This window comes from Streptosporangium lutulentum, assembly GCF_030811455.1.
Classification (GTDB): domain Bacteria; phylum Actinomycetota; class Actinomycetes; order Streptosporangiales; family Streptosporangiaceae; genus Streptosporangium; species Streptosporangium lutulentum.
On record NZ_JAUSQU010000001.1, the window covers coordinates 7,670,322 to 7,725,165 of the forward strand.

61 protein-coding genes, 1 tRNA gene and 1 pseudogene (2 of these 63 only partly in view) are annotated in these 54,844 nt (G+C 68.6%); 35 read left to right on the forward strand and 28 right to left on the reverse strand.

What is annotated here, in order from left to right; all coding sequences use genetic code 11:
- The 8 genes from J2853_RS34520 to J2853_RS34555 all read left to right on the forward strand — a co-directional run.
- Positions 1–236 carry the 3' portion of a glycosyltransferase gene (locus J2853_RS34520; protein WP_307564888.1) on the forward strand. The gene continues 706 nt to the left of window position 1, outside the view, so only the last 236 of its 942 coding nucleotides appear in the window; the start codon falls outside the window, past its left edge; the stop codon is at positions 234–236.
- A 63-nt stretch (positions 237–299) separates the two neighbouring features.
- Positions 300–1,127 carry a helix-turn-helix transcriptional regulator gene (locus tag J2853_RS34525; RefSeq protein ID WP_307564889.1) on the forward strand — a complete coding sequence of 276 codons (828 nt, stop codon included), beginning with the start codon at positions 300–302 and terminating at the stop codon, positions 1,125–1,127.
- 44 nt (positions 1,128–1,171) lie between these two features.
- Positions 1,172–2,134, forward strand: a complete 963-nt coding sequence (locus tag J2853_RS34530; protein WP_307564890.1) for a quinone oxidoreductase family protein — start codon at positions 1,172–1,174, stop codon at positions 2,132–2,134.
- Between the two features lie 222 nt (positions 2,135–2,356).
- Entirely contained in the window at positions 2,357–2,827 is a 471-nt protein-coding gene (locus J2853_RS34535; RefSeq protein ID WP_307564892.1) for a DUF4282 domain-containing protein, read from the forward strand.
- 455 nt (positions 2,828–3,282) lie between these two features.
- Positions 3,283–3,717, forward strand: coding sequence for an SPW repeat protein (locus tag J2853_RS34540; RefSeq protein ID WP_307564893.1), 435 nt, complete (start codon positions 3,283–3,285; stop codon positions 3,715–3,717).
- 241 nt (positions 3,718–3,958) lie between these two features.
- Entirely contained in the window at positions 3,959–4,468 is a 510-nt protein-coding gene (locus J2853_RS34545; RefSeq protein ID WP_307564894.1) for a MarR family winged helix-turn-helix transcriptional regulator, read from the forward strand.
- Positions 4,469–4,547: 79 nt separating this feature from the next.
- A complete protein-coding gene (locus tag J2853_RS34550) occupies positions 4,548–5,420 on the forward strand; it encodes an LLM class flavin-dependent oxidoreductase (RefSeq protein WP_307564895.1) in 873 nt (290 codons plus the stop codon).
- Positions 5,421–5,541: 121 nt separating this feature from the next.
- Positions 5,542–6,030 carry a MarR family winged helix-turn-helix transcriptional regulator gene (locus J2853_RS34555; RefSeq protein ID WP_307564896.1) on the forward strand — a complete coding sequence of 163 codons (489 nt, stop codon included), beginning with the start codon at positions 5,542–5,544 and terminating at the stop codon, positions 6,028–6,030.
- A gap of 58 nt (positions 6,031–6,088) precedes the next feature.
- Here J2853_RS34555 and J2853_RS34560 read toward each other — a convergent pair whose 3' ends face one another.
- Positions 6,089–6,640, reverse strand: a complete 552-nt coding sequence (locus tag J2853_RS34560) for an AAA family ATPase (protein WP_307564897.1) — start codon at positions 6,638–6,640, stop codon at positions 6,089–6,091.
- 201 nt (positions 6,641–6,841) lie between these two features.
- On the opposite strand from J2853_RS34560, the gene J2853_RS34565 reads away from it, so the two are divergent.
- A complete protein-coding gene (locus J2853_RS34565) occupies positions 6,842–8,332 on the forward strand; it encodes an MFS transporter (protein WP_307564898.1) in 1,491 nt (496 codons plus the stop codon).
- Between the two features lie 121 nt (positions 8,333–8,453).
- Here the strand turns inward: J2853_RS34565 and J2853_RS34570 are convergent, their stop codons facing one another.
- Complete coding sequence (locus tag J2853_RS34570) at positions 8,454–9,011, reverse strand: CGNR zinc finger domain-containing protein (protein ID WP_307564899.1); 558 nt, start codon at positions 9,009–9,011, stop codon at positions 8,454–8,456.
- 56 nt (positions 9,012–9,067) lie between these two features.
- On the opposite strand from J2853_RS34570, the gene J2853_RS34575 reads away from it, so the two are divergent.
- Complete coding sequence (locus tag J2853_RS34575; protein WP_307564900.1) at positions 9,068–10,285, forward strand: MFS transporter; 1,218 nt, start codon at positions 9,068–9,070, stop codon at positions 10,283–10,285.
- 87 nt (positions 10,286–10,372) lie between these two features.
- On the opposite strand, the gene J2853_RS34580 is transcribed toward J2853_RS34575, so the two are convergent.
- Entirely contained in the window at positions 10,373–11,302 is a 930-nt protein-coding gene (locus J2853_RS34580) for an RDD family protein (protein WP_307564901.1), read from the reverse strand.
- Between J2853_RS34580 and J2853_RS34585 the strand changes: the two genes are divergently transcribed.
- From J2853_RS34585 to J2853_RS34640, 12 genes are all read left to right on the forward strand, one after another.
- Positions 11,259–11,948, forward strand: coding sequence for a hypothetical protein (locus J2853_RS34585; RefSeq protein ID WP_307564902.1), 690 nt, complete (start codon positions 11,259–11,261; stop codon positions 11,946–11,948). The two genes, J2853_RS34580 and J2853_RS34585, sit on opposite strands and share 44 nt — an antisense overlap.
- A 141-nt stretch (positions 11,949–12,089) precedes the next feature.
- Positions 12,090–12,479 (forward strand): DUF1761 domain-containing protein, encoded by a 390-nt coding sequence (locus J2853_RS34590; protein WP_307564903.1) that lies wholly within the window; start codon positions 12,090–12,092, stop codon positions 12,477–12,479.
- A gap of 127 nt (positions 12,480–12,606) precedes the next feature.
- On the forward strand, positions 12,607–13,572 hold the full coding sequence (locus tag J2853_RS34595; protein ID WP_307564904.1) for an NHL repeat-containing protein: 966 nt from the start codon (positions 12,607–12,609) through the stop codon (positions 13,570–13,572).
- Between the two features lie 613 nt (positions 13,573–14,185).
- A complete protein-coding gene (locus J2853_RS34600; protein WP_307564905.1) occupies positions 14,186–15,046 on the forward strand; it encodes a M23 family metallopeptidase in 861 nt (286 codons plus the stop codon).
- 203 nt (positions 15,047–15,249) lie between these two features.
- The gene (locus J2853_RS34605) at positions 15,250–15,570 is read left to right on the forward strand and encodes a PadR family transcriptional regulator (RefSeq protein WP_307564906.1); all 321 of its coding nucleotides are present in this window, start codon (positions 15,250–15,252) and stop codon (positions 15,568–15,570) included.
- Entirely contained in the window at positions 15,567–16,622 is a 1,056-nt protein-coding gene (locus tag J2853_RS34610) for a hypothetical protein (RefSeq protein ID WP_307564907.1), read from the forward strand. Before J2853_RS34605 ends, J2853_RS34610 begins: the two co-directional genes overlap by 4 nt.
- Complete coding sequence (locus tag J2853_RS34615) at positions 16,619–17,533, forward strand: ATP-binding cassette domain-containing protein (protein ID WP_307564908.1); 915 nt, start codon at positions 16,619–16,621, stop codon at positions 17,531–17,533. The genes J2853_RS34610 and J2853_RS34615 overlap by 4 nt, the downstream gene beginning before the upstream one ends.
- A gap of 5 nt (positions 17,534–17,538) precedes the next feature.
- The gene (locus tag J2853_RS34620; RefSeq protein WP_307564909.1) at positions 17,539–18,363 is read left to right on the forward strand and encodes an ABC transporter permease; all 825 of its coding nucleotides are present in this window, start codon (positions 17,539–17,541) and stop codon (positions 18,361–18,363) included.
- Positions 18,364–18,477: 114 nt separating this feature from the next.
- On the forward strand, positions 18,478–19,098 hold the full coding sequence (locus J2853_RS34625) for a cysteine peptidase family C39 domain-containing protein (protein ID WP_307564910.1): 621 nt from the start codon (positions 18,478–18,480) through the stop codon (positions 19,096–19,098).
- A gap of 456 nt (positions 19,099–19,554) precedes the next feature.
- Positions 19,555–20,046, forward strand: a complete 492-nt coding sequence (locus J2853_RS34630; protein WP_307564911.1) for a MarR family winged helix-turn-helix transcriptional regulator — start codon at positions 19,555–19,557, stop codon at positions 20,044–20,046.
- Between the two features lie 412 nt (positions 20,047–20,458).
- Positions 20,459–22,321, forward strand: coding sequence for an ABC transporter ATP-binding protein (locus tag J2853_RS34635; protein WP_307564912.1), 1,863 nt, complete (start codon positions 20,459–20,461; stop codon positions 22,319–22,321).
- On the forward strand, positions 22,318–24,231 hold the full coding sequence (locus J2853_RS34640) for an ABC transporter ATP-binding protein (RefSeq protein WP_307564913.1): 1,914 nt from the start codon (positions 22,318–22,320) through the stop codon (positions 24,229–24,231). Before J2853_RS34635 ends, J2853_RS34640 begins: the two co-directional genes overlap by 4 nt.
- A 100-nt stretch (positions 24,232–24,331) precedes the next feature.
- On the opposite strand, the gene J2853_RS34645 is transcribed toward J2853_RS34640, so the two are convergent.
- Both J2853_RS34645 and J2853_RS34650 read right to left on the reverse strand, forming a co-directional pair.
- On the reverse strand, positions 24,332–24,838 hold the full coding sequence (locus J2853_RS34645; RefSeq protein WP_307564914.1) for a carboxymuconolactone decarboxylase family protein: 507 nt from the start codon (positions 24,836–24,838) through the stop codon (positions 24,332–24,334).
- Between the two features lie 279 nt (positions 24,839–25,117).
- Positions 25,118–25,471: a DoxX family protein gene (locus J2853_RS34650; RefSeq protein WP_307564915.1), complete on the reverse strand. Its 354-nt coding sequence runs from the start codon at positions 25,469–25,471 to the stop codon at positions 25,118–25,120.
- A 524-nt stretch (positions 25,472–25,995) separates the two neighbouring features.
- Between J2853_RS34650 and J2853_RS34655 the strand changes: the two genes are divergently transcribed.
- From J2853_RS34655 to J2853_RS34670, 4 genes are read left to right on the forward strand one after another with little or no spacing between them, the layout of a single operon-like run.
- A complete protein-coding gene (locus J2853_RS34655) occupies positions 25,996–26,880 on the forward strand; it encodes an ABC transporter ATP-binding protein (protein WP_307564916.1) in 885 nt (294 codons plus the stop codon).
- Positions 26,881–26,891: 11 nt separating this feature from the next.
- Positions 26,892–27,632, forward strand: coding sequence for an ABC transporter permease (locus tag J2853_RS34660; RefSeq protein WP_307564917.1), 741 nt, complete (start codon positions 26,892–26,894; stop codon positions 27,630–27,632).
- Positions 27,632–28,753 (forward strand): sensor histidine kinase, encoded by a 1,122-nt coding sequence (locus tag J2853_RS34665; protein WP_307564918.1) that lies wholly within the window; start codon positions 27,632–27,634, stop codon positions 28,751–28,753. The genes J2853_RS34660 and J2853_RS34665 overlap by 1 nt, the downstream gene beginning before the upstream one ends.
- Complete coding sequence (locus J2853_RS34670; RefSeq protein ID WP_307564919.1) at positions 28,750–29,355, forward strand: response regulator transcription factor; 606 nt, start codon at positions 28,750–28,752, stop codon at positions 29,353–29,355. Before J2853_RS34665 ends, J2853_RS34670 begins: the two co-directional genes overlap by 4 nt.
- 299 nt (positions 29,356–29,654) lie before the next feature.
- On the opposite strand, the gene J2853_RS34675 is transcribed toward J2853_RS34670, so the two are convergent.
- A complete protein-coding gene (locus J2853_RS34675; protein ID WP_307564920.1) occupies positions 29,655–30,173 on the reverse strand; it encodes a GNAT family N-acetyltransferase in 519 nt (172 codons plus the stop codon).
- 254 nt (positions 30,174–30,427) lie between these two features.
- On the opposite strand from J2853_RS34675, the gene J2853_RS34680 reads away from it, so the two are divergent.
- The 4 genes from J2853_RS34680 (at position 30,428) to J2853_RS34695 (ending at position 33,585) form a co-directional block, all read left to right on the forward strand.
- Entirely contained in the window at positions 30,428–30,961 is a 534-nt protein-coding gene (locus tag J2853_RS34680) for a VOC family protein (protein ID WP_307564921.1), read from the forward strand.
- Between the two features lie 316 nt (positions 30,962–31,277).
- Positions 31,278–32,252: an AraC-like ligand-binding domain-containing protein gene (locus J2853_RS34685; RefSeq protein WP_307564922.1), complete on the forward strand. Its 975-nt coding sequence runs from the start codon at positions 31,278–31,280 to the stop codon at positions 32,250–32,252.
- Positions 32,253–32,372: 120 nt separating this feature from the next.
- Positions 32,373–32,765 (forward strand): VOC family protein, encoded by a 393-nt coding sequence (locus J2853_RS34690; RefSeq protein WP_307564923.1) that lies wholly within the window; start codon positions 32,373–32,375, stop codon positions 32,763–32,765.
- A 4-nt stretch (positions 32,766–32,769) separates the two neighbouring features.
- Positions 32,770–33,585 (forward strand): alpha/beta fold hydrolase, encoded by an 816-nt coding sequence (locus J2853_RS34695; protein WP_307564924.1) that lies wholly within the window; start codon positions 32,770–32,772, stop codon positions 33,583–33,585.
- 316 nt (positions 33,586–33,901) lie between these two features.
- Here the strand turns inward: J2853_RS34695 and J2853_RS34700 are convergent, their stop codons facing one another.
- Positions 33,902–34,429 carry a DUF3841 domain-containing protein gene (locus J2853_RS34700; protein ID WP_307564925.1) on the reverse strand — a complete coding sequence of 176 codons (528 nt, stop codon included), beginning with the start codon at positions 34,427–34,429 and terminating at the stop codon, positions 33,902–33,904.
- 269 nt (positions 34,430–34,698) lie between these two features.
- Between J2853_RS34700 and J2853_RS34705 the strand changes: the two genes are divergently transcribed.
- The gene (locus tag J2853_RS34705; RefSeq protein ID WP_307564926.1) at positions 34,699–34,974 is read left to right on the forward strand and encodes a hypothetical protein; all 276 of its coding nucleotides are present in this window, start codon (positions 34,699–34,701) and stop codon (positions 34,972–34,974) included.
- Positions 34,975–35,038: 64 nt separating this feature from the next.
- On the opposite strand, the gene J2853_RS34710 is transcribed toward J2853_RS34705, so the two are convergent.
- From J2853_RS34710 to J2853_RS34725, 6 genes and pseudogenes are all read right to left on the reverse strand, one after another.
- Positions 35,039–35,482 carry an ester cyclase gene (locus J2853_RS34710; protein WP_307564927.1) on the reverse strand — a complete coding sequence of 148 codons (444 nt, stop codon included), beginning with the start codon at positions 35,480–35,482 and terminating at the stop codon, positions 35,039–35,041.
- A gap of 44 nt (positions 35,483–35,526) precedes the next feature.
- A complete protein-coding gene (locus J2853_RS48030; protein WP_370879551.1) occupies positions 35,527–35,925 on the reverse strand; it encodes a winged helix-turn-helix domain-containing protein in 399 nt (132 codons plus the stop codon).
- A gap of 53 nt (positions 35,926–35,978) precedes the next feature.
- A pseudogene (locus tag J2853_RS48035) lies at positions 35,979–36,194 on the reverse strand (helix-turn-helix domain-containing protein); the annotation flags it as partial.
- 202 nt (positions 36,195–36,396) lie between these two features.
- Positions 36,397–36,642: a hypothetical protein gene (locus J2853_RS34715; protein WP_307564928.1), complete on the reverse strand. Its 246-nt coding sequence runs from the start codon at positions 36,640–36,642 to the stop codon at positions 36,397–36,399.
- Positions 36,643–36,975: a DUF6247 family protein gene (locus J2853_RS34720; protein ID WP_307564930.1), complete on the reverse strand. Its 333-nt coding sequence runs from the start codon at positions 36,973–36,975 to the stop codon at positions 36,643–36,645. It lies immediately after the preceding gene.
- 397 nt (positions 36,976–37,372) lie between these two features.
- Entirely contained in the window at positions 37,373–38,440 is a 1,068-nt protein-coding gene (locus tag J2853_RS34725; RefSeq protein WP_307564932.1) for an alpha/beta fold hydrolase, read from the reverse strand.
- A gap of 111 nt (positions 38,441–38,551) precedes the next feature.
- On the opposite strand from J2853_RS34725, the gene J2853_RS34730 reads away from it, so the two are divergent.
- Positions 38,552–39,322 carry a TetR/AcrR family transcriptional regulator gene (locus tag J2853_RS34730; protein ID WP_307564933.1) on the forward strand — a complete coding sequence of 257 codons (771 nt, stop codon included), beginning with the start codon at positions 38,552–38,554 and terminating at the stop codon, positions 39,320–39,322.
- A gap of 568 nt (positions 39,323–39,890) precedes the next feature.
- Here J2853_RS34730 and J2853_RS34735 read toward each other — a convergent pair.
- The 9 genes from J2853_RS34735 to J2853_RS34775 form a co-directional block, all read right to left on the reverse strand.
- The gene (locus J2853_RS34735) at positions 39,891–40,325 is read right to left on the reverse strand and encodes a HepT-like ribonuclease domain-containing protein (RefSeq protein ID WP_307564934.1); all 435 of its coding nucleotides are present in this window, start codon (positions 40,323–40,325) and stop codon (positions 39,891–39,893) included.
- Positions 40,315–40,611, reverse strand: a complete 297-nt coding sequence (locus J2853_RS34740) for a nucleotidyltransferase family protein (RefSeq protein ID WP_307564935.1) — start codon at positions 40,609–40,611, stop codon at positions 40,315–40,317. The genes J2853_RS34735 and J2853_RS34740 overlap by 11 nt, the downstream gene beginning before the upstream one ends.
- Positions 40,612–40,804: 193 nt before the next feature.
- The gene (locus J2853_RS34745; protein WP_307564936.1) at positions 40,805–41,368 is read right to left on the reverse strand and encodes a GNAT family N-acetyltransferase; all 564 of its coding nucleotides are present in this window, start codon (positions 41,366–41,368) and stop codon (positions 40,805–40,807) included.
- Between the two features lie 266 nt (positions 41,369–41,634).
- Positions 41,635–42,888 carry an IS110 family RNA-guided transposase gene (locus J2853_RS34750; RefSeq protein WP_307564937.1) on the reverse strand — a complete coding sequence of 418 codons (1,254 nt, stop codon included), beginning with the start codon at positions 42,886–42,888 and terminating at the stop codon, positions 41,635–41,637.
- Positions 42,889–43,380: 492 nt separating this feature from the next.
- Positions 43,381–43,453, reverse strand: a tRNA-Ala gene (locus tag J2853_RS34755).
- A 251-nt stretch (positions 43,454–43,704) separates the two neighbouring features.
- Positions 43,705–43,836, reverse strand: coding sequence for a hypothetical protein (locus J2853_RS34760; RefSeq protein WP_307564938.1), 132 nt, complete (start codon positions 43,834–43,836; stop codon positions 43,705–43,707).
- Between the two features lie 65 nt (positions 43,837–43,901).
- On the reverse strand, positions 43,902–44,642 hold the full coding sequence (locus tag J2853_RS34765; RefSeq protein ID WP_307564939.1) for an HAD-IA family hydrolase: 741 nt from the start codon (positions 44,640–44,642) through the stop codon (positions 43,902–43,904).
- 29 nt (positions 44,643–44,671) lie between these two features.
- Positions 44,672–44,791, reverse strand: coding sequence for a DLW-39 family protein (locus tag J2853_RS34770; RefSeq protein ID WP_307564940.1), 120 nt, complete (start codon positions 44,789–44,791; stop codon positions 44,672–44,674).
- Between the two features lie 507 nt (positions 44,792–45,298).
- Positions 45,299–45,583: a GNAT family N-acetyltransferase gene (locus J2853_RS34775; RefSeq protein WP_307564941.1), complete on the reverse strand. Its 285-nt coding sequence runs from the start codon at positions 45,581–45,583 to the stop codon at positions 45,299–45,301.
- A gap of 422 nt (positions 45,584–46,005) precedes the next feature.
- Here J2853_RS34775 and J2853_RS34780 point away from each other — a divergent pair, with 422 nt between their 5' ends.
- The 3 genes from J2853_RS34780 (at position 46,006) to J2853_RS34790 (ending at position 47,992) form a co-directional block, all read left to right on the forward strand.
- Positions 46,006–46,404, forward strand: a complete 399-nt coding sequence (locus tag J2853_RS34780; protein ID WP_307564942.1) for an STAS domain-containing protein — start codon at positions 46,006–46,008, stop codon at positions 46,402–46,404.
- Positions 46,405–46,749: 345 nt separating this feature from the next.
- The gene (locus J2853_RS34785; RefSeq protein WP_307564943.1) at positions 46,750–47,145 is read left to right on the forward strand and encodes an STAS domain-containing protein; all 396 of its coding nucleotides are present in this window, start codon (positions 46,750–46,752) and stop codon (positions 47,143–47,145) included.
- A 295-nt stretch (positions 47,146–47,440) separates the two neighbouring features.
- Positions 47,441–47,992, forward strand: a complete 552-nt coding sequence (locus J2853_RS34790) for an ATP-binding protein (RefSeq protein ID WP_307564944.1) — start codon at positions 47,441–47,443, stop codon at positions 47,990–47,992.
- A gap of 164 nt (positions 47,993–48,156) precedes the next feature.
- Here J2853_RS34790 and J2853_RS34795 read toward each other — a convergent pair whose 3' ends face one another.
- The 6 genes from J2853_RS34795 to J2853_RS34820 form a co-directional block, all read right to left on the reverse strand.
- The gene (locus J2853_RS34795) at positions 48,157–49,083 is read right to left on the reverse strand and encodes a PDR/VanB family oxidoreductase (protein ID WP_307564945.1); all 927 of its coding nucleotides are present in this window, start codon (positions 49,081–49,083) and stop codon (positions 48,157–48,159) included.
- Positions 49,080–49,244, reverse strand: a complete 165-nt coding sequence (locus J2853_RS34800; protein ID WP_307564946.1) for a hypothetical protein — start codon at positions 49,242–49,244, stop codon at positions 49,080–49,082. The genes J2853_RS34795 and J2853_RS34800 overlap by 4 nt, the downstream gene beginning before the upstream one ends.
- Entirely contained in the window at positions 49,241–50,263 is a 1,023-nt protein-coding gene (locus J2853_RS34805; RefSeq protein ID WP_307564947.1) for an aromatic ring-hydroxylating dioxygenase subunit alpha, read from the reverse strand. Before J2853_RS34805 ends, J2853_RS34800 begins: the two co-directional genes overlap by 4 nt.
- Before the next feature lie 86 nt (positions 50,264–50,349).
- A complete protein-coding gene (locus tag J2853_RS34810) occupies positions 50,350–51,138 on the reverse strand; it encodes an IclR family transcriptional regulator (protein WP_307564948.1) in 789 nt (262 codons plus the stop codon).
- 315 nt (positions 51,139–51,453) lie between these two features.
- On the reverse strand, positions 51,454–54,702 hold the full coding sequence (locus J2853_RS34815) for an AfsR/SARP family transcriptional regulator (RefSeq protein ID WP_307564949.1): 3,249 nt from the start codon (positions 54,700–54,702) through the stop codon (positions 51,454–51,456).
- Between the two features lie 96 nt (positions 54,703–54,798).
- A protein-coding gene (locus J2853_RS34820; RefSeq protein ID WP_307564950.1) for a nucleotidyltransferase domain-containing protein crosses the window boundary here: on the reverse strand, positions 54,799–54,844 show its 3' portion. It continues 458 nt past the right edge of the window; only the last 46 of its 504 coding nucleotides appear in the window; its start codon lies off the right edge, out of view — the gene reads right to left on this strand; it ends in the stop codon at positions 54,799–54,801.

Sequence of the window (54,844 nt, forward strand, 5' to 3'; positions counted from 1 at the left end):
ATCTGGACTGTTATCAGAACTGGCTCCAGGACGCCTATGTGCACGGCGAGACGGTGACGGATTACGTCGAGGCGATCCGGAGCATGGAGAACGCGGAATGGCGAGCCAAATGGGGAGAGCAGGCCTCGGAGGTGGCGGCACGATACGGGACCCGGATGCTCACGCACGGTCTTCGTGAGGCGTACTCGCTCGCCGTTCGGCGTTCCTCCTCCTCGCAAGAGCCTCAGCGCCTGTGAACGCACCGGCCGCGAACCGGAGCCGGGAGAACTTTGAGGCCAATAGTCGCTTATGGTGTTTTTGTGCCAGCCAGTCAATGCCACCGTGACCAGCTCAAGGTGTTCCTGCGCGCCAAGAGGGAGGCCCTGCGGCCCGCCGACGTCGGGATGCCCGACGGAGGACGCCGCCGTACTCCCGGGCTGCGCCGGGAGGAGGTGGCCGTGATCGCCGGGGTCGGGGTGTCCTGGTACACCTGGTTGGAGCAGGGGCGCGACATCAAGGTCTCCGACGCCGTGCTGGACGCGATCGCCCGCGCGCTGAAGCTCGACGAGGCGGAACGCACCCACCTGTATGTGCTCGCCGGACTGAATCCGCCGGATCCCGCAGGCCGGCCGGGCGCGCCGGTGAGCGAGCAGCTCCGCGCGGTGCTGGACGCGTGGATGCCCAACCCGGCGCACGTGCTGGACCGGCACTACAACTTGGTGGCGATGAACGACGCGGCCAGGCGGGTGTTCGGATTCGACGACGACGTCCGGAACTGCATGGTGGCGTTTTTCACCCACCCGACCTACCGCGGCCGGTTCACCGAACGGCACGAGTTCGCCCGGGACATGGTGGCCGACTTCCGCGCCAGTTCGGTCCGCTATCAAGACGATCCGCTCTTCGGGCGGATCGCCGAGGAGCTGTGTACGGCCAGTCCGGAGTTCGCCGAGCTGTGGGCGCGGTCGGATGTGCGTTCCCGCTCCCAGGGGATCAAGGCGATCACCCACCCCGAGGCCGGGGATCTCACCTTCGACTACTCCCTGCTCCGGCTGCCGGATCGCGCGGATCTCAACGTGGTGCTGCACACGCCGCATCCCGACACCGACACCGAGGAGAAGGTGCGCAGCCTGGTGGCACACCCGGGATGAGCCGGCACTGCCTCGGTGAAAGCCGTCCCAGCACGATGGACGGCATGAAGGCAATCACGATTCCCGAATTCGGCAGCGCCGACGTCCTCCGTCTGGACGAGGTCGAGATCCCCGTGCCTGGGCCGGGGCAGGTCTCCATCGACGTGGGCTACGCGGGCGCCAACTTCGCCGAGATCCTCTACCGGCGGGGCGTGGTGGACGTGCCCCTGCCGTTCGTGCCGGGCATCGAGGTGTCCGGCCGCGTCCGCGCTCTCGGCCCCGGCGTCGAGGGACTGCGGGTGGGCCAGCCGGTCGCCGCGCTGACGATCGTCGACAGCGGCGGCTACGCCGAGGTGGTGACCACCTCCGCCGACCTGGTGGCCCCGCTGGACGGCCACGACCTGGGGCTGGGCGTCGCGGCGGCGCTGCCGTCCAACAGCACCACCGCGTTTCTCGTGCTCGACCGGGTGGCCCGCATCGAACCGGGGGAAAGCGTGCTCGTGCACGCCGCCGCCGGAGGCGTGGGCAGCCAGCTCGGCCAGGCCGCCCGGTCGCTGGGCGCGGGCCGCGTGGTGGGCACCGTGGGCAGCCCCGCCAAGATCGAGACAGCCAAGGCGTTCGGCTACGACGAGGTCGTCCTGCGCGAGCAGGTGGCCGACGCCGGTCGATTCGACGTCGTGGTGGACATGGTCGGCGGTCCGGCGCGACGGAGCAGCCTGGACCTGCTCGCGCCGATGGGCCGGATGGTGGTGATGGGCAACGCCTCCGGCGCCGAGGACGTCGGGATCTCGGCCGACGAGCTGTGGTTCACCAACAAGACGGTCTGCGGGTTCACCCTGGCCGCGTTCTCCGCCGCCTTCCCCGTGGAGGCGGGTCGGGCGCTGCGCCGGGCGGTGGCCGCGGCCGCGAGCGGGGAACTGGGGCTGCGGGTCGAGTCGCTGCGGCTGGAGCAGGCCGCGGAGGCGCACCGCCGCATCGAGTCGGGCCGCACCACCGGCAAGCTCGTGCTCGAAGTCGAACGGATGTGAGGGCCCGAATCCCCCTGGCTTTCCGCATTAAATGCGATATCAGATTGCACAGTGAAACGTAAGTTAAGAAATAATAACCAAGGGGGACTTTTCCCTGCGCACGCGTGGGGGCCTCAAGCGATCTTGAAGGAAGTGGGACCTCTCCGGATAACGCCCCTCTTGTCCCTGCCGATTTTCTGGCAAGGTATCAGGGATCACGACCCCCCGATCGAGGACGGAAAGATGACCAACCCCTACCACAACCAAGATCCGCAGTACGGTGCCAACCCCTACCAGCAGGCCCCGCAGTACGGCGCCAACCCCTACCAGCAGCAGGATCCACAGCAGGGCTACGGGCACTACGGGCAGCAGCCCTCCCAGCCCACCTACCAGCAGCAGGCGTACCCGCAGCCCGGGCCCGCGGAGAAGGGATTCTTCGCCCGTCTTTTCGATCTCAGCTTCGACCAGTATGTGACGACGAGCATCATCAAGGTCATCTTTATCATCAGCGTGGTGCTTCAGGGGCTCTGGGCGATCTACTTTATGGCCGCCGGCTTCTTCGTGAGCACGGGGGCCGGCATCCTCACGCTCATCCTCGCTCCGATCGCCTGGTTCTTCGCCCTCCTCCTGACGCGCGTATGGATGGAACTGCTGATCGTCATCTTCAAGATCAAGGAAGACCTGGGAGCGATCCGCACCCGCGGTGGGTTCTGAGACGCCCCGTTTCCCCGACTCTCCGGCGGCGCGGCGAACCGCGTCGTCACCGGCACGGGGATGGACGCGAGGGCCGCGGCGAAGGCGACGAAGACGCCCGCCCCGATGGGGGATCCCCTCTGATCATCGAATCACGTCAGGCGATCATCTCGCGGGGCGCCGCGGGGCCCTCGCGGTGTGCCGTACCGCCCGAAGGACCCCGCGGTGGCCGGTGAGGCCGGGCGGGTGGGGCGGCCACCCGTCGTGGAGCCGCCCTTTGCGCTTCGGCGCCGGCTCGCTCGTGCCGCCCAGCCGGATCGTGATCCCGTCCGGGCGGTGAAGGTGACGCGCGGACCTTCGTGTAACGGCCAACTATTGACTTTAGGAAATTATTGCCCTGTGCAATGAATCGGCGCGAGGAGGGGCGGGAAGGGGAATATCGATCCGATCTCCACACGAGAAAGGTGGTGACTGACATGGCCGAGCGTTCACTGCTCGACATGGACCAACATCCTGACATCACCGCACTGCGCGCCCGATACGATCTCGCGGCCGAGATGCCGTTCGCCCAGGTCGTCAGCGGCCTGACCTTCCTGGGTGGCCTGTACCTGGCCATCTCACCATGGGTCGTCGGCTTCGACGGACGTACGACGCTGACCGTCAACAATCTGATCACGGGAATCGCCGTGGCGCTGCTGGCCGTCGGGTTCGCGTCTGCCTACAGCCGTACGCATGGCGTCACCTGGGTCATACCGTTCATCGGACTCTGGACGATCATCGCCCCCTGGGTGCTCCCCGGGCACGGGGCGACCACCTCGGTGGCCGTCAACAACCCCGTCGTAGGATTCGTGATCATCTTGTGCGGCCTGGCAGGCATCGGAATCGGCATGATGTCGTTGCGCCGGCGCTGACCGGTCCACCGGCGTAGGCCGTCACACCGCGGCCTACGCCGGACCGCGGTCACGCGCGGGTCCCGCCGGGACCGCGGCGGTTCGCGTCGCCGGCGCCACGGGGCCCGGTGCCCCGGCACGCGCCGTACGGCCGGCCGTCCCGGTGACGATGTCAGCGGATGCGACGGACAGTCGCCGACACGCACGTGTTCGCGGAGCGATCGCACAGGTTCGCGGAGCCGACCCTGTAGAAACGGTTCCCATGGCAGATCATGTGGATCAGGAACTCGTCGGAGGCGATCTCGACGCGGTCACCTCCGCCGTGCTGACCGCCTCGCGGGTGCTGGTGGCCGTCTCCGCGCGATCGCTCGCCTCCACCGAAGGCAGGATCACCCTGCCCCAGTTCGGGATGCTGCTGGTGGTCGGACAGGGGGAGACCAAGCTGGTCACCCTGGCGGAACGGCTCGGCGTGAACCCCTCGACGGCCATGCGCATGGCCGACCGTCTCTCCGCGGTGGGCCTGGTGTGCAGGGAGGCGAATCCGAGTGATCGCCGGGAGACGCTGCTCCGGCTCACCGGCGAAGGGCGTCGCATCGTCGACGAGGTGATCGCTCGTCGTCGAGCGGAGATCACCGCGATCCTCGCCCGGATGCCGGCGGATCAGCGGCAGGCACTCGTCACGGCCATGAGGGCGTTCAACGAGGCCGGCGGCGAAGATCCGGAGCACGGCGCCTTTCCCCTGGGCCGGCCGGACGATCCCTCTCATTCCTGACGGGAAGGCGGTGACATTCACGGCTTTCCGTGCCCAAAAGTTATTGTTTGTCCGAGAACGGGCCGGTAGAAATGGTCGCATGACGACTCTCGGCGCCGTGTTCCGGCCCCAACTACCTCCCGAGCGGCTGCGCGACGTGGCCCGTGCGGCGGACGACGCGGGCCTGGAAGAACTGTGGCTCTGGGAGGACTGCTTCCTGGAGAGCGGCATCGCCAGCGCGTCCGCGGCCCTGGCCTGGACGGAGCGGCTGCACGTGGGAGTCGGCCTGCTGCCGGTGCCCCTGCGGAACGTCGCGCTGACCGCGATGGAGGCCGCCACTCTGCACCGGCTGTTTCCCGACCGGGTCCTCCTGGGCGTCGGCCACGGCGTCCAGAAATGGATGGCACAGGTCGGCGCGCAGGCGGAATCCCCGATGACGCTGCTGCGCGAGCACCTCATCGCACTGCGGGCACTGCTGCGGGGCGAGCGGGTCACCACGGACGGCCGTTACGTGAAACTCGACGACGTCGCCCTCGACTGGCCTCCGGCGGCGGCGCCCGCGGTGTTCGCCGGGGCGGTCGGACCGCGCTCGTTGCGGCTGAGCGGCGAAGCCGCGGACGGAACCATCCTCGTCGCCGGCACGCCGCCCGACGAGGTGCGGCGGGCCCGCCGGCTCATCGACGAAGGACGGGCGGCGAGCGGACGCACCGACCACCACCGGGTGACCGCCTACCTCCACGCGGCGATCGGAGCGGACGGGGCCGTGCGCCTGGCGGCCGAACTCGAACGCTGGGGCGACGCCTCGACAGCGGACGTCGGAGCCGCCGGAGACGCGGACACGATCGCGGAGGCCGTCCAGCGACTGGCGGACGCCGGAGCCGACACCGTGGTCCTCCAGCCCACGGCCGACGAACCGGATCCTGAGGGCTTCGTGCGGTTCGTGGCCGACAAGGTCCGCCCGCTCGTCCCCTGAAGGTCGCCCGCCTCACCCTGACGGCCGTCCACAGTCTGGGGACGGAGAGCGTGCGAGGCCGTCCGGCGATGTCGCTGCTTGCAGATAATCCACAATGGGACCAGTCGATATGCTGGGGGACATGACCGCCATGGCACCCGCCCGTACCGAGCCGGACCTGTCGTTCCTGCTGGACCACACCAGTCACGTCCTGAGGACCCGGATGGCGGCGGCGCTCGCCGAGATCGGGCTGACGGCGCGGATGCACTGCGTGCTGGTTCACGCCCTGGAGGAGGAGCGCACGCAGATCCAGCTCGCCGAGATCGGCGACATGGACAAGACCACGATGGTGGTCACGGTCGACGCCCTGGAGAAGGCGGGGCTGGCCGAGCGCCGCCCGTCCAGCACGGACCGGCGGGCCCGGATCATCGCGGTCACCGAGAAGGGCGCGGAGATGGCGAGACGGAGCCAGGAGATCGCCGACAGCGTGCACAGGGCGGCCCTGGCCGCCCTGCCCGAGGACGAGAGCGAGGTCCTGGTCCGGGCCATGAACCGCCTGGCGACGGGACATCTGGCCACCCCCGCCGAGGCGCCGCAGGCGATCCGGCGGGCACGGCAGCGCACGAAATAACACCCATCACGAAATAGCACCCACCCGCCGGAGCGCTCTCCGCGGACGGACGCCGAGCTCAGTCGACGGCGCCTTCGTCCCATGCCCGGTCGAGGATCTCCTCCACGGTCTGGGCCGAGGTCTGGCCGGAGGTGTCGAGCCACAACCCGATGCGCGGCGTGCCTTCGCGCAGGCCCTGATCGAGCTGTTCGACGGTCCATTCCCGATAGCCGTCCTTCGGGCGCTCGAGATCGCGCCTGGCGACCGTCCGGGCGTCCGGGGCGAGAACGACAACGATCAGGGGCCTGCTGCGCACGAGCGAGACGAACCGGCCGAGCTCAGGACCGATGACGATGTCCTGCACCACCGCGGTGAACCCGGCCTCGCGGTAGGCGTCGGCCGTCGACGCCGCCAGCAGGTAACGAAGGTGGAGCTGCCGGAGGGCCTCCTGACGCGGATCGGGCGTCATCTCCGCCCTGCCGTTCACGATCATGCGGCGGAACAGGTCCCCGCGGACGTGCACCGAGCGCGGCAACCGCTCGGCGAGTTCCTGGGCGACCGTGGACTTCCCCGCCCCGGAGATCCCTGTGATCAGAACCACGGCCGGGGGGCGCTCCGCGTACTCCTGCATATCGAGATCATCCCCCAGCGGCGCGCTCTCCGCGAGCGGCGCGCCCACCTACGTCGTGCGGGCGAGGGTGTCACCCGACGCCGGGCACGCCGGTACGGCGGTGCGCCAAGTAGATCTGAAAGGGATAGTCTGCAACGGAACTATCTGCTACGGTCACTCCTGTTCCCCTTGAACGCGTTCCCTTCCGAACAGGAGACGGCCATGTCGCACCCTGCGGCTCTCCCTCAACCGCCCCGCACCGGCATGTCCCGGTCGCGCGGGCCGGCGCTCACCGTGCTGTCCGCCGCGATGCTGATGACGATCCTGGACGGCAGCATCGTGACCGTCGCGATGCCGGCCATCCAGCGGGACCTGGGCTTCACGCCCGCCGGGCTCAGCTGGACCGTCAACGCCTACCTCATCGCCTTCGGCGGGCTGCTTCTGCTGGCCGGCCGGCTGGGCGACCTCCTCGGCCGCAAGACCATGTTCCTGGCGGGCAACGCGGTCTTCACCGCCGCGTCGTTGCTGGCCGGGGTGGCCACCGGCCCCGGCATGCTGATCACCGCCCGCTTCCTGCAGGGGGTGGGCAGCGCCATGGCCTCCGCGGTCGTGCTGGGCATCCTGGTGACGTTGTTCACCGAGCCCGGGGAACGCGCGAAGGCCATCGGCGTCTTCAGCTTCACCGGCGCCGCAGGAGCCTCGATCGGCCAGGTCCTGGGCGGCGTCCTCACCGACGCGCTCAGCTGGCACTGGATCTTCTTCATCAACCTGCCCATCGGGCTGGCCACGATCGCCTTGGCGATCAGGGTCCTGCCGGGCGAGCGCGGGGCCGGACTCGCCGCCGGGGCCGACACCGTCGGCGCCGTGCTGGTCACCGGCGGCCTGATGCTGGGCATCTACACCGTGGTCAAGATCGAGCAGTACGGCTGGCTGGCGGCGCACACCCTCGGCCTCGGCGCGCTGTCACTCGCCCTGCTGGGCGCGTTCGTCGCCCGCCAGGCGACCGCCGCGACGCCGCTGATGCCCCTGCGGATCCTCCGCTCCCGCAACGTCTCGGGCGCCAACCTGGTTCAGATGCTGACGCTGTCGGCCATGTTCGCCTTCCAGATCATCGTCGCGCTCTACATGCAGAAGGTCCTCGGCTACGGCGCGCTCGACACCGGCCTGGCGATGCTTCCCGCCGCGGTGGCCATCGGCGGTGTGTCGCTGTTCGTCTCCGCCCGGCTCAACACCCGCTTCGGCGAACGCGCCGTCCTGCTGGCGGGCCTGGTGCTCCTGCTCGGGGCGATGGGCTGGCTCACCCGCGTCCCGGTGAACGCGAACTACGTCACCGACCTGCTCCCGGTGATGCTGCTCATCGCGGGCGGCGGACTGGTTCTCCCGGCGCTGACCTCACTCGGCATGTCCGGCGCGAGAGCCGACGACGCCGGCCTGGCCTCCGGGCTGTTCAACACCACCCAGCAGATCGGCATGGCCATCGGCGTCGCGGTGCTGTCCACGCTGGCCGCCTCACGCACCGCGCGCCTGCTGTCCGCAGGAAACGACGAGGCGACCGCGCTGACCGGCGGCTACCACCTGGCCTTCGGCGTCGCCGCCGCCCTGCTCGTGGCCGCCTTCGCCGTCGCGCTCATCGTGCTACGGCAGCCCGCCCCTGACGACGCCGTCCGGGACGCGACTCCCTCCGAGCCGGCGGGCCGGCCCGCGCTCTCCTGACCACCACCACGACCGGCCCGGCGAACGCGCACGGCGCAGACGACGCGGACGGCGCGGACGGGGATCGACTCGGATGACCGGGTTCACCGTCACAGACAAAAACAAGCCGGTCTCGTGCTTCTCACGACCGCGAGGAGCGCCGGTGAGCCGCGACGCGCTCGCGCGTCGCGCAGCGCCGCGAGCAGTAACGGCGCGCCGGACCGCTGCCCTGGGTGACAAAAACGTTCTGGCAACCGGGTGACGCGCAGAGCCCGCCGGGCGGGCGCTGCCGGTCCCAGACGAGAACGGTCAGCACCATGCAGGACGAGGCGAGGAACCACTCACCCAAGGGGGCGTCGTCGTCGCTGTCGAGGTGAGGGTGCCACGGCGTGCCACCGCCGTGCGAGGTGAGGCGGAGCGCGACGGTGTTGCCGAGCAGGAGCCGGTTCAGGGCGGCGGCGGCGAGGTCGACGTGGTCGGCGGCGAAGACCTCTCTCAGCAGGAGGGCCGCGGCGCGCATCTCCGCGACGTCGTCCGCGGAGAGCTCGACGAGGTCGTCCTCACCGTACTGGCGCAGCACCTCGGCGATCGTGCCGGCTTCGGGCCGCTCGACGCTCAGGGCGTTGACGAGGGCCGCGGTCCGCCGGGCGACGGTCAGCACGGAGTGCCGGGTGGACCAGTCGTCATGGGCTGGAAGCATACGGGGAATGTAACGCATATTGCTGAGTTTTGAGTTACTCAAGTAACGTCAAGCCGGTGATCAAGCGTTACGCGATGTGGCAGTACCTCACCGGAGCGGCTGCGGCCCGAACGGGAGATGAGATGTCCGGGCCGGCGTTGCTGCTGGCGGGGCTCGCGATCACCGGGTCCGCGTCCTCGGCCTCGTCGCTGCTGGCGGGCATCACGATCTCCGCGGCGATCGGCGGCCCCGTGTTCGGGGTCCTGCTCGACAGGACCGCCAGGCCGGGCCGCCTGCTGGCCGGGGCGCTCGCCCTGTACGGAGCGGGTCTGGCCGTGGTCGTCCTGAGTCTTGGACACCTCCCGATGGCCGCCACGGTCTCGATCGCCGTGTTCACGGGACTGCTCGGACCCGCCCTGTCCGGCGGTTGGACGTCACAGCTGCCGCGGGTCGTGTCCCCGGAGAGACTGCCTCGTGCGAACGCCCTGGACGCGATGACGTTCAATCTCGCGGGTCTGCTGGGTCCGGCACTCGCCGGGGGCGTCGCGGGACTGTTCGGAGCACCGGTCGGCGTGGTGGTGTCCATCGTGCTGATCGGACTCGCTCTGCCCTCGGCGTGGAGGTTGCCCACCCGCCGCGATCGGGCGCGGGTCCCGGCAGCCGCGTCGGTCATCGCCGACCTGGGCGCCGGATTCCGGTTCATCGCCCGCACCCGGTCTCTCGCCCGCGCGACTCTGACCTCGGTGATCTCGTGCGTGGGCCAGGGCATGCTGATCACCTGCGGTCCGCTGCTGGGAGAGCGGACGCTGGGCGGCGCCGGTCACGGCGCGATTCTTCTCTCCGGTGTCGCCGTCTCGGCGTTCGTGGCCAACGCGGTGCTTTCGCGGTATCCGCACTCGATCGCTCCGGACACGGTCATCTGGTGCGGCACCGTACTCCAGGCCGTCGCTTTTCTCCTCGCCGCCACCGGGCTGCCGGCCCTGCTCGTGGCCGCCGTCCTCGTCGCCGGTGCCGGTGAGGGACCCCAGCTCACCGCCTTGTTCGCCGTACGGCACCGGGAAGCGCCGGAACGCCTGCGTAGTCAGATCTTCACCACGGGCGCCAGCTTGAAGATCACCGGCTTCGCCCTCGGCGCGGCCGTCGCCGGGCCGATCGCCACCTGGTCGCTTCCCGGCGCGCTGCTGACCGCCGCCGGCTTCGAGGCACTCGCCGGACTGAGTTTCGCCGCCCTCTCCCTCGCCCGCCCCCGAGCACGTGCCGGAAAGGGTCCGGCGGTCACGACCCTCCACGATTGAGCGGCCGCCACGAGAGCGACGGCGCGGGCAGGAGAAGACCGGTCTCCCCTGCCGCGGGCCGCGTCGCCACCCGGCACGGTGGGCACATCACCCCGGCATCACGTAGACGAGCAGGAAGACGGTGGTGAGGACGAGGACGACGCCCAGGCCGAACAGGAACCCGATTCCTCTCCTGCCGGGGTCACTGAGGTCGATCACCACGGTGTCGGCGATCACGTCGTGCAGGCATCGGCGTTTCCAGCCGAAGAATATGCACAGCGTGTCGACCAGGTTGATCAGCACCCCCGCATACGGCACCAGCATCACGGCCGGGTAGACAAGGGCACGGACTCCCGCCTGGCGGAGGTCAGGCGATTCTCCGGTTGTGCGGGAGACCACCTTCAACCGGTACAGCCGCTTGCCGGGCGTCTGGCCCCAAAAAGCGTGCTGCAGCCAGAAGTAGACGGCGAAGAGGCCGGATATCGCAACGTCGACCGGCCAGTAGGGATTTCCCGCGTACGGGTTGAGATAGCTGACGGAAATCGACTCATCGGCCATCTCCAGGTCGTCGTAGAACAGCGAGTAGACCGGTGAGAGCACTATGGAAAAGATAAGACCGTCGATGAGGGAGGCCGAGAAACGATAACGTCTCGCGGCCAGAACAGGGGTTGTCAGGACCTGGGGGGCGGTTGTCATGCGAGTCAGTGTGCCGGATGGCCTTGACGCGTGAACCGGCGCGGCGGGAGATGCGAACCGCACCGGCTTCGACGGAAACCTCGGGGCTGATTCCACCCCCTTGCCTCGGGCGGTAGGCGTGTGTATCGTCCGGGTCGGCGCCGTCCTGCGCCTCACCTCCTTACCGGTGCTCACGCCATCGGCGTCGCGGAGGAAAAGGGGACCTCGAGTTCTCGGGACGCCGTCGTGCACGTGACCTTTCCGGCGGGGTCGGCGGGAGCGTGGGTCCTGCGGCCGTGCCGCGATGGGGAAGCATGTCATGACGAGCCGGAAGACGTTCAAATCCCGCGTACGCGCCCGCATGGGCAAGACGGGCGAGAGTTACACCACCGCTCGGCGCAGGCTCCTGGAGAGCTCCGACCGGCCACCGGCCGTCCCACCGGCCGTCCCGCCGGCCGCCGAGCCGATCAGGAGGAGCAAGGTCTCCGAGGCGACCATTCGCGAGCGCACCGGCCGAGGCTGGGACGAATGGTTCGCGCTGCTCGACGCCTGGGGCGCGACCGAGCGGACGCACACCCAGATCGCGCGCCGGCTCACGGGCGAGTACCGGATCGACAACTGGTCGGCGCAGAACATCACGGTCGCGTACGAGCAGGAGCGCGGGATGCGCGCCCCGGGGCAGGACAGCGGCGGTCACTACTACGCGAGCGGCAGCAAGACCATCGCCGTGCCCGTCGACCGGGTCTACGGGGCGTTCGCCGACACCGGGCTGCGGGAGCAGTGGCTACCCGGCGAGCTGAGGGTCCGTACGGCCACCGAGGGCAGGTCCTTCCGGGCCGACTGGCAGGACGGCTCGACGCGGATCGTCGTCGGCTTCACCGTCAAGGGCGACGCGAAGGCGCAGGTGGCCCTGCTGCACGAAAAGCTTCCCGACGCCGAGACCGCCGCGCAGATGAAGGCGTTCTGGCGTGAACGCCTCGCGGCGCTGAAGACGCTGCTCGAAGCCTGACAGCGGCCTTTTCTTTCGAACCCGTTCCCCTCGGGACGGCACCCGCGCACCGGCGTGCCCTCGTCCGGCGACGCCGTACGAGCCCATCCCCGCCGTACGAGCCCATCCCCGATTCGCTCAGAACAACCTCAGGAGAGCCTCGTGGAATTCAACTATGCCGCCCTCGCCGCGGCCACCGTCGCATCGTTCGTGATCAGCATGGTGTGGTACGCCGTGTTCGGCGGTCAGCGGTCCGAACCGCCGGGCGACGCGACGACCGGCTCGCGACCGCAGCCTTGGAAGATCCTCCTGGAACTGGTCCGGAGCCTCGTCGTCGCGACCGTGCTCGCGGGCCTCGCCGCAGGCCAGGGCGTCACCACGTGGACAGAGGCTCTGCTGCTCGGCGCGGTCGCCTGGATCGGGTTCCCCCTCGTGCTCCTGGTGGGCTCGGTCATCTGGGAAGGCGTCCCCTGGCGATCCGCCGCCGTCCACGCCGGTGACTGGCTGGTGAAACTCCTGGTCATCACCGTCATCGTCGGCGTCTGGCGGTAAGTGGACCACCGCATTGAAAGAAACGTCGGCAAGCCGGTGACAACGGCCGATCTCCAAACGTTAGATCCATTGCCCGTACGGGCATTTCGGTAGATCACCGTATTTGTGACAGATGGGGTGTTCATCAATGAAGGTGGCAGTTCTCGTAGCGGGGCTCTCAGCCGTACTCGTGGGAGCCCCGGCCGTCGCGGCGGCCGAGACCGGATACAGGGCCGACGTGTCCGCGACCTCTACTTCTACCTCTGTGAGCAAGCCGGCCTATCCCACCCAGTTCTCCCTCCCGGACGGGTTCCAGCCGGAGGGGATCGCCATCGGACCGGGCCCGTCCGCGTACTTCGGCTCGCGCGGAACCGGCGCGATCTATCGGGTCAGCCTGCGCACGGGCCAAGGAAAGATCATCAATTCGGGACCGGGAACCCCGTCGCTCGGCCTCAAGGTCGACTCGCGCGACCGGCTGTTCGTCGCCGGCGGCACCGGCGGCAACGCCCGCGTGATCGACACCCGGAGCGGCAAGGTGCTCGCGAGCTACCAGCTCGCCACCGGCACCGCGTTCGTCAACGACGTCGTGCTCACCCACGACGCGGCGTACTTCACCGACTCGGCCAATCCCGTGCTGTACAAGCTGCCGTTCGGGCGCGGGGGCGCACTGCCGAAGGAGGCGGTGAAGGTGCCGCTGAGCGGGGACATCGTCTACACCACCGGCAACAACGCCAACGGCATCGCCCTGACCCCCGACCGCAAGGCCCTGCTCGTCGTCCAGTCCAACACCGGCAAGCTGTTCCGCGTCAACCCCTCGACGGGCGTCGCCACCCTGGTGGACATCGGCACCGAGTCGCTGGTCAACGGTGACGGCCTGCTGCTGGAGGGCCGGGTCCTCCTCGTCGTGCAGAACCGCCTGAACACCGTGACCTCCGTCCAGCTGAACCGCGACGCCACCTCCGGGAAGGTGGTCCGCAAACTCGTGGACGACCGATTCGACGTTCCCACCACCGTCGCCTCCTACCGCGACCGCCTCTACCTCCCCAACGCCCGCTTCACCACGACCCCCACCCCGACGACCCCGTACAACGTGGTGGCCGTCAAGCGTCACTGATCGTTCCCGGGCAGCTCGCCGTGCCCGAACCGTGAAACGCGGTCCCGGTGACCCGCCGCCCTGCCGGGCCGGCGGCCACCGGGGCCGCCCCGCGCGGCGCCGACGCGGATGGGATACCCCCGCGGGCGTGCCGGCACCGCCCCGGCCCCGCGTCGAACGCTTCTCGGTCCTGCCGGCACCGTCCCGGGCCCCGCGTCGAACGCCTTTCGGTCCTGCCGTACGACCAGGGCGACGCGGACGGCCCGCAGGTTCTTCTCACGCACCGGTGAGCCGGGGGCACAAAATCCTCAGATGGCGAATCGCGAACGGCCGGGCCGGCCCCGTCGAATCAAAGCAGCAAATTTTCATGCCATCAGGTATTGAGGAAGAGAACTTTCACAACTATGTTCTTTGTCGACCGTCCTGACAGACGGCGCGAGATGTCGATCATTCCCTGAAGGCGGTTCTCCCTCCCGCCGATTCAATCACCAGACCGTCGACTGCTTTCTGTCTCCACAGGGCTGATCGACATCAAAACGGGCGCCGACAACATCCCCCTTACCGCCTTTTCAGAGAGGTGAGTATGCCCATGACCGGTACGCCGAGCTGGCGAAATGCCCTTAAATCCGTAACGGTGGCCCTGTCGGTCACTCTTGCGGCAGCACTGTTCCCCCAGGTCGCCTCCGCGCAGACCACCACCCTCCTCGCATCCCACAAGAGCCCGTTCAACTGCGGGAAGACCTTCTCCGCCAACAACTGGACCCCCAGCCACAACCCATCGGGTTCCATCGACTGGCAGAACCACGGCAGCGACGCCATCAACGGCGAGACCGTACGGGCCACCGCTGCCGGCACCGCCTACTTCAGCGACGAGGGAAACACGAGTTACGGCAAGTGGGTGGAGGTCCGTCACAGTGACGGCACCAGAACCCGCTACGCCCACCTCGCCACCATGGTGAGGTCGGCCGGCAGCTCGCTGAGCGTCGGCCAGGGCACCGCGATCGGGACCGTCGGCTCCACGGGCGGCAGCTCCGCTCCGCACCTGCACTACGAGCAGCGGACCTCCAGCGGCGCCATGGACACCAGCCCCACCATTGAAGGCACGACCGTGTCCCTGGGCCAGAAGAAAGCCGTCACGAGCAGCAACTCCTGCGGCGGTGGCGGCGGCGGCAGCAACCCCTACACCCCCGAGGAGGCCTGCGGCAGCGGTTACGCGGTCGTCGACTCAGCCGCTCTGACCGGCGGTCGCACCTACCTGCTCTACAACTCGGGTAACGGCTACAACTGCGTCACGACGATGAAGACGACGAGCCTCGGCTCGCCTTCTCCGGTGTCGGCCTTCCTGGAGCCGCAAGGGGCGAGCAGGACGACCGACTCGGGCAGCTACGGCTACTACGCGGGACCCGTCAAGCGCTCCGCGCCCGGACAGTGCGTCAGGTGGGGCGGTTCGGTCGGCAGCAGCGCGTACACCAGCCCCTTCGAACACTGCGGCTGAGCGGCATCGCCTGAATCACCTGCGAACGGAATCCGGCGGGACTCCGTTCGCAGGTGAGCGCGTGGTCGGTGACGGCGCGCACCCTGAGGGCGCCGAGGCGGAAAGACCCGATCGCGAAGCGACGACGTGAGACGCACAGCCGCCGCCGGCCTCACCCTTGCGGAGTGTCGGAATATATCCACTGTGGATACATGCTGTGATCTATGGGCAAGATGACGGAACCGACCTACTTCATCCTTTCGGCACTGCTGGACGGACCTCTGCACGGCTACGGGATCATTCTGCGCACGCAGGAGCAGTCGGGCGGGCAGGTGCGAATCGCGGTCGCCACGATGTACCGCACCCTGGACCGCCTGGAGGAAGAACGCCTGGTGGCGGCGGACCACGAGCAGGTCGTGGACGGTCGTGTCCGGCGTTACTACCGGATCACCGACGAGGGGACGGAGGCCGTGCGGGCGGAGGCCGCGCGGCTCCAGCAGGCCGTCAACCTCGTCATCGGCCGGATCGCGGTGGCCGGCGCATGAGCGGCCGCCTGGAGACGTGCTACCGCCGCCTGCTGCTGCTCTACCCCAAGGACTACCGCGATCGGCACGGCGAGGAGCTGATCGGCACGCTGATGCTCGCCTCCCGTCGCGACCCGGCATCCGTCCCGCTCCGCCCACTCCGCCCGCACCGTCAGCTCCGCCCGCTCCGCCCGCTCCGCCCGCTCCGCCCGCTCCGCCCGCTCCGCCCGCTCCGCCCACTCCGCCCACTCCGCCCGCACCGTCAGCTCCGCCCGCTCCGTCCGCTCCGTCCGCTCATCCGCGAAACGGCCGCGCTCATGTCCGGCGCGTTCGCCGCGCACGCGCTCGCGGCGCGAAAGACCCGCGCGCCCTGGTGGGCTGACGGACTGCACCTGGCCGTGCTCGCACTGATCGTGGCGGAACTCTCCATGGCCGGGCCGACGAGGTTCCCATTGGGGACCGAGGCGTCGATCGCGCTTCTCCTGCTGGTGACGCTGGGCTGGGTGAGGCCGGCCCTGCCCCTGGCGCTGTTCGTCTTCGAGGTCGGCACGCCCATGGAGCCGTCGATCCGCGGCCACGCGATCGTCGCGGGTCTGGCGGTGCTCGCCGTGTGGCCCGGCACGGGGCTGACCAGACGGTCGTGGGCGTGGCCGCTCATCCCCGCCTTCTTCTGGCTGCCCTCGATCGGCCGCTTCGGACTGTATGCGATGGCACCAGAGGCCCAGATCAGCACGGGCATCGAGGTACTGCTGCTCGGTGCGGCGCTGTGGGCCACCGTGATCGCCAGGGACGCGCGCTGGACTCTGGCGAGCGCGATCTACGCCGGGACCGGCCTCGCGCTCTTCCAGTTCGACGGGCAGTGGGGGGTTCCTGCCCTGGCACAGCACACGCGACTACCTCTACTGGGGGCTGGTGTCCCTGCTCGTGACAGCCTCGGTGGTCGCCGCCCGCCGTACCAGGAGACGGGCCTGACGTTCACCGCCGGCCGCCCGTGTACGACCGTGGACGGACGCGGAAGTTCCGACCGTGGTCAGACGCGCCGGCGGGATGGTTTTGTCACCGTGTTCATGTGATCGAAGTAAGAGAGTTGACGAAGCGGTACGGCTCGACGCTCGCCCTGGACCGATTGTCCTTCCACGTTCCCCCCGGGCGGGTGACCGGCTTTCTGGGACCCAACGGCGCGGGGAAATCCACGACCTTGCGCGTCATCGTCGGCCTGCACGGTCCGACGTCCGGCGTGGCCCTGGTCAACGGGCGTCGATACGCGGAGATCAGCCGGCCGCTGTACGAGGTGGGCGCGCTGCTCGACGCCGGTGCCGTGCACCCGGGCCGCACCGCGTTCAAGCAGCTCGCCTGCCTGGCCCGCAGCCACCGCATCGGCTCCTCCAGGATCATGACGCTGCTCGACCAGGTGGGGCTGCGGGATGTGGCGCACAAGCGCATCGGGGGTTTCTCGCTCGGTATGCGGCAGCGGCTGGGCATCGCGGCGGCACTGCTGGGCGACCCCGGCGTCGTCCTGCTGGACGAGCCGGTGAACGGCCTGGACGCCGAGGGCATCCGCTGGGTCCGCGGCCTGATGCGCACGCTCGCCTCGGAAGGCCGGACGGTGCTGCTGTCCAGTCACCTGATGAGCGAGATGGCCCTGACCATCGACCACGTGCTCATCATCGGGCGGGGCAGGTTGATCGCCGAGTCCTCGATGGAGGACCTCGCCAAGCGCTTCCGCCGCGACATCCTGGTCCGATCCCCGAAGCACCTGGAACTGGGCGGGATCCTGCGGGCCGCCGGCATGTCGGTGTCGTTCGGTCCGCGGGACGGCCTTGTCGTGACGGGCGCCGACACCGCCACGATCGGCGACCTCGCCGCCGAGCGTCGCGTCCCGATCCACGAGCTGACGCAGCGCAGCGCCACGCTTGAGGACGTCTACCTCGAATTGACCGACGAGGCCGCCGACCATCGCGCCGGCGCCGGAAAGAGCCTGTGATCCTCATGACGCCGCGGACCGCACCACCGAGGAACACCCCCGCCGGGTCCGGGCTCGCGTCCGTGAAGGACGTCGTCGCGGCGGAATGGCTCAAGCTCCGGACCATGCGCTCCACGTGGGCGGTCTGGTCCGGAGCGGCGGCGTCCACCCTGATCGGCCTGGTCATCCTCGTGATCCATGTCGGCTCCTACGACCGGGCCCCACTGGAGGAGCGGGCGGCTTTCGAGAGCGCCGACCCGGCCGTCCTCGTCATGCCGGTCGTGGCGTTCTTCATCGGTTGTCTCGGCGCCCTGGCCATCACCACCGAGTTCTCGACCGGTTCCATAGCCTCCAGCCTGGTCGCGGTCCCTCAGCGGCGGATGCTGCTGGCCGCCAAGGCCGTGGTGGTCACCTGCGTGGCATTCGCCTGCGGCGTGCTGTTCGCGGGCCTGTCGCAGGTCGCCGCCATGCTCATCCTGGGCGACCGGCCCGCGCCGCTCAATCCCTGGGTTCACTGGTGGGACGCGGTCCCTTCCGCCGCCGGTACGGCCGTCACCACCCTTGCCACCGGCCTCGTGGCACTGGGATTCGGAGCGGTCCTGCGGTCGGCGGCGGCGACGGTGGCGGTGATCGGGGCGCTCACCCTGGTGGTGCCGATGTTCGCGCACGTCCTGCCCGAGCCCGTCCACCTGTGGGTGGCCTCGGTGCTGATTCCCAACCTCGCTCCCCAGATCGCGGGCGCCGAGTCGGCGTATCTGCTGTCACCTACCGCGGCCACGGCGGTCCTGGCGTTCTATGTGGTCGTGGCACTGGGGGCGGCGAGCCTCGGTTTCTCTCACCGCGACTCGTGATTCATACGAGGTAGGAGGCGACCCTCCAGACGGCTTCCACGATGTCCACGATGAGCCGGAGGTCCTCGGGACCGGCCGGTACGACACCCGTTCGATGCACGCTACGGTCCATTCGTGATCACCACCATGCATGACGTGCCGTACTTCGCCCAGTGGGAATCCCCGGAACTGATCCCCGAGATCGTCGATGGACGGATGTCCGCGGTGGACGACCCCCGCTGGCCGGCGTCGGGAGCGGCTTCCCCCGAGGAGTACGCCTGGTGGGCGGGACGGATCTGCGGGATGGCGTGCTTGCGGATGGTGCTGGCGTTTCACGGCCTGCCGGTTCCGCCTCCCGTACCGCTCGCGGTCGAGTGCATGGAGCATGGCGGCTACGTCCGCGACGGCGATGGACTGCGGGGTCTCATCTATGCGCCGTTCGCCGAGTGGGTGGCCGGCAGATGGGACATCCCGGTGGAGGTGCGTCCGCAACTGACGATGGACGATGTGGCCGAAGAGGTTCACCGAGGACGGCTCGTGATGATCTCGGTGCACAAGTGGATCCGCCGGCCTGATCGCATGCCCTCGTCCAGGGGAGGTCATCTCGTCCTGGTGACAGGAGCCGGCCGAGATCATATGACGCTGCACAATCCTTCGGGGATACCGGGCGAGACTCAGCGGCACACTTTGATGAAGAAGACCGATCTGGAGCGCTTCTTCGCCGGACGAGGCATCGTGATCGGCATGCCCTCGTAGTGATCTCCTCGTCTCCGCCGTGCCCGATCGTCGAGGAAGCCCCGGGTCGCCCGCTCGCCCGTGTGGCCCGAGCGGCGGGCGCGCGAGAGCGGCCCTCAGGTCACCCGCGCAGCGCGCGTCCCGCGGCTCGGGCCGCCAGGTGGCGCGGCGCACCGCCGCTTGATGCCCGCCGAGAGCGCCTGACGGGCGATTCGGCAGTGATTCGGTAGGTCACCGTTCTCGCCGTTCCTCCACGCGTAGGGCCGCGAGGATTTCGCCGCGCACGGTCTGAAGCTCGACCCGCGGATGGAGCCCCCGAACAATGCGGCCGGCTTGACCTGCGGCTTCGTCGTCGACATGCGCGGCAGCCACCGAAGCCCCCGCTGAAGGCTCCGGACTCTCCACCTCGGCGGGTCCTCTCCGGCGAGGACCCGCCCCCCTGCTTCTTATGAAAAATAGCTATGTATCATAACTACTATGGAGGATCAGGACGTACGACGCTTCCGCGCGCAGATGAAGCTGCTTCAGCGGCGGCTCCGGCGTGAGATGCCTCCGGTGCGGGGTCTCTCGATGACCGCGCTGCGCGTCCTCGGGGCGGTGGCCCGGCTACCGGAGGAGTCGCAGCCGCGGCAGGTCGCCGACGAGCTGCAGATGACCAGCTCGAACGTCGCCGCGGCGCTGCGAGAGCTCGAAGAGGCCGGGTTCATCAGGCGCGAGAAGGACTCCGCCGACGCGCGCCGGGTGCTCCTGTTCCTCACCGGGTCCGGGGAGGCCCTGGTCGCCGACTTCCGCCGTGAGCGGGACACCTGGCTCGGGCGTGCCATGGAGACCCTCCTCGACGAGGAGGAGCAGCGACTCCTGCTCGCCGCGGGCCATCTCATGCAGCGCCTCGCCGAGCCCGACCAGGCGGTCCCCGTCGTCCCCAGACCGGTGGCACCCGCCGACGGCCCGCCCTCCGGCGAGTTATGAGGCGCACCGTCTCGTGACGAGGCCTGCCCGGGAGCTCCCGGGACATGCCGCCGGGCACCGTACGGGCCCACCCCGCGCCCGGCTCGCGAGCGGTGCCGCCGCCTCGCCTCGCGCCCTGCCCCCCGGCCTCGCGCTCTGCGACGCCGTCGACCATCCCTTCCCCCGCTTGGAGAACCGCCACGAAGACCAGATTTCCGACCTGCTCGACAAAACCCGTCAGGCGGAGAAAGACGCTTGATCCCCGTCTTCACCGACAGGGATTCCATACACACCCCGAGGCGCGCATGAGGTTCGCGGTCCGCCGATCCGGACAACCCCCGCACATCTCCCCGTACCGCCACAGCGGGCTCTGCCGCAGTAGCGGCGAGGCCGGACGGACCGAGCGGACGCCGCGTAGAGAACGGCTCCGCGGGTGCTGACCGAACGGGAAGCGCGCCGCTACTCGGCGCCGAAGGCGGGGATCGATCCCGATCCCGGCAAGTCCTGGATGCGGCGCGCGCTGCCGGTGCTGCTGGCGCACAAGGGCATCTTCGCGACCTCGCTCATCCTGTCGTTCGCCGGGCTCGTCCTGCAGGTGCAGATACCCTCGCTGATCCAGCAGGCCATCGACCACTCGATCGTCGCCCACGAGCGCCCCCTGGAGGGCTACGTCTGGCCGATCATCGCATGCGCGGTGGCGGCCACCCTGGCGGCCTTCATCTCCCGATGGTTCCTGCTGCGCACCGCCTACGCGCTCGAGTACGACCTGCGCAACATCATGTACGAGCGGCTGACCCTGCTCTCGGCCTCCTTCTACGACCGGTCGCAGACCGGACAGCTCATCTCGCGGGCCAACTCCGACATCAGGGCGCTGCAGCGCTATCTCGTCTTCGCCCCCGCGGTCTTCGTGCAGTGCGGCGTCGCCTTCGTGGCGTTCGGCTACATGCTGTCCATCGACGTGCCGCTGGCCTTCGTCGCGATGGTCACAACGCCGTTCGTCTACATCCTCGCGGTCAGGATGCGCAGGGTCATGTTCCCGGTGTCGTGGCTGATCCAGGCGCGGCTCGCCGACGTGGCGACCATAGTCGACGAGAACATCAACGGCGCCCGGGTGGTCAAGTCCTTCGCCGCCGAGCAGAACCAGCTCTTCTCACTGGCCAAGGCGGCCGACAGGGTGCGCTGGGGCTACACCAAGGACGCCGACCTGCGCGCCCGCTGGACGCCGTCCGTGCAGAACCTGCCCCGGGTCGGGCTGGCCCTGGTGCTGCTGTTCGGCGGCTACATGGTGATCCAGGGCCGGATCGAGGTCGGCGCGATCCTCGCGTTCAACTCCTACCTGCTGATGGTGCAGGCCCCGTTCCAGCAGCTCGGCATGGTGATCATGCTCGGGCAGCGAGCCGCCGCCTCGGCCGGGCGGGTCTACGACATCATCGACGAGCAGCCGGAGATCGTGGACGCTCCGGGCACCCCGGATCTCGTGGTCGGCTCCAGCGAGATCGTCTTCGACTCGGTGGACTTCGCCTACGGCGACGGCCCGCCCGTGCTGCGCGACTTCAGCATGAGCCTGCGTCCCGGCGAGACGGTGGCCCTGGTGGGCCGCACGGGCTCCGGCAAGAGCACGGTGGCCAGGTTGCTGGCCCGGTTCTACGACGTGGACGCCGGCGCGATCCTGATCGACGGGCAGGACGTCCGGCAGGTCAGCACCGGCAGCCTGCGCCGCGCCGTCGGGGTGGTCTTCGAGGAGCCGTTCCTCTTCTCGATCTCCGTGGCCGACAACATCGCGTACGGCCTCCCCGACGCGCCCCGGAACGAGATCGAGGCCGCGGCCACCGCGGCCGGCGCCGACCGATTCATCCGCGACCTCGAGGACGGCTATGACACGGTCATCGGGGAGCGCGGCTACACGCTGTCGGGCGGCCAGCGGCAACGGGTGGCGATCGCCCGGGCACTGCTGCCCAACCCGCCCGTCATGATCCTCGACGACGCGACCAGCGCCATCGACGTCGACACCGAGCAGCGCATCCACCACGCCCTGCACGGTCTGCTGGCCGGCCGCACCACGCTGGTGATCGCCCATCGGCTGTCGACGATAACCCTGGCCGACCGGGTGGTGCTGCTCGAGGACGGCGCGGCCGTCGCGGAGGGCAGCCACGAGGACCTGATGGCCACCAACCCGCTGTACCGGGAGGTACTGGATGAGGTGACGGACAAGGAGATCGAGGATGACATGGCCGACATGAGTGGGGCGCCGCGGGCCCAGGAGCCTGCCGGCGGCCAGATCGAGGTGCGGCCATGACCATGATGGGCGGGGGCTCGGTGTTCGGAGGCGCGGGCAACGCCCCCGGCCTGCCGTTCGCCGGGGTGCCCCAGGAGATGCAGGCCGGCGTCGACGCCCTCATCGCCGACGAACCGCAACACCTCACCGAACCGGTGGTCTTCAGCCATCGGCGCGGTGAGCGGGATCGGCGTCCGCTGACCCTGCGCAGGCTGCTCGCCCGGCACAAGCGCAGCCTGGTCGCCGCGCTCGCGCTGGTCGCCGTCGAGTCCGCCACTCTGCAGGCGGGGCCGAAGCTCACCCAGGTCGGCATCGACGACGGCATCCTCAAGCACAGCATGACCGTCGTGGTGACGGTGGCGCTGATCTACCTGGCCTCGGTGGGGCTCACCGGGCTGGCCTCGGCCGCCCGGGTCAGGGTCACCGGCAGGCTGGCCGCCTGGGTGATGCACGACCTGCGAATCACCGTCTTCACCCACCTGCAGCGCCTGTCGATGGGTTTCTTCACCGCTGAGAAGGCCGGCGTCCTGATGACCAGGATGACCAGCGACGTCGAGAACCTCCAGCAGCTCGTACAGGACGGCCTGGCGCAGTTCGCGATCCAGGGCCTCACCATGGTCGTGGTGACCGCGGTGCTGTTCGGCTACAACGTCAAGCTGGCACTGATCACGGTGGTCGTCATCGTGCCCGTGCTCACGGCGCTGTCCCTGTGGTTCCGGCACGCCTCCAACATCGGCTACTCCCGGGCCCGCGACGGCATCTCCGCGACCCTCGCCGACCTGTCCGAGTCGCTGCACGGCATCTCCCAGGTGCGGGCGAGCGACCGCCGGAGCCGCAACATCCTCGCCCACCGCAAGGTGGTCGGCCAGTACCGCGACGCCAACGACGACACCGCGCTGATCAACGGCATCTACGGGCCGAGCACCCAGCTCGTCGGCTTCCTCGGCCAGGCGATGATCCTCGCCGTCAGCGGCCACATGGTGCTGCGCCACGAGCTGACCGTCGGCGAGCTGATCGCGTTCTCGCTCTACCTGAACTCGTTCTTCGCGCCCATCCAGCAGCTCGTACAGCTCTACAACGTCTACCAGCAGGGTCAGTCGTCGGTGACCAAGCTGCGGGAGCTGCTGGACACCGAGCCGACCGTCGCCGAGTCGCCGGACGCCGCGGAACTGCCGCCCGTCCGCGGCGAGCTCCTCTTCGAGGACGTCGGCTTCGGCTACCTCGAAGACCGGCCGGTGCTGTCGGGGGTGAACCTGAGGGTCCGGGCCGGCGAGACGATCGCGCTGGTCGGGCCGACCGGCGCGGGCAAGTCCACGCTGGCCCGGCTGATCGTCCGCTTCTACGACCCGACCGGCGGGCGGGTGCTGATCGACGGCCACGACCTGCGCGACCTGAGCATCACCTCGCTGCGCCGCCAGCTCGGCGTCGTCCCGCAGGAGCCGTTCCTGTTCGGCGGGACCATCCGCGACAACGTCTCCTTCGGCCGGCCGGAGGCGACCGACGAGGAGGTCTGGGAGGCGATCCGGGCGACCGGGCTGGAGAGCCTGGTCGAGCGGATGCCGGAGGGCATCGACACGGTGGTGCACGAGCGGGGCCAGTCGCTGTCCTCCGGAGAGCGCCAGCTGCTGGCGCTCGCGCGCGCCTTCCTGGTGCGCCCGCGGGTGCTGGTGCTGGACGAGGCCACCTCCAACCTGGACCTGCAGTCGGAGAGCCGCATCGAGGCGGCGCTGGACGCACTGCTCGAAGGCCGCACCGCCGTCCTCGTGGCGCACCGCCTGTCCACGGCCATGAAGGCCGACCGCATCGCGGTGGTGGACGACGGGAGGGTCATCGAGGTGGGCGGTCACGACGAGCTGGTCGCGGCGGGGGGCCGGTACGCGGACATGTTCGCCACCTGGTCGCGGCACGGCGGGGCGCCGCACGAGCCCTGACGCGACCGCCCCCGACCGGCACGGCACCTGGCGGCGCCTCCGCACCCGTCATGCTCGATGTGCGGCACGGTTGCCGTCCTCATCCCGGGCCGGTCGGGCGTCACCTGCTGTAATTCTTCCCGGGGGGCTTACCGGGGACCGGCTTGGCGATGAGAGCGACAGGAATGAAGAAGAGGATCTGACTGATCGCCAGGGTGAGCGTCCACAGCGCCTTGTCGTCGTAGTGGGCGGATGCCTTGGCGTACAACTCGTCGGGGACGCGCTCCCCGGACTGGTTCGGGGTGAGGACGGCCTCCACGAGCTCCAGCGCGACCCGTTCGGCGTCGGTGAAGTAGGGCGCGTCCTGCCAGGACGCCACGGCGGTGATGCGTTCCTCCGTCTCCCCGGCCTTGCGGAGGAGGCCGGTTTGCCGGACGGTGTGGTACGTGCTGCCGGCGATCTGCCCGGCGCGCAGTTGCACCAGGTTGACGGTGGCCTGCGGAATCGAACCGTTCAGGGTGGCCTTGAGCATGGCTCCGGCGATCTGCGCCAGCTCGGGGAAAAACGTGGTGGGGTCGGGCAGACGCGACCGGAGGTTGTCGTGCTCGGTTGTCATGGGCGTGGACATGGCGAGGTTTCCCTTCTTGATCTCTGCGGTGGTCTTGGGGCTTGCGCCCTGGGGGATCGGTCTTCCATCACGAGGTGACCGGCCGCGGGGACGATCACGCGTTCCGGCACGGGCGTGGCGGCGATCCGCATCCCGGCCGGAGGCCGCCGGGCTTTCCCGCGTGCTTTCCCGAGTGCTGGACGGTGTCTCGGTGGTCCGACGAGACGACCGCCGAGAACGTGAGGCGACGCGTCGATCGTCATGCCGCGACGGCCGGGTGAGTGAGCCTGTCTCCACGGATCACCACCAGTGGTGGACCAGGTTCACGGCAAGTGCGGCCACCGAGGTGACGAGGAATCCGGCCCAGTTCACGAGCGTGCGGGAACCCACCCGCAGGTGCGCGAGGAGCGCGCCGATGAAGTACAGCACGAGGCCGGAGGCGGCGAGTGTCCCCAGCATCGGTATGGCGAACCCGCCCAGCAGCCCCAACGAGCCCGCCGCCAGCAACATGCCCAGCACCGGTGCCCACGACCGCGGCAAGCGCTTCATGTCCAGCTGAGCCTTGGGGAATTCGTGGCCGATCAGGTAGACGACGGCGGCGCTGCCGTTCAGTACCGAGGCGAAGATGGTGACCGTGACATAGACGGCGAACATGAGTCCTCCCTGGTGATCGTTCGCTTCAAGGACTTCCGTCGAGAAAGCCGGCCGGTGCGTCGTCGACCGCTGCGCGACTTCGGCAGGCGGCGTGAGGTACGACGGCCACCTGAGCGTGTGCGAGGGGACGGTGCGCGCGTGGGCATGGCGAGGTCCCCCTTCTCGATCTCAGCGGTGTTCGAGCCTTGCGGCCCGGTGTCCCAGTAGTCCGACGAAACAGCCACGGGGAATGTCAGGCGACGCGCCGGCCTCGCGAAATCCGGTGCGCTGTCTCGTCGAACCGATGAGGACGGCTGCGACGGAGAGCCGTCGACGCCATGCCCCCATCCGGACCTGAGCGCGATCACGAGCGAGCGGCGCCAGCTGACCGATCTCGCGTGCCGGCCGGATGGGCTCTTCGAGAAGAACGGATCGGGCGCGGCGAGGGCGCGGATCGCACCCCCGGGGCCATGTGACTTTTGTCAGCCCGAGGGCACGACAACATTCACTAACGCCGCGAGCTGCGCGTTTCTAATGTTGAGGACATGGAAGCGATCAGCGTTGAGGGCGTGGCCAAGAGCTACGGGGACGTGCGGGCCGTCGAGTCGTTGAGTTTGCGGGTGCCCGCCGGACAGGTCGTGGCGGTGCTCGGGTCGAACGGGGCCGGGAAGAGCACCACGGTCGGCATGATGCTCGGCCTCATCAAGCCCGACGCGGGGCGGGTCGAGGTGTTCGGGAAGACCCCGGCCGAGGCCGCCGCCGCCGGGTTCGTCGGCGCGATGCTCCAGAACGGCGAACTGGTCCCGAACCTGACCGTCCGGGAGGTCGTCGGGTTCGTGCGGAACCTGTACTCCGACCCGATGCCGCTGGACGAGGTGCTGAAGCTGGCCGGGCTGACCGACCTGGCCAAGCGGCGCACCGGGCGGCTGTCGGGCGGGCAGGCGCAGCGCGTGCGGTTCGCGATGGCGATCGCGGGCGCGCCGAGGGTGCTGGTGCTGGACGAGCCGACGGCCGCGCTGGACGTGGAGTCGCGGCGGGCGTTCTGGGCGGGGATGCGCGCCTACGCGGCGGGCGGGCGGACGATCCTGTTCGCCACCCACTACCTGGAGGAGGCCGACGAGAACGCCGACCGGGTGGTCGTCGTCGCGCGTGGCCGGATCGTCGCCGACGGGACGCCCGCCGAGATCAAGCAGCGGGCCGGGGGCCGGGCGGTCCGGTTCACGCTGGGCGACCAGCCCGCCGCCGGGCTGGAACGGCTGCCGGAGGTGACCGCCGTGGAGGTCAACGGCGAGGTCGCCACGTTGCACACCGCCGACCCCGACACCGTGGTCGCCGCCCTCTACGGCACGGGCCTGACGGTCCGCGACCTGGAGATCACCACCCCCGCGCTCGAGGACGCCTTCCTCTCCCTGACCGCCGCGAACCTCTGAAAGGCCCCGTCATGCTGAACTACCTCCGTCTCGAACTGCTCCAGGTGCTGCGCGACCGGCACTACCTGTTCTTCACGCTGGCCGTCCCGGTCGGCTTCTACCTCCTGTGGTCGAACATCTTCACCGGTGACCGGCCCGACCCCATCACCGGGCTGGCGGCCCCGGTGGACATCATGGTCTCGATGGCCTCCTACGGCGCGCTCGGCGCGACGCTGATGACCACGGGCGTACGGCTGGCCGCCGAACGACGCAGCGGATGGCTGCGGCAGTTGCGGGTGACGCCGTTGAAGCCCGGCATGGTGATCGTGGTGAAGACCCTCGCCGCCATGTCGCTGGGGCTGCCCGCCGTGGTCCTGGTCGGGCTGGCGTCGGTGGTGACGCAGGGCGTGCGGCTGGACCCCGTGCAGTGGATCGTGATCACGGCGCTGCTGTGGGTGGGGACGCTGCCGTTCGCGGCGCTCGGCACGCTGATCGGGTCGTTGGTCGGGCCGGACGCCGCCCAGCCGATCACCATCGGGGCCTACTTCGCGCTGGCGATCGGCGGCGGGATGTGGATGCCGCTGTCGGTGCTGCCGCAGTTCATCCGGAACATCGCCGGGGGACTGCCCTCCACCCGGTTCGCCGAGCTGGGCCGGGCCGTGGCCGCCGGGCACGCGCCGTCGGTGACCGCCGGGCTCGTGCTGGCCGCCTGGACGCTGGGGCTGGGCGCGCTGGCGGTCGTCGCCTACCGGCGCGCTAGCATGACGGCCTGATGAACCGACTCTTCCGGGGCGACGTAGAAGGCCCCGAGCTGCTGCAACGGGCCTTCTGGATGTCGTTCGGGCTGCTGTTCATGGCCCCGGTCGTGGTGGCGGTGGCCCACTACGAGGGAACCCGGCGCTGGCTGGGCGTCGCGGCCCTGGTGGTGTTCACGCTGATGTACTACGCGGCGACGTTCGTGCGGTGGAACTGGGAAGACCCGTTCACGGTGCGGTCGTTGGCGGTGCAGGGGGCGTTCGCGCTGCTGGCGGCGGGCCTGCCGCTGCTGTTCGGGCTCGACTGGCTGGGTCTGCCGATCTACCTGGCGTTCGTGCTGGCGATGTCGCTGCCGCTGCGGTGGACCGTCTTCGGGGTGCTGGGGTCGGCGGCGGTGATCGCCGGGGACGGCGTGCTGCTCGGGGCTCCGGCCCCGATGATCGGCGGGTTCGCGCTGGTGTTGCTGGCGTTCGGGATGATGATGGTCGCGCTCCGGCACGCGCGGACGCTGGTGGCGCAGTTGCGCGAGGCGCGCGGCGAGGTCGCCCGGCTCGCCGCCGCCGACGAGCGATTGCGCATCGCCCGCGACCTGCACGACCTGCTCGGCCACAGCCTGTCGCTGATCGTGCTGAAGAGCGAGCTGGCGCGGCGGCTGGCCGACCGTGACCCGGCCCGCGCCGTCACCGAGATCGGCGACATCGAGTCGGTGGCGCGGTCCTCGCTGGCGGACGTGCGCGAGGCGATCTCCGGCTACCGGCGGCGCGACCTGGGCGAGGAGCTGGACGGCGCGCGGGCGGTCCTGGCGGCGGCCGGAGTCGACACGACGGTCCGGATGGCGGGCGTGCCCCTGCCGGAGGCGGCCGACGGCGTGTTCGGCTGGGTGGTGCGAGAGTCGGTCACCAACGTCATCCGCCACGCCCGTGCCTCCCACTGCGTCGTCGAGGTGGGACGCGACGGCGACGAGGCGGTCCTGGAGGTTCGCGACAACGGCCGGATCAAGGGGAAACACGTTCCGGGCAACGGCCTGAACGGCCTGTCCGAGCGCGTCGCGGCCGAGGGCGGCACGATGGAGTCCGGTCCGCTGCCGGGCGGCGGCTTCCGGGTCGTGGTCCGCGTTCCCGTAGGGTCTGCCTCATGATCAGGGTCATGCTGGCGGAAGACCAGAACATGGTGCGGGGCGCGCTGGCGGCATTGCTCGGGCTGGAGGAGGACCTGGAGGTCGTCGCGGAGGCGGCGAGCGGCGACGAGGCGGTCCTCGTCGCCGAACGGGTACGGCCCGACGTGGCGTTGCTGGACATCGAGATGCCCGGCAAGGACGGGCTGACCGCCGCCGCCGAGATCCGGGCGGCGGTGCCCGGGTGCCGGGTGATGATCCTGACGACGTTCGGGCGACCGGGCTACCTGCGGCGGGCCATGGAGGCGGGCGCGTCGGCGTTCCTGATCAAGGACGGACCGGCGCAGGAACTGGCGGCGGCGATCCGGCGGGTCGTGGCCGGGGAGCGCGTCATCGACCCGGTGCTGGCGGCAACCGCGTTGAGCGCCGGACCCAACCCGCTGTCGCCGCGCGAACGGGACGTGCTGGCGGCCGGAGCGGACGGGTTCACGATCGCCGACATCGCGGCCCGGCTCCACCTGTCGGAGGGGACCGTCCGTAATTACCTGTCGTCGGCGATCCAGAAGGTCGGCGTACGCAACCGCATCGAGGCCGCCAAGACGGCCGAGCGGAACGGATGGTTGTAGACGCCGCACGGCATCGGGCGATGCGACGTTCTCGGACGGTTGCCGCATGACCGCGTCGCGGCGCATCGAGTCATCGGCCCACCCGCCCGCTATGCGTAGCCCGCGGTGCTTTGAGCGGCCCGTCGGCTCCCGCACGGCTCCCGGGTACTGGCCGGCGCGTGACCAAGGTCCACTTCCGCCCGTCCATCCCGTTCGCCGTCGACAGGCGTTGTACCGGCGAGCCTGTGAACAGATCCTCGGGTCGAAGGCGGTGACGCCGCCGTCGCTCGGGAGAGACTTGCTCCTCGCCCTCCAGGTCATCAAGCGGTGTGCACCCAGGTAAGAAGCTCGTAGGTACGGCCCTTGTCTGTCACCTGTTCAGGTGCTTCGTCCGTGAGCCGGAACCCGGCGCCGCGGACGACGGCGATACTGGCGTGGTTATCAGGCTCGATCTGCGCGAACACGTTCGGCATGGCCAGAGATCGATGGGCGTGGTCGGTTATCAGCCGGACCGCACGGCTCACCAGGCCTTGCCCCCGGTAGGTGGCTCCCAGACCGTAGCCGATACTGCCGGTCTTCAGGTTCAGCAGGACCTCGCCCCGCGGGTGTCGTCCATCGACGGTGATGGCCAAGTGAAGGCGCCGGCCACTGGCCTGAGCGCTCTGAATCATCTGCAGGTACTCACGTGCGGCGGCCATGTCGAAGGGAGAGGGGAGCGGCGTGCGGTGGCCGATGTCGGGGGTGTCGAAGAGTTCTACCATCACGGGCGTGTCATGCTCGGTCCAGTGCCGCAGCACGATGCCGTACCCGGTCAACGATGTGACGTCGGACGTGCTCATGAATGCCTCCAGCGGCCAGAAGAGCGTGAACAGAAACCGCAGCGGATCGTACAGCGGAGCAGCACCAGCTCAATGCGGTATCGGCGGGCGATGCTGCTGGTTTCGGCCGGCTGCGCAGCGATGTTGTCCGGGCTGCGGTCGAGAGTTGCCGGGGAGGCTGCGGGGCTGCACCCCAGTCGATGATTTAGGACGGAAAGTGGCCCATTGCGCATCTATTTTTCTTGCTGACAAGCAGTGCCAGCGAAAGGACAGCGATGCCCGAGCAGACCAACGCCGCGCCCGAGGGCTACACCACCGTAGCGCCCTGGGTCGTCACCGACGACACGGGAGCCTTCCTCGACTTCGTCACTCAGGCGTTTCGCGGCGAAGAACGCGGGCGGGTGTCCACCGAGGACGGCTTGATCGGTCATGGTGAGATCCGGATCGGCGACACGGTCGTGTTGGCCTTCGACCGACACGCGGACTGGCCTCACATTCCGAGCCTGCTGCGCGTGTTCATCGCCGACGCGGATCAGGCGTTCTCACGAGCCGTCGCGGCCGGCGGCCATGTCGTCACCCCTCTGGCGAACGACGCCTTCGGACAGCGCGGGGGGCGCGTCAAGGACCCCTTCGGCAACATCTGGTGGGTGGTCAGCAGCGTTGAAGACGTCTCCGAGGACGAGATGTGGAGGCGACTGCAGGACCCCGTATACGCCGAGGTCATGCGTACGGCTCAAGAGACACTCGACGCCGAACTCAGCGGCCGACGCGTGGGACTCAGCAGCGCACCCGTCAAGACGACCAGCTGACCGATGCTGACCGGAAGGCCCTGGTGAAGGGTCGCCCGATCCGAGCCCCGCCGAGAGCCTCCGCTCTCCCAAGCGGGCTCACACTCCTCCATCCGGTGATCGTTTCCGGTCACCGGCGGCGGACGGGCCGCCTCAACCGAAACCGGCAGGGCGAAGCGATCTCGTACCTTAAGAGACTCACGATGCGGGAAGGCGGCACGGTCGAGAGCGATCCGCCGGTCAATCGCCTCATGGCCCAAGCCGTACCCGTCGCTTTTGAGATCTCGGCACGGGACAATCAGCCAGAGAATCGACCGATAAACCGCAACGGAGGGCGATGAGGATGGGCATTCTGATCCGCACTCGTGACGTGCCCGCCGCGCGCCGATATGACGAATGGCGAAGCATCGTCTGTGACACGCTCGGTCCTCTCGATTTCCGGATCGAGGGAGACGCACCGTTACGGGGTGAGATCAGCGCGGGGCAACTCGGCTCGGTGGGTGTCGGCAGGGTGCAGACCTCCACGCCGCACAGCGTCCACCGGACACCCGGTCTGATCCGCCGCGACAACCCCGACCTCTATCGGGTGGTGCTGGCGATCTCGGGACGTCCCGCCCTGATGCAAGACGGCAGGTCCACGCAGCTCAAACGCGGAGAGTTCGCAATCTACGACTTCGGCCGGCCGTACGAGCTGGCCTACGACTCGGCGGTGCATCTGGCGATTTTCGGCTTTCCCCGTGCGATGCTGGCCCTGCCCTTCGATTCCGTCGCGAAGCTCACCGCGGTCCCGATCACACCGGATGGCGGGACCGGCGCCCTCGCGGCCCCCCTGCTTCGCAGGGTGGCCCTGGATCTCGAGACCTACCGGCCCGCGAACGCGGCCCGGCTGTCCACGGTGGTGATGGACCTGGTCACCATGGCCATCGCCGAGCGCGTCGAGCAGACCGAGACGCTCTCGGAGGAGTCACGGTCACGAACGCTGCTGCTGCGCATCCACACCTTCATCGAGCAGCATCTGGGCGAACCCGATCTGGCCCCCGGCACCGTCGCGGCCGCGCACCATGTCTCCCTGCGTTACCTGCACCGGCTGTTCGAGACACAGGACACCACGGTGGCCGCGTGGATCCGGCACCGACGCCTCGAACGCTGCCGCAAAGACCTGGCCGACCCCGCCTTCCACAACGTACCCGTCGGGGTCATCGCGTCCAGGTACGCCCTTCCGGACTCGGCTCACTTCAGCCGGTTGTTCCGGCGCACGTACGGATTGCCTCCCGCCGAATACCGCCGCACCTGCCTCATGCCACCGGGCTGAAGGCCTGGCACGGAAAGTCAATCGGCCGGCACCGAGAGCCAAGCCCCGGCGGGCCTGGATCCGCAGAATAAAGGTGTTCGCACCAACCGGCGCGAACAACCGTCAGAAAAGGATCCAGCGATGTCCAACGTACTGTTTGTCAATCTTCCGGTCAGGGACCTGGACAAGTCGAAGACGTTCTTCACCGATCTCGGCTTCACCTTCTTCGGCATGGCCGACGACATGGCGTCCGTGGTGATCAGTGAGCACGCGCAGGTCATGCTGCTGACCGAGCCGACGTTCGCCACGTATGCGGGCACGGAGGTCGCCGACGCCACCAAGAGCACCCAGGTGATCCTGGTCGTGGGCGTCGAGAACCCCGCTCAGGTCGACGAGTTGTTCGACAAGGCCATCGCGGCGGGTGGCGCGGCCGTCGGCGATCTGAGGAACGACGGCTTCCGGTACCAGCGCGGTTTCACCGACCTCGACGGCCACCACTGGGAGGCCCTGTGCCTGGTGGCACAGGCAGGCTGAAGGCATGCGCGCCATGAACAAGATGATGACCGGAAGGGTGACCTCGGCCGACGGGACCTCCATCGCGTACGACCGATCCGGCGTCGGGCCGGCGGTCGTCCTGGTGCACGGCGCGTTCACCGACAAGACCCACCCCACGCTGTACGGCGTGGCGGCCGCCCTGGCTCCGTGGTTCACGGTTTTCAACTACGACCGTCGTGGCCGCGGCGAAAGCGGCGACACCCAGCCGTACGCCGTTGAGCGTGAGATCGAGGACCTGTCCGCCCTCATCAAGGCGGCGGGCGGGTGGGCCATGGTTTTCGGTGGGTCCTCCGGCGCCGCCCTGGCGCTGGAGGCCGCGGCCCGGAACCCGGCCATCTCGAAACTCGCCGTGTGGGAGCCTCCGTACCACGTCGACGACAGCGCACCCAGTCTGTCGTACGACTTCGCATCGCGACTGGAAATCCTGGTCGAACAGGGCCGGCGCGCGGAGGCGGCCGAGCTGTTCATGGTCGAGGCCGCCGAGGTCCCCGTCGAGACGGTGGCCGCGATGCGCGCCCACTCCTCCTGGTCAGGAGTGGAAGCGATCGCTCACACCCTGGCCTACGAGGCCGCTCTCATGGGGCCGGGCAACGCCCTGCCCACCGACCTTCTCACCTCGATCACGCAGCCCACGCTCGTGCTGATCGGCGAGAACAGCCCCGCGTGGATGACCAACGCGGGGAAGGCGGTCGCCGCGACCGTACCCCGAGCGGTGCACAGAATCCTGGAGGACCAGACGCATAACGTGGCCCCTCAGTCCCTCGCCCCGGAACTGCTGGAATTCTTCATCGCCATCTGAGTCAGCCCTGGATGCGGTCCCGAATCTCAGGGCATGCCTCGAAAAGCCATGACGTGAAGTCCACCCGTCCCCATCGAGCACCTCTCACGTCTGGTCGGCCACGCCGACACCGTGGTCTCCGTTGGTACCCGTCGAACGTCGCCGTGCTGCGGCGTAGCACCTGGCCGCCCAGTCGGGGGCGAGCCCGGCCGACTCCACCGAACTCGGAGGACATCGAAGTCCAGCAATCCCGGCGCGGTTCACATCTACAGTGAGGTCTCGTCGGAGGAGACGAGCAGGGCGTCTGACCTGTGCCGGCCACCGACTCGGCACACGGTCAGGAGCTGATTCCGTCTTCTTCGTCTTCCTCTTCCTGTTCCTCTTCCGGCCTGAACGGTTCCAGCGGACGGACACCGAGCACCCATCCGGCTGCGACACGCGGAAGACACGCCTGCACTCCGTTGAGCTCCTCCCGGCCGATCGACCAATCCATGGCCGGCGATTCCTCGCCAAAAATGACTGCTTCCATGAAGTCGTTCCAGCGCCCGTACGAGCTGAGCAGGACGACCTCGTCCGGCACGTCCAGGTCGAGCACCACATAGCGGGCGTACTCCTCCGGGGTCTGCGGGCAGAGGAGCGCTTTCGCCGCCAGCGCCACACGGTTGTCGCGGGTGTCCGGCCCGGCCCACGCCCACACCGGTGGCCGGCCTCCACTGACGAGGCCGCGCCGTGCCATCTCCGCCACCATCTCCTGGTAGCAGGCCCGATAGTTTCGGACCATGATCTGGTCCCAGTCCCCGAACAGCTCGCCGGCATCCTCCAGCGACTCGAGAACCGCTCGATGCTGCACCGTCCACAAACGCATCGGGCGATTGTGCCAGCGCCGGGACAGAACAATCTACGCAATTGTCCGGGAGCGGCGGCAATGGTCCGGTCGGGGAGAGATACCGCTCGGTCCGCCCACGTCCCAGGCTGGTCGGCATTCCTTCGGCAATCGTCCCGGCGTTCTCCGATCACCTGGCGGAGTTCGTCAGCGATGATCCGGATGCCTTCGTGTTCCTCGGCAAACGCGGGGGGTTCCTATGGGGCGACAACTTCCGGTGTGAGGCCAGGTAGACGGGCGCACTCAAGGAGATGAGCGTCAAGGGCCTGCACTTCCATGACCTGCGGCACACCGGCAACACGCCGACCGCGCAGTCGGGGGCGAGCCTGGCCGATCTCAAGGCTCGGAGGGGACACGACAGTGACCGAGCCGCGCTGACCTACCAGCACGCCACGCGGGACGCAGATCAGAAGATCGCCGACGCGCTATCACGCTCCACCTTCTGCATCATTCCAGCGCGTGCAGGGCACAACTCTTCGCCTGCCTTTGGCACGTCGTCACCCCTTGCCGAATGCCTGCCGAGGTAAAGCTCGGACTCTCGGCCGGCAAGTGGACTTGTCCACCGAATCGGGCGATCCGCTGCGGGAGGGGCTACGCGGGGGCCGGATCGTCTTTTGACAGGTGCAAGCCGAGCTGTGTGTAAAGTTCCAATTGATCGAAGTACTCCCGGTGCGTGACAACCTTTCCATTCTCGACGAACGAGGCGCAGATGCCGCGCAGACTGATGCGGCGGCCTGTCGCTTCCAGTTCCTGCCCGTCGGGCAGCAGAAACGGTCCGGTGTGCGTGCCGGTCCCCGTCCATTCGACCATCATGTGGTTGTCGGTGCCGGTGGCCTCGTACCACACCGTCAGGCAGAGGTCCGGAAATCCCTTGAAGAATTGCTCAAAGAGCCACGCGATCTGTTCGCGCCTCTCTGCTATTCCTGCGGGAGAGACGAAAATGGCATCTTCGGTAAAGTAATCGAGCAGCCGATGCACGTCGTGGTCGTTGATCGCGTCGGCCAGCCCGGGCTTGAATTCGCATCTGTCGGCCATGGCCGTGGCCCCTCCGTGGTCGGGACATCAACTCATATATCACGCTATCCACGGGTAGACCGACCATGGACCACAAGGCCGTCGTGGACACGCCAGGAAATACCTAGCAATCTCCCAATCGAGGCAAAGTCGTGTAGACCCCTTGCCGTGCCTGGAGAGGCTTGATGGCCGAGGTTACGGAGGACGAAAGTCCAGGCCGGTCTTGTCGGCCAAGCGGTGATCAGGGCGGGTCGGCACCGCATGTGGTTGAGCCGGTTCTTCACCAGGACGATCAACTGGTCGACGGTGCGGATGGCGAGGTAGGCCACGCTCTTCCTCATATGAGCCTGCCTCCGGCCTTTGATCGGCCACTGCTCGTCCTTCCAGGCGACGATGACGTCCTCATCGCGTTCGGTGGCACGGCGTGCGAACGCCTGCCGGCTCCAGCCCATCCGGTGCAGCAGGTACCACTCTTGCGCATCGCCCCGCCGTACCCCTTGGAGACCAAAGCTTCACGCCCGCCTACCTCCAGTGCCCGAAGCCACCGATGGGCCGACATCCGTGACACCCGGAACTCGGCCACCATCTGCGCGTCACTGGCGCCCTCGGCGAACCGGTCCGCCGCCCGCATCCGTACCTGCTCGCGGCGTAATCGCCGCTGCGCGGTCAGCCCGCCGCCATCGGGATGCCTCACGCCCCGGGCGTAATACCCAGCGACGGACTGCCGGCTCACGCAGGGGTGAGGTCATCTGACCCTCGCCTTTGAAGGTCTCCAGTGCTGTGACCGGGAATGATCACCGGGTCGCGTATGGCCGTCGGAGCCGGTTCAGCGGCAGCTCCGGCACGTTGACGTTGCTGTACTTCGCTGCTGTACGCCTCCCGAATTCCTCCCAGCAGCACGAAGCCCAGGCGCACCACCGTCGTACTACGCAGGATCATGGCCACTCAACACGGACGAGGTACACCTCACGTCGCTCGTCCAGGACCACGTATGTCGCGAGCCCTCGCTCGCCGAACGCGTGAGTAAGCATATTGGCCTTGGGGTTGGCCGGGTTGTACGGCTGACCGCTCCACGGCGCGACTTCCAGCAGGGTGAGCAGTTCGGCGAGTGGACGCAACGCTTCCACAGGGATCGCCGCGATCTGCTCTTCGGCGAGAGCGTCGAGTGTGATCCGGTACACCTACAGGTCGACCCCGCGAGCGCCGAGAACCTCACGCCACGGCCTTCCCGGGGAGACCGGTTCACCGGCAAGGACCTGCTCGGCTCTGGCATGCATTCGGCGACGTCCCTCTGGGTCCCGCACCGAGTCACACGCGGAGATCCACCAGCGGTGCACAAAGGCGTTCAGCGCACCGAGGTCCAAACTCACTCGAACCTCATCGAGCACTGCCTTGAGCCCCGCGTCGAACGCTTCGCGGTCCTGCGGCACGACCAGGACGGAGCGGATGGCCCGCAGGCTCTTCTCAGGCATCGGTGAGCCAGGGGGCACGAAGTCCTGCGGCTGTGCGGTCATGCTGGAATCTCCTCTCCCTGCTCATAGAGCCTACAGACTTCCGATGGGACGGCTCGGGAATCCAGTCACGCGAACACGCGAAAATGAAGTGATGTGCTGCGGCGTAACACCTGGCTGCGCAGTCGGGGGCGAGCCGTAGATGAAGCCCTCACCCTTGAGGGTCACGCACACTGCGGCTGCGGCTGGAGCGACCGAAAGGCGGCGGTGCGGCCTCCTTCGTCACAGCCAGATCGCCGTCACGATGAACATCTACAGCGAGGTCTCCTCGAAGGAGACACGCAAGGCCCTTCAGCGGCTGGGGATCAACCGCACTCGTAGCTGATGGCTGAGGCCATGGCCCGGGACTCCTGAGCTGCGACGACCCGCCGCTGGGAGCCCGGCGTCCTTCCCGCTCCGCTCACAAGCTGATCAGCTCCCTGGTGATCAACGGGCGAACCTTGGTGAGCATCAGGTCGAGGAAGCGATCGGGGTGGCGGAGGGCCGCGAAGTGGCTCGCGTCCTCGATGAGCGCGAAGTCCTTGACCGGGGCGGTGACGTCGTCGAAGAACCGCCTGGCCGACTCGGACGGGGTGAACACGTCATGCTCACCCTGGAAGACGAAGAACGGGATCTGGAACACGGTGCCCTCGGCCCACTCGTCGATCGTGGTGGATTCGGGTGCGACGCGCTCGGAGAAGGTCTGGCCCTGCATGTAGGTGCGCAGTTCGCGCAGGGTGTGCAGGGGCGAGGACCACAGCGAGCTGACTACCACGGTCTTCATGGTGTTGAAGGTCAGCAGGTCGGAGGTGATGAGGAGCTTGTTGTAGTGCGACCACTGCTTGAGGTCCCAGGCGGACTTGTCGGTGCCCATGGCGGTGAGGGCGGTCAGTTCCTTGTACTTGCCCGTCTTGTCGAGCCGGTCGGCCAGCGCGTGGTAGGCCGTGTGGTCGCGGCCGCCGGCGTTGATGTTCTGGTCGGTGCCCACGTAGGCGGAGTACAGCTCGGGGTGGCTGCGGGCCAGGCGCAACCCGAGGAAGGAGCCGAAGGAGTTGGCGACCAGGAGGACCTTCTCAACGGCGAGCCGGGCGCGGACGTGCTGGGTGACCTCGACGGCGTCGCGGTGCAGCCGTTTGAGGCTCATCTCGCCCTGCCCGTCCTGGCCGGTGCGCCCGAAGGTCTTGCCTGCGCCGCGCATGTCCCAGCGCACGATCGTGAAGTGCCGCTCCCAGTCGCGGGTGCGCGGAGCGAAGACGAGGTTGGAGGCGCCGGGGCCGCCGTGGATCTCCAGGATCACCGGGTTGCACAGGTCATCGCCGCGGATCGAGATCCACTGGTCGATGCCGCCGATGCGGACGAAGCCGGACTCGTCGATGCCGTTCGGGGTGGTGATGCGCAGCCGCTTGGCGTGGGCGGCGCGTTTGAGTTGCCGGTGGCCCAGCAGTCCGGCGGCGGGCGCGGCGGCGGCGGCAATGATGGTGCCGAGCATCTGTTTGCTCCTTAAACTGTTTATACGTTAAATGGTGAGATTTAAGGTATATACAGTTAGCGGAGGGTGTCAACCGCTCCCCGCACGACAGCTACCGACGCAAGGACCGCCATGGCCAGAACCACCCGCAAGAACAACAAGGCCGACGGCACCAAGGAGAAGGCGCGCGACCTGCGCACGAGCGTCGCGCTGCTGTGGGGCGAGCAGGAGCAGCCCACCCGCGGCCCCAAACCCAGCCTCACCCCCCACCTCATCGCCGAGACCGCGGTGGCCCTCGCCGACGCCGAAGGCCTGGAGGCCGCCTCGATGACCAAGGTCGCCGCCGAGTTCGGCGTCTCGGCGATGGCCCTGTACCGCTACGTGCCCGGGAAGGCCGAACTCGTCGAGCTGATGGTCGAAGCCGTCCTGGCCGAGCGGCCCGACCTGTCTGCCGCGGGCCCCGGCTGGCGGTCCCGGACCACCGAATGGGCCCACCGGCTGTGGGCCGTCTACCAGGCTCATCCATGGCTACTCGTGGCCACCGCGATGCGCCGTCAGGTCATGGGCCCGGCCCAACTCGGCTGGCTGGACGCAGCGCTCGCCGCCCTGAAGCCGACCGGCCTGACGGCCGCCCAGCGTCACCAGGTCTTCCTCTTGATCATCGGGCAGGTGCGCAACCTCAGTCAGCAACAGGCCGACTTCGACGCCGACCACGACCGCGAATGGGGCCGCCTGACCGGCGAGCTACTCGACCGCCACACCGACCGCTTCCCAGCCCTGACCGACGCCATTGCCGAGGGCATGTTCGCCCCGGCGGCAATCGACCCTCTCGACTTCGGCCTTGACCGCGTCCTCGACGGCGTCCAGCTGCTCATCGACCGCACTGAGGGAATTTCATCCTGAAAAACCCGTCATGTCTTGGTGTGCATCCGGGTCATCCATTCTCTTCATGTGCGCCCACATGCCCTCGACCGGGTTGCGCTCCGGGCGCAAGCAGGCAGGTGGAAGATGGTCAGCCACGGTCGTGCGTCGATTAGCCGCCACATGCCGACCGACCCGTCTGGCATTTTTGTCCATTGTCGCCTGTAATTCGAAGATGTTCCTAGCCTGCTCGGGCGCCGACAGCGCTCCCCGGATCAGGGGGTCCACACGCGTGTGGCCGATGCAGCATGAGCAGCTCTCGCTGCCCCAAGCGAGCAGGGCGCGAAACAGCACAGCGACAGGCTGGACTTGTGCTGCACGACTCCCAAGTCGCCCCCAGCAGCACGAAGCCCAGGCCGAGCGGCGCTCTGATCTGGGCTGATGGTGGTGGAGCCTAGGAGATTCGAACTCCTGACATCCTGCTTGCAAACGGGAGCCGGTCACCACTTGGGAGGCTCTTCGCCGTGCTCAGGCGTGTGATACCGGATGGCAGGGAGAGATGATGTGTGGTCCCGTTGCTGTACTTCACTGCTGTACGCAGAGAGATCAGCTAAAGATCCGAAGCAGTTGGGGGCTCCTCGTTCACCTCGCCTGGAGGGCCGGCGGCGATGCGAGCCTCCTCTTGCTCCAGGCGTTTGAAGAGGTCCGGATAGGCATGCTGAAGCAGATCTCGTACTTGCCGCTCCAACTCGGGAACATTGACCGTGGCGGCGCTGTGCACAATCTTCCAGTCGACGCTGAAGTATCGGTGGACCACGTTGTTGCGCAGCCCTCTGATCAGCTTCCACGGAATCTCAGGGGTGGAAGCTCGGGTCTCCTCCGAGATTCCTCCGACGGCCTCGCCGATGATGGACAGTTGCCATATGACCGCATCGCGGCGCATCGAGTCATCAGCCCATGCCTCGGGTGAGACACCTTCGAGGTAGGAGGCGATCTTCCTGGCGGCTTCCACGATGTCCACCAGATACAGGCCCTCACGCTGCATACAACACCTGGGCATCCTTGAGGACCTGATCGCGGATGACCCAGTGGAGACCTTCCTTGGAAACCACATCGACCTTGCGTCCGAGCAGGTCTTCCAGCTCCTCCTGGAAACCGAAGAACTCAATCCCGATGTTGTTGCCTGGCTTTAACACATAGAGGAGATCGATGTCGCTCTCAGCGTCATCCTCGCCACGGGCAACTGAGCCGAAAACGTCCAACTCGGCAATGCCGTACTTCTCGCACAGCCCGGCCAACTGCGTGTAGACGGATGTGAAATCAACGCTCATGAAACCTCCAGGCTTCTATGCTGTCACCTCGATCGCGTCGCCGTACGGTTCGGCCTCATCTTGTGGCCCTGGTCTGCTCGGCTTGTCCCGGGTCGATGGTGGTCGGGATGATCAGTCTTCCACCTTAGCCACTTACGGACCTCAACCCCGGCGCGGCGATCATCCCGGGGCCGGACTGCCCCGCCGTAGGCCACTAGGACACAAGCCGATCGGCAGTGGAACGGTTGTCGGCAAGGATTCGAACGACGTCAGGACCCCATGTGTACTCGACGACGGGTAGTTCGAATCCTGCGGGGAAGCGTTCCATGAACTCTTTGGTGGGATGGCCGCCGAGACGCCGGTAGAAGGTGATCGCGGCGGCGTTATCGCGCAACACCTCCAGATGGACCGTCTTGCCAGGGTGTTGCTCGGAGGCCCAGCCAAAAACGTGGTACATGAGTTGGCTGCCGATGCCGGACTGCTTACGCTCCGGCTGGACGTGCAGGTTGTCGAGCAAGATGCGCCCGTCGGTTCCGACGGCGAGATAGGCAAACCCCAGGAGGGCGTTGCCATCGGCGGCAACGAGCAAGCAGCGAGTGTGATCCGGTTCCGAGGCGACGGTGGCGAGCCGGGTGCTCCACATTGCCTTGCGCTCGTCGAGCAGGGGCCCCTTCAAGTAGCTGGCGGGCATGATCCCGGCATAGGCAGTCAGCCAGCTACGGGTGTGGAGCTCTGCGATGTGCTCGGCATCGTCTTTGGTGCCGGATCTGATGTGCATGGCATAGAGGCTGACATAGTCGCTGATAGACCCGTTAATCGCCAGGAGCGCCTTCTTGGGAACCAGGTGTTCAATTGGAGCAGAGCGGCTTGCGTCGATCCGAAGTATCTGTAACGGGCCACATAGCGGTCGGCAGAGGGGGCGACCTAGCGACGGGGTGCCGCTGGAGTCGGTGGGTGACGTTGGAATGGCGGGGCCGCGCTACGGCGATGGCCCCGCGGCGCCCGCGCCGTGACCGGCCCCCAGACATCCCATGCGCTTAGATGTCAAGCTGCGGTCTCAGATGTCTTCTTCGTTTTCTGCCGGGGTTCGCTTCCCGTGCGATGTGCCCAGGCGGTTGCTTCGTTGTATTTGGTGCCTGTTTTCAGGCATCCGTGGAGGATTCCCACCAGCCGGTTGGCGAGTTGGCGCAGAGCCGCGTGATGAGCTACCTCGCGGGCTCGCAGCTCGTCGTAGTAGGCGCGGGCGCCAGGTGAGGCGCTCAATGCGGCGAATGCCTGAGCGCCCAGGGCATCAATGAGCCGGTCGTTGTGCACAAAGCGTGCCAGCACCACTTTCTTCTTGCCCGAAGCCCTGGTGATCGGGCTGGTACCGGCATAGTTCCTGCGGGATTTGGCGTTGTCGTAGCGGTTGGGGTCGTCGCCGAACTCACCCAGCACCCGGGCACCGAGGAGGTGTGCCAGGCCGGGTTGGCTGAGGTAGATCTCAGCGTCCGGGTGCCGGCCAAAATGCGCCTCAACCTGACCTTCCATGACCTTGATCTGCTCGTTCAAGGTAGCCAGGATCGCTGCTTGAGCGCGTACCGAGGCGGCGTATGCGGCGCTGACGACCTCAGACTGGCCCAGATGAGGCGCCTGCAGAGCCACCTGAATCGCCGAGGCCTTGTCGGCCACGTGACGCCGCCGGGCTCGCCGGAGCGCCGCGCTGATCTGCTCAAGGGTCAGTTCGGCCGCCGAAGCCGGATCTGGTGCCATTGCCAGCAACTCCAACGTGTCGGCCCTGGTCAGATCATCGAAGGCGGCCAGAGCCGCGGGGAAGTACTCGCGCAACGCATGGCGTAGCCGCTGCACGTGACGGGTGCGCTCCCAGACCAGCGTCTTATGCGCCCGGGCCACCACCTTGATCACCTCCCCCTGAGGAGTATCACCGGCGATCACCCGATGCTGATGCCGATCGGTTCGCACCATGTCGGCCAGGGTGCGCGCGTCCGCGGCATCGCTCTTGGCCCCCGACACGCTGTGCCGCTCGCGGTAACGTGCCACCGACAACGGATTCACCGCATACACCTGGTAGCCCGCCGCGATCAACGCCTGCACCCACGGACCTCGATCGGTCTCAATGCCGATCACCACCTGATCGGCCGCGGCGCCCTCGGTCACATGTCGGCCGATCAGCTCATGCAGTTTCGCGATCCCGGCAACGCCCTCCTCCATCCGCGCCTTGCCCAGCCGTCGTCCCGTCTCATCTTGCAGCTCGATGTCATGGTGTTCCTCGGCCCAGTCATCTCCAACGAACAGCACCTCAGTTCCTCCCAGCCATTGACGGCAACCTCGTTCAGCAGCTCGCGGGAGAACTATCAGCAACCTAATGATCTAGTGCTCAAGGCCGACTGCCTGGCACGACATCCCATCAGCGATCAACTCTCCCGACCACCGACAGGGGCACGATCTGGGGGTAGAACTCCCCGAAAGGGTTCCGGCCGCACGAGTGCTCACCTGTCGACGGCTACCGTTACCGAGTCTGCCCGAAGCTCGAAGCTGACCCGGTAGCTCTCATTAGGCCGCAGCGCGGTGCGGGGACGCCGGCGTGGGGCGTACGGCGGCGCGGCGCGCCGCCGCTTGACCGACGAGCGGCAGCGGGAGGGACCCGGAAACTTGACGATCTCGCCCGTGGGGCCCTGGCGAAGGGATCGGGCACGCAACGGGCACGGGAGCGGAAGAAGCCCAAATGAAGATCAAAACCTAGGTTACGACAACATGTCTGACCTGGGCTTTTTCGTGTCCGAGAAGGAGTGGAGCCTAGGAGATTCGAACTCCTGACATCCTGCTTGCAAAGCAGGCGCTCTGCCAACTGAGCTAAGGCCCCGAGATCAAGTCGTTGGCCTGGGGCGATGCCCCACACGACCTGCTTCAGTCGTACACCGTAGCAACAGGACCCACCTCTACGCCACTCAAGACCCGCTGCTCGGCGCCCCAGGGCCCGGACCTCGGCCGGACGGACCCTTTTCCCATCCTCTTCGATTGGTTTGCCGCGATTCGATGGCGTGGATGGGTTCGGCATCGCTGATCGCGGATCCCGTCGGTACGGGTATCCCCGTCCCGTCCGGCGCATGGATGTCAGTCTGCACAGAGGTCGGCGATGACGTGGAAACGCTCCCGGGCCACGGGAGTGCGCAGCGGCCCGGGGAGGGCGAACGGGACTTCGGGCAAGGACGCGGGATCGACGGGCTTACCGGAGTCGGACGTCACGCGGCGTCATCCTGACGCCTCATACGCGTCACACCCCGGACGTGACACCGGGGAATGAAGCGGCCTCAGCCGGCGGAGGCGCCCACGGGTGTTTCCACGTGCACACCGCCCAGCAGGAGCGAGGGAAGATCCGCGATGGAGTCCAGGATGTGAGTGGCACCGCCCTTGAGGAGGCGTTCCTTGCTGTGGACTCCGGTCATGATCCCGGCGACCACCGACGCGCCGGAACGGCGTCCGCAGAGCATGTCACTCTCGGAGTCACCGGCCACCGCGACGTGACGGACGTCCTCGATGCCGAGGCGCAGAACCGCGGTGAGAACCATGTCGGGCATGGGGCGGCCTCGGCCCGCGTCTTCCGGGCACAGGGCGAGATCGACCTTGTCGGACCAGCTCAGGGCGCTCAGCACCCGACTGAGCGTGACCCGGCTGAAGCCGGTGATGAGGCAGACCTTGACGCCGCCGCCGCGAAGCTTCTCCAGCGTCTCGACGACGCCGGGCATGGGGACCAGGCCCGCGCGTCCGATGGCGCCCTCGTAGGAGCGCTCGAAAGTCAGATTGGCCGCCTGCGCCTGGGCCTCGTTGTCCGGGAAGATGCCCCGGAACACCTCGATCTTGGGGCAGCCCCGGGACCGGTGCACATGCACCATGGCACGTGCGTACGCACCGGTCCCGGGCACGATGCCCTGCGTGGCGATCGCCTCGGCGAACGCCCGTTCGACCATGGCGATATCACCGATCGTGGTGCCTGCCAGATCCAGACAGGCGAGCCTGATGGGGGCTATTTCCCCATCGTGAGCAAGGACCATAAAAGCACCCAAATCGGTAGCCGCGTTGATCAGTTCTCGCTACCGGTGGCCTCAGTCCACAGGTCAAGCTCGGCGCGGTGAGTCTGCACCCTGCGCCAGACCAGCAGCCCCCCGAGGGCGACGAGCGTCAGAACGAGCAACTTCTTCACGGTGTGACCCCACTTCTCGACGGTCTCACCTGCCGGGGTGAGACAACGCCCGGTTCCAACGGTTCCCTGCAGCCTAGCAAGGGACCGGGCCATGATCCGATCCGCGCGACGAGCCGACATGGCCAATCTCCGCCAACCGGCTGATTGTCATCATCATGCCGTACGGATCGCGCCCAGATGCTCACGACCGCCGCGAGTCCGGCCTCGAAACCGTTCTCGTTCTCAAGATAACCCCAGTATCGGGCCGCTCCGCCCCCGCGGGGGGCGCCGATCGACGAGCGTCAACGGCCACCCGTATCCCGGCGCCGCCGCGACCAGCCCGTTCGTCGCCCCGGGCCGACCACGCGGGACGCCAAATGGGTCAGACCCGGTCGGTATCAGTCATGGAAACGGCTGAGGCGGCTCTCGTCAGGCCCGCCTTCAAGGCCGGGTCAGAGCGTCGCGTCTCGATTCACGATCCCCCCCGAGCCGGCCGATCCCCTCGCCGGGAGGAAGAACGGAGATCCGTCAGCGGCCTTCGACGAGGTCGGCGTAGTCAGGGTGGCGCTCGATCCAGCCCTTCACGAACCAGCAGCTCGGCACGACCTTCGCCCCCTCCGCGCGGGCCGCGTCCAGCGCCGCGCGGACGAGCTCACCGCCCACCCCTTTGCCCTCGAACTCCGGGTCGACCTCGGTGTGGGGGTAGACGATGACGGTGCCGCGGCGGATGAGATCCAGCCGTCCCGCGTGCTTGCCGTCCACCTCCGCCTCGAAGAAATCGCCGCCGGGGGAGAGCGTGACGTCGATCTGCATGGGGCCTCCTTGATCGAGCCGCCGGGCGGCGACACCTCGATCAGCCGATCCCCCGCGGGATTCATTCCCATGGGCCCCGGCGTCCGGGGACGAGCCGCGGGGAGACTCACCGGCAGGGGGCGCGATGTGGGGAAACTCACCGGTGGGGGGACGCGACGTGGGAGAACTCGTCGGCCGGCGCCGAGGTGATCACGGAAGAACCCGCCGGCGCCGAGGTGTGGGAGAAAGCGTGTCGCTTGTCGCTTCCAGATCACTCTTTACGGGAACATGAAGAACATCGGGTGACGTAGCACACGGACGGCGGCCTGTCAGAAGCCGCCGCCGCGTTGGATGATGAGGCCAGGTTCCGATGTCGGCATCGGTACGTCGTGGCGATCATCCGGCAGGGCCACATCGGCCGGGCAGCAGGGTGACTGGGTTCCATGCGCGCCGAGAAGGTGATCGCGGTGGTCGATGGGGTCGGCAACGGTTCGCTACGCATTTTTTTCACCGGGCCGTCGGCCGGTGTGCGCTGTGAGGGGGACATCGACGCCACGACCCGCCCCGTCCTGGTCCGGGCACTGGCCGTGGTCGCGGAGCAGACCAGCGGTGACCTGTACGCCGACCTCGGTGACGTGGGCTTCATCGACGTGGGCGGTCTGCGGGTGCTGATCGAGACGACGTCCGGTCTGGCCGGTGATCGAAGGCTCATCGTCAGTTTCCTGAAGCCGCATACCCTGCGAATCATCGACATGTGCGGCTGGACGGATCTTCTCATGACAGGTGTGAGCAGCGCGTCATCTGGTAGGAGAACGATCGACCACTCCTCAGAGGTAACGTGAAAACCTCCGGACAGGGATTTGGGTGATCGTAAGCTGAGCGTCATCACACCGGCGCCGATCCGCGGCCGCGTGAGCGGACCGAGCGGGACAAGCAGCGCCCGGGGCGGCACGCGGATTCATCGCGGCACGCTCAAGAGTCCTTCGCCTCCTCCCGACATGCTCAGGTGCCCGTCACCCCCTCCCCGCACACGCGACCGCCGCCGTCCCCGCCACGAGCGGCCGGCGTCGAGTCGGCCGACCCCGAAACAGCCGTGATCGGACGGGTGCTCATCGTCTTTGGTCCGGGCCCATCCGATAGCACCTCTGTACCGGCTCCTGCCCTCAACCATTTGTAGAGGTACACCTGTGAGCGCTGCCGTCCTTGTGACCACCGTGTCCGACGTCCCCATGGAAAAGACCACCCCGGGGTGGGAGAACGTGTCCCTCCTGGCCCTGGCCGGCGAACTCGACTACACCAACGCCGAGCGGCTCCAGCATGACCTTCAGGAGGCGATCGGACCGGAGCCTCGCGATCTCGTCCTGGATCTGACCGAGCTGAGCTTCTGCGATTCCACCGGAATCCAGGTCTTCCTCGCCATTCGCAAGATCACTTTGGACCGTGGTGGCAACATCGCCCTGACCGGCCTGCAACCCCGCCTGCAGAAGCTTTTCCACCTGACCGGACTCGCTCCCGTCTTCGGCATCCAGCCCACCGTCACCGACGCCGTCGAGGCTTTCCGCACCCGCCAGTCATCATCGTGAGACCCGCCGGTTCTCACCGTGGACGTCGTGCGTGACCTGACCTCACGGATGACGGACGGCGCCTCACGAATAAGCGCAAGATTTCAGGACCGTTCGTCTCTCTCCCTCCCCGCTCAGCCCCCGAAGCTCACCGCGAACGCCACCGAATGAATATCCGGTGGCCTGGGTCGTCGTAAGTTGGCATCGAGCGGGCAGGTGTCTAGCATCGTGTAACTCGTCAGCAACGCCCTGATTCTGGAGCGAGTCGGCTCGCCCCCCGGTGACGGCCAGACAAGGCGACGTCAAGGGGGGTGTCGTGACCGGCGACCACGGCCAGCAGTGGCCGATCGACGAGGATCTCACCGCTCTGCGCGAGCGTCTCCTCCAACGCGCGACTCAGGCCGGCATCCGGGGCGAACGGCTGGACGATCTGCTTCTCGCCGTCAACGAGGCGGTCATCAACGTCCTGGAACACGGTGGCGGCGCCGGCACGCTGAGCATCTCGCAGGACGAGACCTACCTGACCGTGGATGTCACCGACGCCGCAGGCCATCTGGCCTCCCGGCACATCCCCCGGCAGCGTCCCACGGGCACCGTACGAGGTTTCGGCCTGTGGTTGATGAGCCAGCTGTGCGACGAGTTCACCATCCAGCAGATCGCGGGGAGGTCCCGCGTTCGCCTGCGGATGCTCCTGCACCGCTCCTCGACCGGTGCCGCACCGCACGACTCCGTGCGGGACGGCCCCGATCAGAGCGAGTCATGGGCCCGCTCCGAGGCCCGGTCATCGTCGGCGAACGACGCGGGCGCTCACGCGGACCTCGACCGTCACGGCGGGACGGCCCCTTCACCCCGGCGGCGTCACGAGTGAGGCGACCGCGGCGCACGGGGACTGTGGGGCCGGAGTGTCTCCCGGAGCGGCGGGCGAAGTCCTCCTGATCACCTCGATCGGAGGCCTCCACCCGCGCCCCTCCCGGTGACCCGGGGTCACCCCCGCCCGCCCCTCACGATCGGCCGGTCTCCGGACCGGTCCGTTCACAGCTCCAGGACGAGGCGGGGGGTCCTGCTCCGCGAGACGCAGATCATCATGTAGTCGGCCGCCTCCCGCTCCTCCTCGGTGAGGATCGAGTCACGGTGTTCGGGCACCCCGTCGAGCACGACGGTCTCGCAGGTTCCGCACGTGCCCTCCCCGCAGGAGGACAGGACCTGCACTCCGGCGGCCGTCACCGCGTCCAGGACGGAGGTGCCCGGCGGCACGCTGACGGTGAGCCCGCTCTGTGCGAGCTCCACCTCGAAGGCCGTCTCCGGACCCTCGATCGATGTGGGGGTGAATCGCTCGACGCGCAGCGTTCCCCCTGTGCAACGCTCCTCCACGGCGGCGAGCAGCGGCTCCGGCCCGCAGGAGTAGACCAGCTCGTGCGGCTCCCGGAAGAGATCGTCGAGGTCGAGCAGGCCGGTCTCGTCCTGCGGCCGTACGGTCACCCGGTCGCCGTACCGGGCGAGTTCGCCGAGGAAGGCCATGGACGCGCGGCTCCGTCCGCCGTAGATCAGCCGCCACTCCGTCCCCGCCCGGTCGGCGGCCTCCACCATGGGCAGGAGCGGGGTGATCCCGATGCCCCCGGCGATGAACAGGCAGCGCTGCCCCCCGGTGAACGGGAAGTGGTTGCGAGGACCTCGCGCCGACATCTCCGTTCCCACGTCGAGCCGGTCGTGAACCCACGCGGAACCGCCACGGCCGTCCGGCTCGCGGAGCACCGCCACCCGCCAGACCGTCGTGTCGGCCGGGTCGCCGCACAGCGAGTACTGCCGGACGAGACCGGTGTCGCCGAGCAGCAGATCGATGTGGGCGCCGGGCTGCCAGCGGGGAAGCGGCTCACCGCCGGCCGCTCGCAGGGTCAGGCTCACCACGCCGTCGGCGATCAGGTCCTTGCCCGCCACGACGACCTTCGTCTCGATGTTCAATCGATTCCCGCTTCGATGCTCGCCTCGTGATCGGGATGGGCCAGCAGCCACTGCCAGACCTCCACCGGGCCGTCGGCGCGGTATTCGGCCCCGCAGTGGCAGACCCCGGTCAGGTGGTCGGATCCGGGTGACCAGACGACCTGCAGCAGGGCACTCGTCACGATTCGTCCGTCATCCGCTGGAGCAGCCGCCGCGCCGCGAGCCCGCCGGTGTCGATGTTGATGCTGAGTTCCTGATAGCCCTCGGGCTCGGTGGCGATGACCTTTTCGAGGAGGTTGAGGGCGACCACGTCCTGCATGACCACGGTGCGGTTGCTCTCCGCGAGGTAGGTCGTCACCTCCGGATCGTCGAGGGCGAAGTCCCGGGCGACCATCCAGAAGTCGAAGGTCGTGGTCTCGGTCGACGGGGTGATCCCGTACACGATCTCCGCGTGGAAGGCGGCGCTGTCGTCACCGTCCGGTGCGGGTTCGAGGCCGGCGGGGGCGATGCGGCTGTGCAGGAGGTAGAGGCACGGCGGCTGGTACTCGATGTCCTGCCAGCGGTCGATCCGGCCCTTGATGCCGGTGGAGTTCGCGTAGAAGGGCGGGCATTCGACGTCCTTCATCCGGCGGCTGACCCTGACGACGCCGGCCTCCTCGTCGACCGAGGTCGTGATCGGGGTCTCCGCCACCTCCGGGGTCCCGATGTAGCCGCCGTGCAGGTAGGTCTCGTGCGACAGGTCCATCAGGTTGTCGACGAGCAGCTCGTACCGGGCCTCCAGCGGCTCCATCCCGCGGACGACGACCCAGCCCTCGGCGTCGAGCCACGGGGCGCGAGGAATCGCCGCCGGGTCCGCGTCGCCGTCGCCGATCCACACCCACACCAGGGAGTCCTGTTCGACCACCGGATAGACGGGGACGCGTGCCGTACGCGGAATCCGGGTCTGCGCGGGAACGGCCACGCACCTCCCGTCGGGCTCGTACGTGAAGCCGTGGTAGCCGCACACCAGCCGGTCACCGTCCCGGTGGCCCTCCGAGAGCGGGAAACGGCGGTGCACGCAACGGTCGGCCAGGGCGACGGCGTCCCCGGCCCCGGTCCGGTAGAAGACGATCGGCTCGCCGCAGATCGTACGGGCGAGCAGCTCCTCGCCGACCTCTTCACCGTAGGCGGCGACGTACCACTGGTTGCGGGGGAAAACCATGAGAGCTCCATCCTCGGACGTGGCATGACTTTCGCGCACGCTCCGGAAGGACCGCCATGGCGATTCCGTCTGATGGAAGATCGAATTCAGTCGCCGTTGTGGATCGCCGAATCGGGTGACCGCAGTGCCCGGGGCGCGCCGAGCGCGCGGGAGATGCCTCGGGCACTGGCCCTGACGGCCGGGACCAGCACCCGCCAGTCGAAGCCGTCGGCCGGAACGACGATGGACACGGCCGCCACCGCGGTGTCCGCCGGTCCGAAGACGGGCGCGGCGACCGACAGCGCCTGCAGCTCCACCTGACCGTCGCTGATGGCCACCCCGGTCCTGCGAATCCCCGCCAGCACCCGGCGGAGCTGCCCGCCCGAGCAGAGCGTCTTGGGCGTGAACCGCCTCAGGGGCCCGGCGATCGCGCGTTCTTGCACGTCCGGGTGCGCGTGGGCGAGCAGGGCGAGGCCGACGCCGGTCGCGTGGGCGGGGAACCGAAGGCCGATCTGGGTGAAGACGTGCACCGCGTCCCGGCCCGCGATCCGCTCGACGTAAAGGACTTCGAGCCCGTCCAGCACCGCGAGCTGGACATTCTCATGGGTCGCCTCGTAGAGGTCTTCGAGGAACGGCATCGCGGCCTCCCGCAGGCCCAGGCCGCGAGGCGCCAGCGCCCCGACCTCCCAGAGCCGCAGGCCGACCCGGTAGACGCCTTCGTCGTCCCTCTCCAGCGCGCCCCACCGGGTGAGCTCGCCCAGCAGCCGGTGCGCGGTGGCGGGCGGCAGCCCGGTCTGCCGGCTGATCTCCGCCAGCGACATCGCGGTCCGGCCGGGGGAGAAGGCGCCCAGGATGCTCAGGGCCCGCTCGGTGACGGACGGCCTGCTGGATCCCATCACCGCCTCCGTCTCTGGCCTGCCGGCATCGAACCGTGTCCTGCTTTCCGGGGCCCCTCCACGCCTCGCGGCCCCCTTCGAAAGGTTCGCGCCCCCTTCGAGCCGCGAACATCAAGGAAATCACTCTCGGAACACTCCGGAAGGTCACCCGTCCGGGAGCAGGCCCGCGAACCCGGCGGCCCCACCGCCCGCGAGTCCGACGTCCCCACCGCCCGCGAGTCCCGCATCCCCGCCGCCCGCGAGTCCGACGTCCCCGCCGCCCGCGAGTCCGGTGACGCCGCCGCCCGTGAGCCCGGTAAGGCGCGGAGGCCGTCCCTACCGGACGACGACGGAACGAACCCCCTCGATCGTCAGCCCGCCCCCGTGTTCGAATTCGACGGCGAAGCCCTTCTCGCCCAGTGCGTCGCGCGCGCTCGCGGCGATCCGGTCGATGTCGCCGCGTTCGGCGGGTGTGAGCGGCAGTCCACTCGACACCCGGGCCGCGGCCGCCGCGCCCAGGAGCAGGGCGGCGCGGGCGGGGTCTCCGGTGAGGACCAGCACGCCGGCCAGACCCTCCAGGGCGCCCGTCATCTCCCGGGCGCTGTCGAACCTGGTCGCGAGGTCGACCGCCCGCAGGTGCAGGGCCAGAGCCGCCTCCACATCGCCGCGCCGCTCGGTGACGAGGCCGAGCTCGGTCATGATCATGGGAAGGTGCGGGGGCGGAACCTCCCCGGTGTCCTGCCACGGGGCCTGTTCCAGCAGGTTGCGCAGATGGGTCTCGGCGAGATCGAGCCGGCCGTCCTTGCGCGCGGCGAAGGCGAGTCCCATCTCGGCGAAGATCTGTCCGGGCCGGTGGCTCTGCTCGGTGGCCAGCCTCGACGCCCGCTCGCAGAACCGCCGCGCCCGCTCGTAGTCGCCGCGCTGCAGCGAGATCCAGCCGAGCCAGGCCAGCCGCCCTGCGACCTCCGCCCACAGCCCGAGCTCCTCGGCCATGTGCAGGCCGTCCTGTTGCACCCGGTAAGCCCGTTCGTAGTCACCGGTCATCTCGGCCAGAGCGCCGACCCACCCGCCGGCCTCCAACTGTCCCCAGCGGTCACCGAGCTCGCCGAACAGCTTCGCGCTCTGCTCACTGTCACGTTCGAGCGTGACCAGGTCTCCCCGGATGTGCGCGAGTTTGGCCCGGACGCAGAGGGTCGCGGCCACCCCCCACCGGTCACCGAGAGCGTGGAAGGCCGCCAGCGCCCGGTTCTGCAGGTCCTCTCCCGCTGTCAGATCACCGAGGTCGATTCCGGCGTAGGACAGGAACCACTCGGCCCTGGCCTGCCCTCCCGGGTCGTCGGCCTCCTCGTACAACCGCAGCACCTCCCGGCGGCGGGCCGGCCGGTCGGTGGCGTCGCCCTGCAGGAGCGCGATGCCGACCTGCCAGGCCATGGCTCTGGCCCGGACGGCGGCGGACGCCTCACCGGTGACGGCCAGCGCCGCCTCCAGGGATCGCCGGGCCTCGGTGAGGCGTCCGCGCAGGAACCAGTACCAGGCCATCGCGTTGACGAGCCGCAGCGCGCGGTCGCGGTCTCCGTCGCGCACCATGCTGTCGAGGGCGCCGCGTATGTTGGCGGCCTCGGCGTCGAGGCGCCGCAGCCACTGCCGCTGGCCGGAGCCGTACAGGTGTGGCTCGGCCTTCTCCACGATGCCGGTGTAGTAGTGGTGGTGCCGTCGCCGTACCCGCTCGAACTCACCCGCCTCCTGCATGCGCTCGACGCAGTAGGCCGCCACCGACTCCAGCAGCCGGTACCGGGGGCCCTGGGCGTCGTGCACCACCACGACCAGGGAGCGGTCCACCAGGCGGGCCAGCGTGTCCAGCACCTCCGGGACTCCCACGTCGTCTCCGGCGCAGACGGCCTCCGCGGCCTCCAGGGTGCAGCCGTCCGCGTGGACGGCCAACCGGCGCAGCACGACGCGCTCGGTCCCGGTCAGCAGCTCCCAGCTCCAGTCGATCATCGCCATCAGGGTCTGCTGGCGCGGCGGGGCGCCCCGGTGCCCGGTGGCCAGCAGCCTGAACCGGTCGTCGAGCCGGGTCACCAGCCCGTGGACGCCCAGCGCGCGCACCCTGGTCGCCGCCAGTTCCAGCGCCAGCGGGATCCCGTCCAGCCGTCGGCACAGCACCGCGACCGCCGGAGCGGTGTCCGCGTCGAGGGTGAACGCCTGCGCCGCGGCCGCCGCCCGCGCGACGAACAGCCGTACCGCGCTGGACTGCTCCAGCAGCGTGAGGTCCGTGTCGGCCGCGCGGCCGGGCACCTCCAACGGCGGGACACTCCAGACCACCTCACCGGCCAGGGCGAGCTGTTCCTGGCTGGTCGCCAGGATCCGCAGGCCGGGAACGGCACGCAACAGCAGCTCCGCCAGCTCGGCGACCTGATCGACCACATGCTCGCAGTTGTCCAGCACCAGCAGCAGCTCCCGGGGACGCAGCGCACCGGTGAGCCGCTCCGTCGAGGTCAGCTGCTCTCCCGAGCCCGCGGTGTCCTGGACGTCCAGGACCGCCATGACCATCTCGGCCAGCCGGGACCTCGCCGCCTCCTGACCGGACGGCCGATCGAGCGCGGCCAGTTCGACCAGCCACGCCCCGTCGGCGAAGGTGCCGGCCAGTCGCCTGGCCGTCTCCACCGCCAGCCGCGTCTTGCCCACCCCGCCGGATCCGGTGAGCGTCACCAGCCGGCCCGCCTCCAGCAGGGAACACACCTCGGCGACCGCTTCGTCGCGGCCGATCAGGCCGGTGAGCGGCGCGGGAAGGTTCGTCCGGGGCCGTGCCGCCGGGGCGGCCGGTGCGGGTACGGCGTCCAGGACCGGGTCCTGCCTCAGGATCGCCTGATGGAGTGCCACCAGGCCGGAGCCGGGATCCAGACCCAGTTCCTCGGCCAGCCGATCCCGCAGCTCGCCGTAACCGGCCAGCGCCTCGCTCTGCCGTCCGGCGAGATAGAGGGCACGCATGTGCGCGGCGCGCAGCCGCTCCCTGAGCGGATACCGTGCCACCAGGTCGCCGAGCTCACCGGCCAGGAGACTGTGCTCCCCCAGCTCCAGCCGCGCCTCGGCCTGCTGCTCCAGGGCGAGGAACCGTTGCTCCTCCAGCCGGGTGATCGCCGCTCGGGTGAACTCCTCGTCGGCGAAGTCGGCGAACGCCGCTCCTCGCCACAACGCCAGCGCGTCGGACAGCAGGGTCGCTCTGGCTCGCGGGTCGTCGATTTCCTGAGCCCGCGCGACCAGCGCCGTGAACCGCCAGGCGTCCACCGCCTCGGCGTCCGCCTGAAGGAGATACCCCGGCCGGCGGGACACGACCAGATCCCGGCCACCCCGCTCGGCCTCCTCCAGCGCGCGCCGCAACTGCGAGATCCTGACCTGCAACGCGCCCGTGGGGTTGGCCGGGGACTCCTCACCCCACAGGTCGTCGACCAGGCGGTCGGCCGACACCGGCCGTCCTTCGTGGATGAGCAGGTCTGCCAGCAATGCCCGGACCTTCAGCCCGGGGACCGTGACCGGTTCGCCGTCGGCGGTCCATACCGCGAGCGGCCCCAGCACCCCAAAACGCATGAACGCCACGATAGCCCGGCACAGCCGCCTAGATCGTTCGTTCGTGCCGTCCTCGGCAGCCGGTTCAGGCCCGCCGGATACCGTGTACCGGACGGGTCAGAAGTGGGTGGTGACCCCGAACGCCTCGCGGAGCCGGGCCATG

Coding starts and splice junctions, on each gene's coding strand:
- J2853_RS34650 (WP_307564915.1), bottom strand. CDS start 25,471: ATGTTCGCCGTCTATGTCACGGTCACCATCTTCGCCTCGGTACTGAAC.
- J2853_RS34705 (WP_307564926.1), top strand. CDS start 34,699: ATGAGCGTCAAGGGCCTGCACTTCCATGACCTGCGGCACACCGGCAAC.
- J2853_RS34535 (WP_307564892.1), top strand. CDS start 2,357: ATGACCAACCCCTACCACAACCAAGATCCGCAGTACGGTGCCAACCCC.
- J2853_RS34595 (WP_307564904.1), top strand. CDS start 12,607: ATGAAGGTGGCAGTTCTCGTAGCGGGGCTCTCAGCCGTACTCGTGGGA.
- J2853_RS34610 (WP_307564907.1), top strand. CDS start 15,567: ATGAGCGGCCGCCTGGAGACGTGCTACCGCCGCCTGCTGCTGCTCTAC.
- J2853_RS34645 (WP_307564914.1), bottom strand. CDS start 24,838: ATGTCCACGCCCATGACAACCGAGCACGACAACCTCCGGTCGCGTCTG.
- J2853_RS34675 (WP_307564920.1), bottom strand. CDS start 30,173: ATGAGCACGTCCGACGTCACATCGTTGACCGGGTACGGCATCGTGCTG.
- J2853_RS34765 (WP_307564939.1), bottom strand. CDS start 44,642: ATGGTCCTTGCTCACGATGGGGAAATAGCCCCCATCAGGCTCGCCTGT.
- J2853_RS34660 (WP_307564917.1), top strand. CDS start 26,892: ATGCTGAACTACCTCCGTCTCGAACTGCTCCAGGTGCTGCGCGACCGG.
- J2853_RS34570 (WP_307564899.1), bottom strand. CDS start 9,011: ATGCTTCCAGCCCATGACGACTGGTCCACCCGGCACTCCGTGCTGACC.
- J2853_RS34580 (WP_307564901.1), bottom strand. CDS start 11,302: ATGCGGGCGCGTACGCGGGATTTGAACGTCTTCCGGCTCGTCATGACA.
- J2853_RS34690 (WP_307564923.1), top strand. CDS start 32,373: ATGTCCAACGTACTGTTTGTCAATCTTCCGGTCAGGGACCTGGACAAG.
- J2853_RS34540 (WP_307564893.1), top strand. CDS start 3,283: ATGGCCGAGCGTTCACTGCTCGACATGGACCAACATCCTGACATCACC.
- J2853_RS34725 (WP_307564932.1), bottom strand. CDS start 38,440: ATGCTCGGCACCATCATTGCCGCCGCCGCCGCGCCCGCCGCCGGACTG.
- J2853_RS34680 (WP_307564921.1), top strand. CDS start 30,428: ATGCCCGAGCAGACCAACGCCGCGCCCGAGGGCTACACCACCGTAGCG.
- J2853_RS34710 (WP_307564927.1), bottom strand. CDS start 35,482: ATGGCCGACAGATGCGAATTCAAGCCCGGGCTGGCCGACGCGATCAAC.
- J2853_RS34550 (WP_307564895.1), top strand. CDS start 4,548: ATGACGACTCTCGGCGCCGTGTTCCGGCCCCAACTACCTCCCGAGCGG.
- J2853_RS34605 (WP_307564906.1), top strand. CDS start 15,250: ATGGGCAAGATGACGGAACCGACCTACTTCATCCTTTCGGCACTGCTG.
- J2853_RS34740 (WP_307564935.1), bottom strand. CDS start 40,611: ATGAGCGTTGATTTCACATCCGTCTACACGCAGTTGGCCGGGCTGTGC.
- J2853_RS34640 (WP_307564913.1), top strand. CDS start 22,318: ATGACCATGATGGGCGGGGGCTCGGTGTTCGGAGGCGCGGGCAACGCC.
- J2853_RS34585 (WP_307564902.1), top strand. CDS start 11,259: ATGACGAGCCGGAAGACGTTCAAATCCCGCGTACGCGCCCGCATGGGC.
- J2853_RS34620 (WP_307564909.1), top strand. CDS start 17,539: ATGACGCCGCGGACCGCACCACCGAGGAACACCCCCGCCGGGTCCGGG.
- J2853_RS34560 (WP_307564897.1), bottom strand. CDS start 6,640: ATGCAGGAGTACGCGGAGCGCCCCCCGGCCGTGGTTCTGATCACAGGG.
- J2853_RS34530 (WP_307564890.1), top strand. CDS start 1,172: ATGAAGGCAATCACGATTCCCGAATTCGGCAGCGCCGACGTCCTCCGT.
- J2853_RS34700 (WP_307564925.1), bottom strand. CDS start 34,429: ATGCGTTTGTGGACGGTGCAGCATCGAGCGGTTCTCGAGTCGCTGGAG.
- J2853_RS34685 (WP_307564922.1), top strand. CDS start 31,278: ATGAGGATGGGCATTCTGATCCGCACTCGTGACGTGCCCGCCGCGCGC.
- J2853_RS34730 (WP_307564933.1), top strand. CDS start 38,552: ATGGCCAGAACCACCCGCAAGAACAACAAGGCCGACGGCACCAAGGAG.
- J2853_RS34775 (WP_307564941.1), bottom strand. CDS start 45,583: ATGCAGATCGACGTCACGCTCTCCCCCGGCGGCGATTTCTTCGAGGCG.
- J2853_RS34545 (WP_307564894.1), top strand. CDS start 3,959: ATGGCAGATCATGTGGATCAGGAACTCGTCGGAGGCGATCTCGACGCG.
- J2853_RS34735 (WP_307564934.1), bottom strand. CDS start 40,325: ATGCAGCGTGAGGGCCTGTATCTGGTGGACATCGTGGAAGCCGCCAGG.
- J2853_RS34815 (WP_307564949.1), bottom strand. CDS start 54,702: ATGCGTTTTGGGGTGCTGGGGCCGCTCGCGGTATGGACCGCCGACGGC.
- J2853_RS34665 (WP_307564918.1), top strand. CDS start 27,632: ATGAACCGACTCTTCCGGGGCGACGTAGAAGGCCCCGAGCTGCTGCAA.
- J2853_RS34670 (WP_307564919.1), top strand. CDS start 28,750: ATGATCAGGGTCATGCTGGCGGAAGACCAGAACATGGTGCGGGGCGCG.
- J2853_RS34720 (WP_307564930.1), bottom strand. CDS start 36,975: ATGACCGCACAGCCGCAGGACTTCGTGCCCCCTGGCTCACCGATGCCT.
- J2853_RS34805 (WP_307564947.1), bottom strand. CDS start 50,263: ATGGTTTTCCCCCGCAACCAGTGGTACGTCGCCGCCTACGGTGAAGAG.
- J2853_RS34745 (WP_307564936.1), bottom strand. CDS start 41,368: ATGCACATCAGATCCGGCACCAAAGACGATGCCGAGCACATCGCAGAG.
- J2853_RS34630 (WP_307564911.1), top strand. CDS start 19,555: ATGGAGGATCAGGACGTACGACGCTTCCGCGCGCAGATGAAGCTGCTT.
- J2853_RS34655 (WP_307564916.1), top strand. CDS start 25,996: ATGGAAGCGATCAGCGTTGAGGGCGTGGCCAAGAGCTACGGGGACGTG.
- J2853_RS34565 (WP_307564898.1), top strand. CDS start 6,842: ATGTCGCACCCTGCGGCTCTCCCTCAACCGCCCCGCACCGGCATGTCC.
- J2853_RS34780 (WP_307564942.1), top strand. CDS start 46,006: ATGCGCGCCGAGAAGGTGATCGCGGTGGTCGATGGGGTCGGCAACGGT.
- J2853_RS34695 (WP_307564924.1), top strand. CDS start 32,770: ATGCGCGCCATGAACAAGATGATGACCGGAAGGGTGACCTCGGCCGAC.
- J2853_RS34555 (WP_307564896.1), top strand. CDS start 5,542: ATGACCGCCATGGCACCCGCCCGTACCGAGCCGGACCTGTCGTTCCTG.
- J2853_RS34810 (WP_307564948.1), bottom strand. CDS start 51,138: ATGGGATCCAGCAGGCCGTCCGTCACCGAGCGGGCCCTGAGCATCCTG.